This window comes from Streptomyces sp. CNT360, assembly GCF_000424785.1.
This window is the reverse complement of sequence record NZ_AUKO01000027.1, coordinates 1-57671: the sequence shown is the minus strand read 5'-3', so window position 1 is coordinate 57671 and position 57671 is coordinate 1. Positions and strand designations below refer to the sequence as shown.

41 protein-coding genes, 1 tRNA gene, 1 rRNA gene and 1 pseudogene (1 of these 44 running past the window's edge) are annotated in these 57671 nt (G+C 71.4%); 14 read left to right on the top strand and 30 right to left on the bottom strand.

Annotation, left to right across the window (positions count from 1 at the left end; genetic code table 11):
- Window positions 1–230, top strand: partial view of a hypothetical protein gene (locus tag H297_RS0120580; protein WP_027738597.1) — the final stretch only. Its footprint begins 982 nt before the window's first position; only the last 230 of its 1212 coding nucleotides appear in the window; its start codon lies off the left edge, out of view; the stop codon is at window positions 228–230.
- A gap of 136 nt (window positions 231–366) precedes the next feature.
- Here H297_RS0120580 and hflX read toward each other — a convergent pair whose 3' ends face one another.
- The 6 genes from hflX to miaA form a co-directional block, all read right to left on the bottom strand.
- Complete coding sequence (hflX, locus tag H297_RS0120575; RefSeq protein WP_027738596.1) at window positions 367–1863, bottom strand: GTPase HflX; 1497 nt, start codon at window positions 1861–1863, stop codon at window positions 367–369.
- 267 nt (window positions 1864–2130) lie between these two features.
- Window positions 2131–3720, bottom strand: a complete 1590-nt coding sequence (locus H297_RS37520; protein ID WP_078514378.1) for a M1 family metallopeptidase — start codon at window positions 3718–3720, stop codon at window positions 2131–2133.
- Window positions 3721–3808: 88 nt separating this feature from the next.
- Window positions 3809–6646, bottom strand: coding sequence for a RelA/SpoT family protein (locus H297_RS44430; protein WP_486589592.1), 2838 nt, complete (start codon window positions 6644–6646; stop codon window positions 3809–3811).
- 150 nt (window positions 6647–6796) lie between these two features.
- Window positions 6797–7675: a diaminopimelate epimerase gene (dapF, locus tag H297_RS0120560; RefSeq protein WP_199787240.1), complete on the bottom strand. Its 879-nt coding sequence runs from the start codon at window positions 7673–7675 to the stop codon at window positions 6797–6799.
- A gap of 55 nt (window positions 7676–7730) precedes the next feature.
- On the bottom strand, window positions 7731–8249 hold the full coding sequence (locus tag H297_RS37510) for a hypothetical protein (RefSeq protein WP_486589596.1): 519 nt from the start codon (window positions 8247–8249) through the stop codon (window positions 7731–7733).
- A gap of 489 nt (window positions 8250–8738) precedes the next feature.
- Window positions 8739–9725 (bottom strand): tRNA (adenosine(37)-N6)-dimethylallyltransferase MiaA, encoded by a 987-nt coding sequence (gene miaA / locus H297_RS0120550; protein WP_027738594.1) that lies wholly within the window; start codon window positions 9723–9725, stop codon window positions 8739–8741.
- 183 nt (window positions 9726–9908) lie between these two features.
- Between miaA and H297_RS37505 the strand changes: the two genes are divergently transcribed.
- Both H297_RS37505 and H297_RS0120540 read left to right on the top strand, forming a co-directional pair.
- On the top strand, window positions 9909–10367 hold the full coding sequence (locus tag H297_RS37505) for a hypothetical protein (protein WP_037794897.1): 459 nt from the start codon (window positions 9909–9911) through the stop codon (window positions 10365–10367).
- A 45-nt stretch (window positions 10368–10412) separates the two neighbouring features.
- Complete coding sequence (locus tag H297_RS0120540; RefSeq protein WP_027738593.1) at window positions 10413–10691, top strand: antitoxin; 279 nt, start codon at window positions 10413–10415, stop codon at window positions 10689–10691.
- Between the two features lie 238 nt (window positions 10692–10929).
- Here the strand turns inward: H297_RS0120540 and H297_RS0120535 are convergent, their stop codons facing one another.
- From H297_RS0120535 to H297_RS37500, 3 genes are all read right to left on the bottom strand, one after another.
- Window positions 10930–11637, bottom strand: coding sequence for a class III extradiol dioxygenase subunit B-like domain-containing protein (locus H297_RS0120535; protein ID WP_027738592.1), 708 nt, complete (start codon window positions 11635–11637; stop codon window positions 10930–10932).
- Between the two features lie 121 nt (window positions 11638–11758).
- Window positions 11759–13315: a tRNA (N6-isopentenyl adenosine(37)-C2)-methylthiotransferase MiaB gene (miaB, locus tag H297_RS0120530; RefSeq protein WP_027738591.1), complete on the bottom strand. Its 1557-nt coding sequence runs from the start codon at window positions 13313–13315 to the stop codon at window positions 11759–11761.
- A gap of 94 nt (window positions 13316–13409) precedes the next feature.
- Complete coding sequence (locus H297_RS37500; RefSeq protein ID WP_037794895.1) at window positions 13410–13871, bottom strand: ATP-binding protein; 462 nt, start codon at window positions 13869–13871, stop codon at window positions 13410–13412.
- Window positions 13872–14171: 300 nt separating this feature from the next.
- On the opposite strand from H297_RS37500, the gene H297_RS0120520 reads away from it, so the two are divergent.
- Window positions 14172–15206 (top strand): TAXI family TRAP transporter solute-binding subunit, encoded by a 1035-nt coding sequence (locus H297_RS0120520; RefSeq protein WP_078514376.1) that lies wholly within the window; start codon window positions 14172–14174, stop codon window positions 15204–15206.
- Here H297_RS0120520 and H297_RS0120515 read toward each other — a convergent pair.
- Both H297_RS0120515 and H297_RS0120510 read right to left on the bottom strand, forming a co-directional pair.
- Window positions 15185–16630, bottom strand: coding sequence for a sensor histidine kinase (locus tag H297_RS0120515; RefSeq protein ID WP_027738589.1), 1446 nt, complete (start codon window positions 16628–16630; stop codon window positions 15185–15187). The two genes, H297_RS0120520 and H297_RS0120515, sit on opposite strands and share 22 nt — an antisense overlap.
- Window positions 16631–16666: 36 nt before the next feature.
- Window positions 16667–17401, bottom strand: coding sequence for a response regulator transcription factor (locus tag H297_RS0120510; protein WP_027738588.1), 735 nt, complete (start codon window positions 17399–17401; stop codon window positions 16667–16669).
- A gap of 313 nt (window positions 17402–17714) precedes the next feature.
- Here H297_RS0120510 and H297_RS0120505 point away from each other — a divergent pair, with 313 nt between their 5' ends.
- From H297_RS0120505 to H297_RS0120485, 5 genes are all read left to right on the top strand, one after another.
- A complete protein-coding gene (locus H297_RS0120505) occupies window positions 17715–18500 on the top strand; it encodes an amino acid ABC transporter ATP-binding protein (protein WP_027738587.1) in 786 nt (261 codons plus the stop codon).
- A 230-nt stretch (window positions 18501–18730) separates the two neighbouring features.
- Complete coding sequence (locus tag H297_RS0120500; protein WP_027738586.1) at window positions 18731–19642, top strand: glutamate ABC transporter substrate-binding protein; 912 nt, start codon at window positions 18731–18733, stop codon at window positions 19640–19642.
- Window positions 19643–19825: 183 nt separating this feature from the next.
- Window positions 19826–20473, top strand: a complete 648-nt coding sequence (locus H297_RS0120495) for an amino acid ABC transporter permease (RefSeq protein WP_027738585.1) — start codon at window positions 19826–19828, stop codon at window positions 20471–20473.
- Window positions 20470–21417 (top strand): amino acid ABC transporter permease, encoded by a 948-nt coding sequence (locus H297_RS37495; protein WP_078514374.1) that lies wholly within the window; start codon window positions 20470–20472, stop codon window positions 21415–21417. Before H297_RS0120495 ends, H297_RS37495 begins: the two co-directional genes overlap by 4 nt.
- A 186-nt stretch (window positions 21418–21603) precedes the next feature.
- Window positions 21604–23280: an FAD-dependent monooxygenase gene (locus H297_RS0120485; protein ID WP_027738584.1), complete on the top strand. Its 1677-nt coding sequence runs from the start codon at window positions 21604–21606 to the stop codon at window positions 23278–23280.
- Between the two features lie 244 nt (window positions 23281–23524).
- On the opposite strand, the gene recX is transcribed toward H297_RS0120485, so the two are convergent.
- The 3 genes from recX to H297_RS0120470 form a co-directional block, all read right to left on the bottom strand.
- Window positions 23525–24217 (bottom strand): recombination regulator RecX, encoded by a 693-nt coding sequence (gene recX / locus H297_RS0120480; protein WP_027738583.1) that lies wholly within the window; start codon window positions 24215–24217, stop codon window positions 23525–23527.
- Window positions 24218–24220: 3 nt separating this feature from the next.
- On the bottom strand, window positions 24221–25387 hold the full coding sequence (gene recA / locus H297_RS0120475) for a recombinase RecA (protein WP_027738582.1): 1167 nt from the start codon (window positions 25385–25387) through the stop codon (window positions 24221–24223).
- 271 nt (window positions 25388–25658) lie between these two features.
- Window positions 25659–25853 (bottom strand): DUF3046 domain-containing protein, encoded by a 195-nt coding sequence (locus H297_RS0120470; protein ID WP_027738581.1) that lies wholly within the window; start codon window positions 25851–25853, stop codon window positions 25659–25661.
- A gap of 78 nt (window positions 25854–25931) precedes the next feature.
- Here H297_RS0120470 and H297_RS0120465 point away from each other — a divergent pair, with 78 nt between their 5' ends.
- Window positions 25932–26837, top strand: a complete 906-nt coding sequence (locus H297_RS0120465; RefSeq protein ID WP_027738580.1) for a hypothetical protein — start codon at window positions 25932–25934, stop codon at window positions 26835–26837.
- Window positions 26838–27536: 699 nt separating this feature from the next.
- On the opposite strand, the gene H297_RS44425 is transcribed toward H297_RS0120465, so the two are convergent.
- From H297_RS44425 to H297_RS37485, 4 genes are all read right to left on the bottom strand, one after another.
- Window positions 27537–27659: a hypothetical protein gene (locus tag H297_RS44425; protein ID WP_486589591.1), complete on the bottom strand. Its 123-nt coding sequence runs from the start codon at window positions 27657–27659 to the stop codon at window positions 27537–27539.
- 162 nt (window positions 27660–27821) lie between these two features.
- Window positions 27822–28127, bottom strand: a complete 306-nt coding sequence (locus H297_RS0120445; protein WP_027738578.1) for an AzlD domain-containing protein — start codon at window positions 28125–28127, stop codon at window positions 27822–27824.
- Window positions 28124–28864: an AzlC family ABC transporter permease gene (locus H297_RS37490; protein WP_051352041.1), complete on the bottom strand. Its 741-nt coding sequence runs from the start codon at window positions 28862–28864 to the stop codon at window positions 28124–28126. Before H297_RS37490 ends, H297_RS0120445 begins: the two co-directional genes overlap by 4 nt.
- Before the next feature lie 342 nt (window positions 28865–29206).
- A complete protein-coding gene (locus tag H297_RS37485; protein WP_037794893.1) occupies window positions 29207–30058 on the bottom strand; it encodes an AraC family transcriptional regulator in 852 nt (283 codons plus the stop codon).
- 136 nt (window positions 30059–30194) lie between these two features.
- On the opposite strand from H297_RS37485, the gene H297_RS0120430 reads away from it, so the two are divergent.
- Window positions 30195–35084 carry an Lhr family ATP-dependent helicase gene (locus H297_RS0120430; RefSeq protein WP_027738577.1) on the top strand — a complete coding sequence of 1630 codons (4890 nt, stop codon included), beginning with the start codon at window positions 30195–30197 and terminating at the stop codon, window positions 35082–35084.
- Between the two features lie 38 nt (window positions 35085–35122).
- On the opposite strand, the gene H297_RS0120425 is transcribed toward H297_RS0120430, so the two are convergent.
- On the bottom strand, window positions 35123–35746 hold the full coding sequence (locus tag H297_RS0120425) for a helix-turn-helix domain-containing protein (RefSeq protein ID WP_199787239.1): 624 nt from the start codon (window positions 35744–35746) through the stop codon (window positions 35123–35125).
- 116 nt (window positions 35747–35862) lie between these two features.
- Here H297_RS0120425 and H297_RS0120420 point away from each other — a divergent pair, with 116 nt between their 5' ends.
- Window positions 35863–36687 (top strand): DNA-formamidopyrimidine glycosylase family protein, encoded by an 825-nt coding sequence (locus tag H297_RS0120420; protein WP_027738575.1) that lies wholly within the window; start codon window positions 35863–35865, stop codon window positions 36685–36687.
- A gap of 37 nt (window positions 36688–36724) precedes the next feature.
- Window positions 36725–37498, top strand: a complete 774-nt coding sequence (locus tag H297_RS0120415; RefSeq protein WP_027738574.1) for an SDR family oxidoreductase — start codon at window positions 36725–36727, stop codon at window positions 37496–37498.
- A 601-nt stretch (window positions 37499–38099) separates the two neighbouring features.
- On the opposite strand, the gene H297_RS0120410 is transcribed toward H297_RS0120415, so the two are convergent.
- The 8 genes and pseudogenes from H297_RS0120410 to H297_RS0120375 form a co-directional block, all read right to left on the bottom strand.
- Window positions 38100–38480, bottom strand: coding sequence for a helix-turn-helix domain-containing protein (locus H297_RS0120410; protein ID WP_027738573.1), 381 nt, complete (start codon window positions 38478–38480; stop codon window positions 38100–38102).
- Window positions 38481–38610: 130 nt separating this feature from the next.
- A complete protein-coding gene (locus tag H297_RS0120405) occupies window positions 38611–39228 on the bottom strand; it encodes a CinA family protein (protein WP_051352032.1) in 618 nt (205 codons plus the stop codon).
- A 212-nt stretch (window positions 39229–39440) separates the two neighbouring features.
- A pseudogene (gene pgsA, locus H297_RS37480) lies at window positions 39441–40307 on the bottom strand (CDP-diacylglycerol--glycerol-3-phosphate 3-phosphatidyltransferase); the annotation flags it as partial.
- Window positions 40304–41962 carry a 30S ribosomal protein S12 methylthiotransferase RimO gene (gene rimO / locus H297_RS37475; protein ID WP_078514371.1) on the bottom strand — a complete coding sequence of 553 codons (1659 nt, stop codon included), beginning with the start codon at window positions 41960–41962 and terminating at the stop codon, window positions 40304–40306. The pseudogene pgsA and the gene rimO, both read right to left, overlap by 4 nt.
- A 678-nt stretch (window positions 41963–42640) precedes the next feature.
- Complete coding sequence (locus tag H297_RS0120390) at window positions 42641–43441, bottom strand: helix-turn-helix domain-containing protein (protein ID WP_027738571.1); 801 nt, start codon at window positions 43439–43441, stop codon at window positions 42641–42643.
- A gap of 285 nt (window positions 43442–43726) precedes the next feature.
- The gene (locus tag H297_RS0120385) at window positions 43727–46534 is read right to left on the bottom strand and encodes a DNA translocase FtsK (RefSeq protein ID WP_027738570.1); all 2808 of its coding nucleotides are present in this window, start codon (window positions 46532–46534) and stop codon (window positions 43727–43729) included.
- A gap of 116 nt (window positions 46535–46650) precedes the next feature.
- Entirely contained in the window at window positions 46651–47346 is a 696-nt protein-coding gene (locus H297_RS0120380; protein ID WP_027738569.1) for a response regulator, read from the bottom strand.
- A 248-nt stretch (window positions 47347–47594) separates the two neighbouring features.
- A complete protein-coding gene (locus H297_RS0120375) occupies window positions 47595–53228 on the bottom strand; it encodes a HAMP domain-containing protein (protein ID WP_027738568.1) in 5634 nt (1877 codons plus the stop codon).
- 482 nt (window positions 53229–53710) lie between these two features.
- On the opposite strand from H297_RS0120375, the gene H297_RS0120370 reads away from it, so the two are divergent.
- Window positions 53711–56332, top strand: coding sequence for a SpoIIE family protein phosphatase (locus H297_RS0120370; protein ID WP_027738567.1), 2622 nt, complete (start codon window positions 53711–53713; stop codon window positions 56330–56332).
- A 101-nt stretch (window positions 56333–56433) separates the two neighbouring features.
- Here H297_RS0120370 and H297_RS0120365 read toward each other — a convergent pair.
- From H297_RS0120365 to rrf, 3 genes are all read right to left on the bottom strand, one after another.
- A tRNA-Thr gene (locus H297_RS0120365) sits at window positions 56434–56509 on the bottom strand.
- An 87-nt stretch (window positions 56510–56596) separates the two neighbouring features.
- Window positions 56597–57283, bottom strand: a complete 687-nt coding sequence (locus H297_RS0120360; protein WP_027738566.1) for a DegT/DnrJ/EryC1/StrS family aminotransferase — start codon at window positions 57281–57283, stop codon at window positions 56597–56599.
- 97 nt (window positions 57284–57380) lie between these two features.
- A 5S ribosomal RNA gene (rrf, locus tag H297_RS0120355) occupies window positions 57381–57497 on the bottom strand.
- Window positions 57498–57671 lie beyond the last annotated feature (174 nt).

Sequence of the window (57671 nt, the reverse complement as noted above, 5' to 3'; positions counted from 1 at the left end):
ACAAGCCGGGTGCGATGAGGATCGACCCGTCGCAGCCCGCGCTCTACCGCATCGGCTGCACCATGACGGGCGGATCCTCGGGCGGCGCCTGGCTCGTCAAGGGGGCCGGCGGCAAGCCGGAGCTGATCTCCGTCAACTCCATCGGCCCGCACCCGGCCACCTGGCTCGCCGGGCCCCGGCTGGGCAGGACTGCCAAGGGCGTCTTCGACGCCGCGGGCCAGAAGGGCTGACCCGCCGCTCGCACCCGGCACACGACAGGTCGGCCCCCTCCCGAGATCAGGAGGGGGCCGACCTGTTCGTCGCTGTAGGCATCGCTCCGAGCAGCGTTTCACCGCCGCAGGCGACGCTCCGCGCGTATCCCTTCCATCACCGCGCAGCGGCGGGCTGGAAGGCGCGCAGCTCCGCAGCCAGTTCCTCGTGCACCCGGGCCTTGAGCACGGTGCCGTGCTCGGTGTGCTCCTCGGAGAGCACCTCGCCCTGGTCGTGCACGCGGGAGACGAGCCTGCCCTCCGTGTACGGAAGCAGCACCTCCAGCTCCACCGACGGACGCGGCAGCTCCTCGTCGATCAGCTCCCGCAGCTCGTCGACGCCCTGCCCGGTGCGGGCGGAGACGACGAGCGCGTGCTTCTCGGTCCGCAGCAGCCGCTGGAGCACGAGCGGGTCTGCGGCGTCGGCCTTGTTGATCACGACGATCTCGGGCACGTCGACGGCACCGACGTCACGCACGACCTCACGCACCGCCGCAAGCTGTTCCTCCGGGTCGGGGTGGGAGCCGTCCACCACGTGCAGGATCAGGTCGGAGTCGCCGACCTCCTCCATGGTGGAGCGGAACGCCTCCACCAGGTGGTGCGGAAGGTGTCGTACGAAGCCGACGGTGTCGGCCAGCGTGTAGGCCCGGCCGCTGGGCGTCTCCGCCTTGCGGATGGTCGGGTCCAACGTGGCGAACAGCGCGTTCTCGACCAGCACCCCGGCTCCGGTCAGCCGGTTGAGGAGGGAGGACTTGCCGGCGTTGGTGTACCCGGCGATGGCGACCGAGGGGACCTTGTGCCGCCGGCGGTCCTGCCGCTGCACATCACGGCCGGTCTTCATGTCGGCGATCTCCCGGCGCATCTTCGCCATCTTCTCGCGGATGCGCCGCCGGTCCGTCTCGATCTTGGTCTCACCGGGGCCGCGGGTGGCCATGCCCCCGCCGGCCGAGCCGGAGCCACCGCCACCCATCTGCCGGGACAGCGACTGGCCCCAGCCCCGCAGCCTGGGAAGCATGTACTGCATCTGTGCGAGCGAGACCTGCGCCTTGCCCTCACGGGACTTGGCGTGCTGGGCGAAGATGTCGAGGATCAGGGCCGTGCGGTCGACGACCTTGACCTTGACGATGTCCTCCAGGTGGATGAGCTGGCCCGGGGACAGCTCACCGTCGCAGACCACCGTGTCGGCACCGGTCTCCAGGACGATGTCCCGCAGTTCCTCGGCCTTGCCGGAGCCGATGTACGTGGCCGCGTCGGGCTTGTCCCGGCGCTGGATGACGCCGTCGAGCACGAGCGCGCCCGCCGTCTCCGCGAGCGCCGCCAGCTCGGCGAGGGAATTGTCGGCGTCCTGCGCCGTCCCGGACGTCCAGACGCCGACCAGCACCACCCGCTCCAGGCGGAGCTGCCGGTACTCGACCTCTGTGACGTCCTCCAGCTCGGTGGAGAGACCGGCCACTCGCCGCAGTGCCGCCCGCTCGGAGCGGTCGAACTGATCACCGTCACGGGTTTCGTCGAGCGTGTGACTCAGAGCGACGTCCTCTTCCATCAGGGCGTCGGCTCGGCGGTTCGTCGTGGCGGAACGCTGGCCGTTCTGTGGAAGGGAGGAGGAGAGGGTCAAGTGGATCCTTAAGGTCGAAAGACATTTCCGTATCCGCAACAACGCCCCGGCGCCCGGGAAGATTCCCCGGGTGCCCACGGCCCCTGTCCTGGGACAGCGCCCAGGCGGCGCACGTCATGGCCCGAAGCCCATGACCGCGTGCTGTACCGCTGCGCCGCGCGGTCACCAGATGGTCGCACGACGCAGCGGTGTCGTCATCCGTATTCGACGTCAGTCATGAGATGCCCCGGCTCCGCAACGAGTGGACTGCCGGAGTTCTTGCGGTACTCATTGGTGGTGTGCGCGCTGCTCGTGGGCGGCCTTGTGCTGCTTGTCGGCGGTCTTCTTCTGCTCCTCGGGAGACTTCTGCTTCCAGTCCGGGTGGCCCGGCATGGGCGGGGTGGTCTTCCCGTAGAGCCACTTCTTCAGGAACGCGCTCTGGTCCTTCCCGGAGACCTCGCTCGCCAGCGCGATGAAGTCGGCGGTGTCGGCGTTGCCGTCGCGGTGGCGGGCCGGCCACTCCCTCTCCAGGCGCGCGAAGGCGTCCTTGCCGATGCGCTCCCGCAGCGCGTAGAGGACCACGGCCGAACCGTTGTAGACGATCGGGCTGAACAGGTCGATCTTTCCGTCGGTCTTGGCGGGCAGCAGCGCCGCGGGGGGCCCGTACCGCTTGCGCCAACTGTCGGACAGTTCGTACGAGGCCCGTGCCCGCTCCTCGACGGAGAAGCCACCACGCCCCGCCGCGTACGCCCACTCGTACCAGGTGGCGTGGCCCTCGTTCAGCCACAGGTCCGTCCAGCGGCGCGGGCTGACGCTGTCGCCGAACCACTGATGCGCCAGCTCGTGCATCATGAGGGACTCCTTGTACCAGGACGGGTACTGCGGATTGACGAGCAGGTCGCTCTCGAACAGCGAGAGCGTCTGGGTCTCCAGCTCGAATCCGGTCTGGGCCTCGGCGGCCAGGACGCCGTAGTTCTCGAACGGGTACTGACCGGCGCGCCGTTCCAGCCAGGCGATCTGGTCGGGAGTCTTCTTCAGCCACGGTTCCAGCGCCTTGCGCTGTTTGACGGGCACGACATGGCGCAGCGGCAGTCCGTGCGGGCCGGTGGCGCGGACGACGGCGGATCTGCCGATGGACACCTGGGCCAGTTCGGTGGCCATGGGGTGGCCCATGCGGTATGTCCACACGGTGTCGGCACCGCGCTTGCCCGCTCGGCTCTTCCCCACGGGCAGTCCGCCCGCCACCACGGTCAGGTCGCGCGGGGCGCGCACGTGGAAGGTGAACATCGCCTTGTCGGCGGGATGGTCGTTGGAGGGGAAGACGCGGTGTGCGGCGTCGGCCTGGTTGGCCATGGCCAGACCGTCCTTGGTGCGCACCCAGCCGCCGTTCTTCGTCGTCGGGTCGCTGGTGTGGTGCACCTCGATGTGCAGCCAGGAGCCGCGCGGCAGCGGCGTCCGAGGGGTGATCACCAGATCCTCGCCGACTCTGGCGTGCTGGGCAGGCAGGCCGTTGACCTCCACCGAGCGCACGTCGCCGCCGGCGAAGTCGAGATTGACGTGACGCATGTTCCCCGTGGTGACCTGCGCGTCGATGCGCGTGCGGGCGGTGAGGGGCTTCTTGTTGTCGCCGCTGTAGTCGAAGGCGATGTCGTAGGCGCGGACGTCGTAGCCGGGATTGCCCAGATGAGGGAAGAGAGGGTCGCCGATTCCGGCGGCCCCGGGTGCCGGAGGGAGGGCCGCGCCGACGAGCGCGAGGGCGGTCACGGTGACCGTACCGGCGACCGTGCAGCGGCGGCGCACCCTGCGGGAGGGTGCGCCGGAGAGGGCGTCGGAGCAGGCACCGGAACGGTCACGGGCGGTGAGGGCTGTACTGGCCATGGGTCATCGCTACCAGTGACCGGTGCCGGTGGTGATCTTCCTCGCCCGCGTCCACCCGAAAGGGGACGCGCACACGCCCGGGCGAACCTCAGTCGGAGAGGGGCCGCGAGGCGGAACGGCTCACGTCGTAGACGCCGGGCACGCGCCGCATCGCACGCATCAACGCGGGCAGTTCGGCAGCGTCGGGGAGCTGGAGCGTGTACGTGTGACGCACCCGCTGCTCGCGCGGCGGCTCCACGTCCGCCGCGACGACGGCCGCGCCGTGCACCGCGATGGCCTCCGTGAGGTCGGCGAGCAGCCGGGGCCGCCCGAGCGCCTCGGCCCGCAGGGTGACCCGGCACCCGGCCGCGCCCTGCTGCCAGCGCACCGGAAGCGTCAGGCGTCCCGCCGAAGCCATGCGGGCCACCGACTGGCAACCGTCCCGGTGCACCGTGACGGCGCCGCCGCGCACCGGAAACCCGGTGACCGCGTCGGTCGGTACCGGTGTGCAGCAACGGGCCAGCCGTACCGGGGTGTCCGGTCGGCCGGGTACGACTGGCACATTCTCCGGGTACCGCTCGCCACGCCGTCCCGTCCGCCCGGTGGCGCCCCTGCCACGCCGCGCTCCTCGTACGTCGCGCCCCGTGGAGCCCGGCACGTCGTGCCCGGACCCCCCGTCATCCGCTGGCTGCTGCTCCCATCGAGGATCCGTCACCCCGAAGGACGCCTCGGCGCGCATGGGAGCGACGGAGGAAGAAGCGGTCGCCGCCCGCTCGGAGGGGTCCTCCGGTACGGCGGCGGCCTCCGCATCTCCCGCGACATCGGAGGCAGCGTCTCTCCCGTCGGCTCCGGGCTGACCGGGAGCGCGTGTCGTGGCGCCGGGCGGCGCACCGAGCGCGGAGGCGGCAGCGGGCGACACGGTGGTGCCGCGGGAGCCGGAGCGGGAGGCTCCGTCGCCCCGACCGCCGGAGCCAGAGGCTCCGGTGTCGGTGAGGCCGGTGCGGGACGCTGCGGTGTCCAGGGTGCCGCTTTCCCGGACGTCAGAGGTCTCGGTGGCCGACGCGTCGGTGCCCGTACCCGCTCCGTAGGCGAGCGTGCCCGCGGTGGTGGGGATCGGCCCGGAGGCGCTCCTGCGGGCAGCCGCGGCGGAAGCCGTCCCGGCGTGAGTCGAAGCGGCGGGCGTCCCCGCTGCGGGGCCGGAACCGGTGCCGTCGGGACCGCTCGCGGGAGTCTCAGCGGCGGGAGCAGTGTCGGCGGACGCGCCGCGCGCGGGCGATGTGGGGGATCTGTCGGGCGCGGTGTCCGCCCGTCGGCCGTCGGGCGCGGCAAGCCACTCCCGGATGGCGAGCCGGGCGGACGGCGTCCGTACGTGGTCGAGCCATTCCGGCGCGGGCCCGGAGGGGTTTCCCTGGCTCGGTTCCAGGAAGAGCTGGAGCGCGTCACCGTCCCGCAGCACTGTGGTGAGGGCGGCCAGCCGTCCGTTGACGCGCGCCCCGATGCACCGGTGCCCGGCCTGCCCCAGCCGCGCGTACGCCGCGTCCACGCAGGTCGCTCCGGCGGGCAACGGCAGCGCGCCGCTCCCGAAGCGCTCCGTCCCGGGGACGGCGCAGTAGACGGTGATCTCCAGGTCCTGCGCCAGCTCGTCGCGCAGCTCCTGCCAGAAGGTGTTGGAGTCGGGTGCGTGGCTCTGCCATTCCAGGAGCCGGGAGAGCCAGCCGGGCCGCGTCGGATCGGCGCGCTCCGTCGTGCCGTCCCCGCGACCCACCGCGGACGCACCCTCGGCGGCCCCGGCCGTCTCGGCTCCTTCGGTCATTTCAGCGGCGTCGTGGGTGGCCTCGTGGGCGGCTTCCGCCGTGGCCGCCGCGTGCGGGTCGCCCAGGGCGATGACGCCGGTCTCGGCCACGCGGTGCATCCGGCGGGTACGCACCAGAACCTCGGCCACACGGCCGTCCTCGTCGGCGATGGCGGTGTGCAGCGACTGATAGAGGTTGAACTTGGGAACGGCGATGAAGTCCTTGAACGCGGAGACCAGTGGAGCGAAGCAGGTGTGCAACTCGCCCAGTACCGCGTAGCAGTCCGCGTCCTCCTCCACGAGCACCAGCAGGCGTGCGAAGTCGCAGTCGCCCAGCTCGCCGCGTTTGAGCCGCATCCGATGGACCGAAACGGTGTGCCGGGGGCGGATGAGCACCTGTGCGGCGATTCCGGCGTCCCGCAGGGTGCGGCGCACCTGGGCGGCCAGGCCTGTCAGCGGATCGGGCAAAGCGTTGTGTTCGCGGATCAACTCGCGCGTGCTCGCGTACTCTTCCGGGCGGAGCACGGCGAAGACCAGATCCTCCAGCTCGCTCTTGAGCGCCTGGATGCCCAGCCGCTCCGCGAGCGGGATGAGTACGTCTCGTGTGACGTGTGCGATGCGCACCTGTTTCTCGCGCCTCATGACGCCGAGAGTGCGCATGTTGTGCAGCCGGTCGGCGAGTTTGATCGCCATGACCCGCACGTCGTTCCCGGTGGCCAACAGCATCTTGCGGAACGTTTCGGGCTCCGCGGCCGACCCGTAGTCGACCTTTTCCAGCTTGGTGACGCCGTCCACCAGGTAGCACACCTGGTCACCGAATTCCTCACGCACCTGGTCGAGCGTGACCGCGGTGTCCTCCACCGTGTCGTGCAGCAGCGAGGCCGTGAGCGTGGTGGTCTCCGCGCCGAGCTGGGCCAGCAGCAGAGTGACCGCGAGAGGGTGGGTGATGTAGGGCTCGCCGCTCTTGCGCGTCTGTCCGCGGTGCGAGGACTCGGCCAGCACGTAAGCCCGCCTCAGCGGGCGCAGGTCGGCCCGCGGATGGTGTGCCCGGTGGACCTTGGCGACGTGCTCGATGGCGTCCGGCAGCGCGTGCCGTGAGGCGGCACCCAGCAGTGCCGCTCTGCTGAGCTTCCGCAGACCGCGCACCGCGCCCATGGCCACCTCCCGCTCGTACCGCGCCCCCGGGCCGGGGCTGCGATGCTACCGACCCCATCACGCGCCGATGACCGACTTCCGTCCGGGGTGAGGCGGATCACCCCATCGTGCGATGCCGGGCGCAGAGCCGGGCCCGGGTGCTCGGCGGCTCTACCGGAGCAGTGAGGGGTCGATCCGGCCCTCGGCGACGATCACGGCGGGGCCGGTCATCTCGATCTCCCCGTCGGCGCGCTCGGTGATCTCCAGCCGGCCCCCGGGCACGTCCACCGTGTACGTCACGGGGGTGCCGTCCACGCGCGGGTCGTGCCCGTCCCGCCGGGCGGCGGCCACCATGACCGCGCAGGCTCCGGTGCCGCAGGAGCGCGTCTCCCCGGCACCGCGTTCGTGCACCCGCAGCGCGACATGGCGCGGCCCCTGTCCGACGACGAACTCGACGTTGACGCCGTCCGGGTACGCGGTGGCGGGACGCACTTCCGGGGCCTCCAGCAGCGGGCCCGCGTCCGCCAGGTCGGCCACGAAGGCGACCGCGTGCGGGTTGCCCATGCCGACCTTGCGGGCCGGCCAGGTGTGCCCGGCTGCGCTGACGGTGATCCGGTCCGTCTCCTCGTCCCCGTCGGGCAGCCACGCCGCACCCATGCCGACCGTGACGGCGCCGTCCTTGGCGACGTGGGCCCGGCGCACACCCGCGCGGGTCGCAAGGGTGAGGTCGCCCGGCTCTGCCAGCCCGGCCCGCTCCAGGTAGTGGGCGAAGACCCGGGCGCCGTTGCCGCACATCTCGGCGACCGAACCGTCGCTGTTGCGGTAGTCCATGAACCACTCCGCGTCGGCGGCCATGGACACCGCCTCCGGGTGCGCCGCCGTGCGCACGGCGCGGAGCACGCCGTCGGCGCCGATGCCTGCCCTGCGGTCGCACAGGCGGGCGACCGCCGACGGCGACAGTTCGAGCACGCCGTCCGGGTCCGGGGTGATCACGAAGTCGTTCTCGGTGCCGTGGCCCTTGAGGAACGGCACGCCTGGTGCGCTGGTCACAGTTTTGATCGTACGGGAGCGTGGCGCGGTCCGCGGATCGGGGCAGGACCCCAGGTCAGTGGCGGAGCCGCTCGACCCGCCAGACAGCCAGCACGACCACGGTGCACACGACCACCGCGTAGACCAGCACGACGCGCCAGTCGGGGCGTCTGTTCGAGCCCCGGCCCGGGAGGCCCGGCCATGTGTGGCCCACCTTGCGGGCCGCCATCACTCCCCACCCCGCTGCGCAGCCGCACAGCAGCAGGCCGAGCATGGAGACCACGGCACCGGCGCTGCCCCCGGGCTCGAAGGCGAGCGGGAAGGCGAACATCAGTGAGCCGAGGGCGCCGAGCACCACGATGGGGGCGAGCTGCCAGAACCGCAGCTTGCGCTGGGGCCGCAACTCGTGCGACTCGACCGGCGGGCCGGCGGCCAGAGCTTCCTCCGGCGCCGCCTCCCCACCCGGCTCCGCGGCGGCGCCCACGGACCCGGCGTCGTCCCCTGTCGGCACGGCGTCGTCACCTGTGGGTGCATCGGCGCCGTCCGGCCCGGTACCGGCCTCCGCTGCCGGGTCGGTGGCCGGGGACTCGTCGATGTCCTGCGCCGCGTCGGTGTCCGGCCCCTCGTTCGGGCGCTGGACGGGACCGGCGCCGGACAGCGCGCCGCCGCCCGCGACCGCATCGCGGCCCGGGCCGCGGCCGGAATCCGGCACGGGAGCGTCGTGGGCCGCCGGGCCGGTGCTCGCCGCCGCAGTGACGCCCCGAGCCACGTCCGGGACCGGCTTGGCATCCGATCCCGGCAGCATGTCGATCCCTGGCATGTCATCGGCCCCTTGCACCGCGTCGGCCCCTGGCCCTGCAGCGGGCCGCGGCACCCTGTCGGGGTCCACGCCCGCGTCCGCGCCGGGATGCGGCGCCCTGACGGCGGGCGGCTCCACACCCGCCCGGGACGAGTTGTCGCGAGGGCCGGCCTCCATTGCCACACGCCCTCCCGACTCGCCCTGCACAGCTCCCAACGATGGACGATGATGACACGCCGACGGTAACGGGACGGTCGCGCAGGGCTTCCCGATGCCATCACGTGATCAGGATGTAACCGCCTTCATGAGCAACGCCAGCGCCGCACCGGGTAGTTCCCCGCGGTCGGCGACCGCTCCGCTGAGCCAGTGCACCCGGGGGTCGCGCCGGAACCAGCTGTCCTGACGGCGCGCGAACCGCTTCGTCGCGCGAATCGTCACCTCGCGTGCCTCGTCGAGCGCGTACTCACCGGAGAGCGCCGCGAGGACCTGCTGGTACCCCAGGGCCCGTGAGGCCGTGCGGCCCTCACGCAGCCCCTGCTTCTCCAGCTCGGCGACCTCCTCGACCAGTCCCGCATCCCACATGGCGTCCACCCGGCGGGCGATCCGCTCGTCCAGCTCCGGCCTGGCGACGTCGACGCCGATCTGCACGGTCTCGTAGAACGCCTCGTGGCCCGGCAGATTGGCGGTGAAGGGCCGGCCCGTGATCTCGATGACCTCCAGCGCACGGACGATCCTGCGGCCGTTGCCGGGCAGGATGACGCGAGCCGCCTCCGGGTCGGCCGCCGCCAGTCGCGCGTGCAGCGCCCCGGAGCCGTGTGCGGCCAGCTCCTCCTCCAGTCGGGCCCGCACGCCGGGGTCGGTGCCGGGGAACTCCATCCGGTCGAGCGCCCCGCGCACATACAGTCCCGAACCACCGACCAGCACGGGCACCCGCCCCTGGGCGCGCAACCTGTCGATCTCCGTACGGGCCAGCCGCTGGTACTCCGCGACACTCGCGGCCTCGGTGACCTCCCACACGTCGAGCAGGTGGTGGGGGACGCCTCGGCGCTCTTCGACGGTCAGCTTCGCGGTGCCGATGTCCATGCCGCGGTAGAGCTGCATCGAGTCGGCGTTGACGACCTCGCCGCCCAGCTCACGGGCGAGGGTGACCCCCAGGTCGGACTTGCCCGCGGCGGTGGGTCCGACGACGGCGACGACGGGCGGACCGTCCGACGGGGACTGCGGCGGCGCGGGCTCCGGTGAGGAGGGCTGAGTGGCGGCTCGGGCGTTCACCCGTCAAGTCTCGCAAACACGGTTTCGGCTTCTCGAACGAGCGACGTGACGCACCGTCCACGGGGTCGTTGCCCGTTGCGAGGTTCCGACAGCCGGTCTCCGTACCGGCGCCCCCGGGGCGGCGCAATGAGACGCTCCGCAAGGCGCGGGATTTCGCCCACACGAGTATGGTCTGGAGTAGATATGGGCGTCTTTGCGAAGCTTCTCCGTCGTTCGTCCAGCAAGTCAACACAGGGCACCCCCGAGGCCACCCCCGCGGAGGAAACGCAGGCGTCCGCCTCCCCCGGGCAGGCGTCGCAGGCCGACGCGGAGGAAGGTGACGGCGCCGACACCGCGGGGCCGCGCGCGGGTGAGCAGACCGCGGAAAGTACGACCTCCCGCGAAAGCCCGCCCGAGGCGCACAGGGACTCCTCGGCCGCTCCGGCCGACCCGGCGTCCGCGCCCGGCTCGGAGCTTCGGCAGGAGGGCTCGGGGAACTCGGCGCAGGGCGAGAACGTCGAGAGTGACACGGCCGACGCCGAGGCGGGCGCCGGACGTGCGACAGGCGTCGACGGGACCGACGAGGGCACCGTCGACATCCCCAAGCAGCAGTCCGCCGAGGAGGCCGCCGACAGCGAGTCCGGGGACAACGCCCGCAAGTAGGCCGTGCGGCACCAGCTCGTACGGCACGGCAGGAAGGTGACCGCGATGGGCTTCATGGACAAGGTCAAGAGCATGCTCGGCCAGCACGGTGACAAGGTCCAGCAAGGGCTGGACAAGGCCGCGAAGGCTGCGGACTCCAAGACCCAGGGCAAGTACAGCAGCCAGATCGACAGCGGCACCCGTAAGGCCAAGGACACCGCCCAACGGCTGGCCGACGAGGGGCGCGGCCAGGACGGCTCCGGCTCCGCCGGAGGCGGTGGCGGCGGTACGGGGCCCGCGGGCGGCGGAAGCGGTTCCGGGAGCTCCGGCAGCTCCGGGAGCTAGCGTTGCCGGAGTCGGGGGGCGCCCCTAACCGGCCCCGCGATGGGCGCCAGGGCCGACGCGCGGCCCGGAACCCGCCCGGGCCCGGCAGCGGCCCGGCAGCGGCCCGGCAGCGGCCCGGCAGCGGCCCGGCAGCGGGGACGTGCTGAGCGCACGCCCCCGCTGCCTTTTCGCGTCTTTCCCCGGCCGCCGACTGTCGGTTACCGGTCATCGGCAGACGGTCCGACGGGCGGCATGGGCCCTACGACCAGCTCGCGACCATGTACCCGACCCCGTAGGGGGCCTCGTCGTAGAAGAGGCGGCCGGCCAGGCCGGCTCCGGGGGCCGCGCCGGCGAGTGTCTGCCAGGAGGAGCGCCCCGCCGCCTGCAGGTCGTAGGCCAGCTCCTCGTCCAGCGCGAGCAGCGCCTCGGTGTCGGCGGCGCCGAGGGCACGAGCGGCTTCGGCGTCGAACGCGGCAGCCCGGTCGTCGAAGTAGCCCGGCGCCTTGAGAGTGCGGCAGTTGGTGCCGTCGCCCAGCACCAGCAGCGCGACACGGTCCGCGCTCTGCGCCAGCTCACGGCCCGCCTCCTCGCAGCGGGACCGCGTCAGTGGCTCGCCGATGCCGAGGCCCTCGACCGGGCAACTGGTCCAGTCGGTGCGCTCCAGCAGCCAGGCGCCCACCGTCAGGGAAGGCGGCAGCTCGCGCCGGGCGGGCTCGCCCTTGCCGAGGCTCACTTCCAGGGGGACGCCGAAGCCCGCGAAGGAGCCGCGCGCTCCCTGCGGGTGCGGGCCGCGGCCCGACTGTTCCGCGGGGCCGATCACATGAAGCTGGTCGGGGCGGGCGGCGGCCAGGACGCCGATGGCGTCGTAGCAGGCGGCGCGGGCGGCATCCATCTCGGCGGCGGCACCGCCCGCGACCTCGGGTACGAGCAGCGGGGGGCAGGGGCATACGGCTGCGGCGACAAGCATGGCGGGCAGCCTAAGTGCCCCGCGCACCACTTCCCACCCTCCCCGCGCCGTGACTCACCCGCGCGTGCGAGAACTTGTGAACAGGTGACGGCGGGACGCGTCACCGTGCTCCGCGGCGGAGTCAGGCCAGGCCGCATCCGCCGGTGGCCGTGGGCAGCGGCTCGGGGACGCCGACCGTGGGCAGTCCGAGCATCACGCCGGCGCCCTGCTGTGCCTGCTGTGCCTGCTGTGCCGCCTCGCTGGTGTTGCGGCGCTCCCATGCGTCGCCCGCGCGGGTGCGGCGCACGCTGGTGGCGGGGCCTTCGGCGAGCAGGTGGTGCGGGGCGGCGTAGGTGATCTCGACAGTCACCATGTCGCCGGGTCGCACGGGTTCCTCGGGGCGGGCGAAGTGCACCAGCCGGTTGTCGGGAGCGCGGCCGGACAGGCGCTGGGTGGCGTCGTCCTTGCGGCCCTCACCCTCGGCGACCATCAACTCCAGGGTGCGACCGACCTGCTTCTTGTTCTCCGCCCAGGAGATCTCCTCCTGCAGGGCCACCAGGCGCTCGTAGCGCTCCTGGACGACCTGCTTGGGGATCTGCCCGTCCATCTCGGCAGCGGGCGTACCGGGCCGCTTGCTGTACTGGAAGGTGAACGCCTGGGCGAACCGGGCCTCGCGGACGACGTGCAGCGTCTCGGCGAAGTCCTCCTCCGTCTCGCCGGGGAAGCCGACGATGATGTCGGTGGAGATCGCGGCGTCGGGGATGGCGGCGCGGACCTTCTCGATGATGCCGAGGAAGCGCTCCTGCCGGTAGGAGCGGCGCATGGCCTTCAGGACGCGCGAGGAGCCGGACTGGAGCGGCATGTGGAGCTGCGGCATCACGTTGGGTGTCTCGGCCATGGCAGCGATGACGTCGTCGGTGAAGTCGCGCGGGTGCGGGGAGGTGAAGCGGACGCGTTCGAGGCCGTCGACGCGGCCGCAGGCGCGCAGCAGCTTGCTGAAGGCCTCGCGGTCGCCGATGTCCGAGCCGTAGGCGTTGACGTTCTGGCCGAGCAGCGTGATCTCGGTGACGCCCTCTTCGACCAGGGTCTCCATCTCGGCGAGGATGTCGCCGGGCCGGCGGTCCTTCTCCTTGCCCCGCAGCTGCGGCACGATGCAGAAGGTGCAGGTGTTGTTGCAGCCGACGGAGATGGAGACCCAGGCCGCATAGGCGCTCTCGCGGCGGGTCGGCAGGGTGGAGGGGAACGCTTCGAGGGACTCGGCGATCTCGACCTGCGCCTCGCTCTGCGACCGTGCGCGCTCCAACAGCACGGGCAGCTTGCCCACGTTGTGGGTACCGAAGACGACGTCGACCCACGGGGCCTTCTTGACGATGGTGTCGCGGTCCTTCTGGGCCAGGCAGCCGCCCACGGCGATCTGCATACCCGGGCGGGCGGCCTTCTTGGGGGCGAGCTGGCCGAGGTTGCCGTAGAGCCGGTTGTCGGCGTTCTCGCGGACGGCGCAGGTGTTGAAGACGACGATGTCGGCGGCGTCCGCGTCCTGGGGCGCGCGTACGTATCCGGCGCCCTCCAGGAGGCCCGCCATCCGCTCGGAGTCGTGGACGTTCATCTGGCACCCGAAGGTGCGTACCTCGTACGTCCCCTTGACGTCCTGGACGGCCACCTGGACGTCCGCTTCCTGACTCCGGTCGCTACTGCTCATGCGACCAGGGTAGGCGTTTGCACGGACGGTTCAGGCCGCGCGGGAGGCGCTTCCCGGCCGCCGCCGGGGGTGGTGTGACGCAGATCACCGCATGTCATTCCGCAGGCAGTTCGCCGGGGAGGCGCAGTGTCGCCCAGACCGCGTTGCCGGCCGTCAGGGAGGAGGGCCGTACGCCCCAGTCGGTGGCGAGTGCTGCCACGATGCACAGGCCGCGGCCACTCTCGTCGGCGGCGCCGTTCTGCTTCAGGTGGGGCCCCTCGCCGCTCTCGGCGGGGTCGTGGACCTCCAGGCGGAGCAGCGCGGCGGTGGGGGTGCCGCGAGGGGCCAGGGCGGCACGGCAGAGGAGTTCGGCGCCGGGCAGCCGGCGGGTGTGCACGACCGCGTTGGTGGTCAGTTCGGAGAGCAGCAGGACCGCGTCGTCGGCCGTCTCGGGGGGTATCGGCGGCTCGTGCCGCTCGGCCAGCCATCCGCTGAACGCGGCGCGAGCACGTGCGATGTTCTGTTCCCGCGCGGGGATGCTCAACTGCCAGCCCGGCTCCGCGGTTCTTCCGTGCAACGCGGCCGGATCCGCGGTGCCGCCGTGGCAGCCGGAAGGGGGAGTTGTGGGGTCCCTGCGAGCGGGGGCGGCGTACACGTGGAGGCGCCTTCCGTCGGGCTGGTCCCGGCCGGTGGCTGGACCGGGACACGTCTTCTGCCCGTCACTATGGCCCCTGCTGTTCCACTCAGCAAGCGACAGTGTGAAATTTGCAGCCCGCGAAGAAGCCACACCCCTCCGCGCGGGTCCATCCCCTCCGGCTGCGCGCGTGCCCCAGGGGCACTCCCCTTGGCGCCCACCGGACTGGCAGTATCCCCTGCCATGGCCAGCCTGCGTCCCCGAACGCTCTCACGCTCCCTGCCCGGGCCGGACGGGCTCCCGGCGGGGCGACGGCGCGTCCTGGTCACCTCGGCCGTTCTCGTGGTGGTCTGCGGGCTGCTGGCGTGGTGGCTGGTGCCTTCGCGTGCCCCCTCCCCCAGCGGTCGCATCACCTTCGCCACGGGGGTGCCCACCGGCGTCTACGAGCGCTACGGCACCCTCTTCAAGCAGCGACTGGCCCGCGACCTGCCCCGCGTGGAGCTGACCTTGCAGCACAGTCAGGGATCGGTGCAGAACGTGGCGCGTGTGGCCTCCGGCAGGTCGGACTTCACCATCACCGCCTCCGACGCCCTCGCCACCTACCAGCACGAAGGCGGAAAGGACGCCTCCCGGGTCCGGGCCTGCGCCCGCCTCTACGACGACTACATGCATCTGGTCGTCCCCCGGGACTCCCCGGTCAAGAGCGCGCGGGATCTCAAGGGGATGCGGGTCGGCGTCGGGGAGAAGCGCTCCGGGGTCTCCCTGGTGACCGGCCGGCTCCTGAAGGCCGCGGGCCTGGACGTGGACCGCGACATCCACCCGGTGCGGGAGGGCATCGACCGGATGCCCCGCCTGCTGACGCAGGGGAAGCTGGACGCGTTCTTCTGGTCGGGCGGCCTGCCCACGGGCGCCGTCCAGCGCCTGGCGAAGCGTACGGACATCCGTCTGGTGCAGCTCGGCGATCTGCTGCCCCAGTTGCACGAACAGGGGCGCCAGGCGCGCTACTACCGCGCCGCTGTGATGGCCCCGGACACGTACCCCGCGGTGCAGGGCGGCCGGTCCGTCAAGACCGTCGCCATCGCCAACCTGCTGGTGACCACGGACCGTACCGACGCCGCGCTCACCGAGGGCGTCACCCGGTCCGTCATCAAGAGCAGGGACCAGATCGGACGGGAGGTGCACGCGGCTCAGAAGGTCGATCTTCGCACCGCCATCTACACCGACCCCGTGCCGCTGCACGAGGGAGCACGGCGCTACTACCGCTCCGCCAAGCCCTGACCGGCCTCCCGCGGGGCGTCACGGGGGACGGTGATCAGCACCCGCAGGCCCTGCGGGGCGTTGTGCGCGAAGGACAGCCCGGCGCCGCTGCCCGCCAGCAGGGCGCGGGTGATGGACAGGCCGAGGCCGGACCCCGAGACGTTCTGGTGCCGGCCGCTGCGCCAGAACCGGTCGCCCACCCGTTCCAGCTCCTCGTCGGTCAGACCCGGCCCGCCGTCGGCCGTCTCGACGGTCACATGGTCGCCCCCCGCGCGCACGGTGACCGTGACGGCGCCACCGTCGGGGGTGAACTTCACGGCGTTGTCGACCACCGCGTCCAGTGCGCTGGACAGCGCCACCGGGTCCGCCCAGCCGGTGGCCGCCGCCTGCCCGGCGAGCTCCAGGGCGATCCCCTTCTGCTCGGCGCTGGGCCGCCAGGCGGCGACCCGCTCGGCCGCGATCTCGGCGACATCGGTGAGCACCACGTGTGAGGCGTCGGTGTGCTCGGCGGACGCCAGGTCCAGCAGGTCGTCCAGGACGCGGGCCAGCCGTTTGCCCTCGGCCCGCACGGAGGCCATCTCCGCGTTGTCCTCGGGCAGTTCCAGGGCGAGCAGTTCGATGCGCAGCAGGAACGCGGAGAGCGGGTTGCGCAGCTGGTGGGAGGCATCGGCGACGAACGCCCGCTGCTGCTCCAGCGCCCCCTCGACGTTGCCCGCCATCTCGTTGAAGGAGTGGGCGAGCCTGCGCAGCTCAGGAGGGCCGACGGAGGCGACGACACGGGAGGTGAACTTGCCGGTGGCGATCTCGTGGGTGGCGCGGTCCAGCGTCCGTACCGGCTTGAGCACCCAGCCGGTCAGCCGGAGCGCGGCACCGAGCGCGAGCAGCATCGCGGCGGCCTCCCCCGCGGCGACCGCTGTCCAGCCGCGCAGGATGCGCGAACGCATCGGTCCGGTGGGCGAGTCGGTGAGCACCACGGCCGCCACGTCGCCGTCCCGGATGACCGGGGACGCCACGGCGATCCGCCCCTGGCGCTGCCAGGGCCACACCTGCGGCGGGTCGTGGCTGCGGCGTCCGGCCAGCGCCTCGGCGAACGCCCGCCCTCCGTCCGGGTGTCCGGCCGCGTCGCCGCCGCCGTCCCCGGGGACGTGCCAGTCCCGGGGAGAGGCAGCCATGGTGCGGCCGTCGCGGTAGAAGACGCCGGCCCGGATGCCGTAGAGGCCGTGGTAGCGGTCCAGCTCGTGCTGGAGGGTGGCGCGGCGCTCGTCGGGCCGGCTGGTGGAGGTGACGAACTGGGCGAGGGCCGCGAACCGCGCCGTGTCGTCGATGCGGTCGACCACCACCTGCTGCTGTTCGGCCTGCGCCTGGCTGACGGCAAGCGGGAAGCCCAGCGCGAGGAGGATCCCGGCCAGCAGGACGATCAGCAGTGGAAGCAGGCGACTGCGCACAGTGAGTGGTATCCGTTCCGGTCCGGCCGTGCCGGCTCAGACGCGCTGGGCGGCCATGCGGTAGCCCACGCCCCGCACCGTCTCTATGAGGGCCGGCCGCTGCAGTTTCGAGCGCAGCGAGGCGATGTGCACCTCCAGGGTGCGGCCGGTCCCCTCCCAACTGGTGCGCCACACCTCGCTGATGATCTGCTCGCGGCGGAAGACCACGCCGGGCCGCTGGGCGAGCAGCGCGAGCAGATCGAACTCCTTGCGGGTGAGCGGCACCTCCACGCCGTCGACATCGACCTGGCGGGTGGGCAGCTCGATGGTGAGAGCACCGAGCCGGATCGTGGCGGAGGCGCCCTCCTGATCGGCTCCGGAATGCACGCCTTCCTCGTCGGCTGCCCCCGTCTCGTCGGCGGCGGCGCGGCGGCTGACGGCATGGATGCGGGCCAGCAGCTCCCCCATGTCGTACGGCTTGACCACGTAGTCGTCGGCGCCCAGGTTGAGGCCGTGGATGCGGGAGCGCACATCGGCGCGTGCGGTCACCATGATGACGGGGGTGCTGCTGGTCCGGCGGATCCGGCCGCACACTTCGAAGCCGTCCTGGTCGGGCAGGCCCAGGTCGAGCAGGACGACGGCGAAACCGGGGCTTCCGCGGTCGCCCACCAGCAGTTTCTGCAGCGCCTCCGCGCCGCTGCGCACGTGGGTCACCTCGAAGCCGTGCCGCGCCAGGACCGCGGAGAGTGCGGCTGCGACGCGGTCGTCGTCCTCGACGAGCAGCAGTCTCACCGGCGCCCTCCTGTGGTCGTCCCGTCCGTCGGTCGTCGTCCCGTCACCGGGCCGGACCGCCGGCCGGCCCGGGTCACGTTCAGCCGCCTCGCGACCGAACGCTCCGACAGTGCATCCACGCCCATCGGCGCAGGTGAGTCAAGGGGGTGCCGGGAGGGCAAAAGCATCCGTTACGCAGCCGGTACCGTCCCCTTTACCCAGTGTGCCCGGATGCAGCCAGATCGTTATGCTCAATTTCAGCTCAGATGTAATGACGGTCACGCAGACCGCTCACTAGGGTCCTCGCAACCGACGAGGACGGAGCTGTACGCCGATGAGCGAAGTATCGGTGACCAAGGACGCAAGCGGTCCCGAACCCGCGACCGACGAGCTGGTCGTGCTGAAGAACGTCAACAAGCACTTCGGTGCGCTGCACGTTCTCCAGGACATCGACCTGACCATCGCACGCGGCGAGGTCGTCGTCGTCATCGGTCCCTCGGGTTCCGGCAAGTCCACCCTGTGCCGCACCATCAACCGCCTGGAGACGGTCGACTCCGGCAGCATCACGATCGACGGCAAGCCACTGCCCCAGGAGGGCAGGGAACTGGCCAGGCTCCGCGCCGACGTGGGCATGGTCTTCCAGTCGTTCAACCTCTTCGCGCACAAGACGGTGCTGGAGAACGTCACCCTCGGCCAGCTCAAGGTCCGCAAGGCGGACAAGCAGGAGGCCGAGAGCGTGGCACGCACGCTGCTCGACCGGGTCGGCGTCGGCAACCAGGCGGACAAGTACCCCGCCCAGCTCTCCGGCGGCCAGCAGCAGCGCGTCGCGATCGCCCGGGCGCTGGCCATGGACCCGAAGGTCATGCTCTTCGACGAGCCCACCTCGGCCCTCGACCCGGAGATGATCAACGAGGTCCTGGAGGTCATGCAGCAGTTGGCCCGGGACGGCATGACGATGGTCGTCGTCACCCACGAGATGGGGTTCGCACGCTCCGCCGCGAACCGGGTGGTCTTCATGGCGGACGGCCGGATCGTGGAAGAGGCCGCCCCGGAGCAGTTCTTCAGCAATCCGCGCAGCGACCGCGCCAAGGACTTCCTCTCGAAGATCCTGCACCACTGAGCCACCGGCCGCGAGCCCTCCGGCGCACGCTCCGACGGGGCAGCAAACGGGGCAACGGGCCCACCGGGCAACGGAGCCACGAGCTGCCGCACCGCCCACGGACCCGGATCGCATGCCACGGGCCTCGGGGCACGGGCACGGGCCGGGGGGGGCGCCGGCACCGGGCCATCGGACCCCGCGCAGCACGCCGCGCACCGGGCCATCGACTGTTCAAGCAAGGGATGTTCACTATGAGGTTCCACAAGACCGCCGCGGCGGCAGCCGCTGTCCTGGCTCTCGCCGCCACCGCCGCCTGCGGCGGCAAGGAGGGGTCCGCGGGCGACAAGCCCAAGGACCAGACCGACGAGAAGGCGCTGCCGACGTACAAGGTCGCCAAGGACGTCAAGGTCGACTCGCCCGCCGTCAAGAGGGCCCAGAAGCGCGGCAAGCTCGTCATCGGCGCCAAGGCGGACCAGCCCTACCTGGGCTTCCAGGACCAGTCCACCAAGAAGTACTCCGGCTTCGACATCGAGATCGCCAGGATGATCGCCGCCGACCTGGGCTTCTCCGCCAAGCAGATCCAGTGGAAGACCGTCGACTCCGGTGCGCGCGAGACCGCCGTCTCCAAGGGTGACGTCGACCTGATGATCGGTACGTACACGATCAACGACGAGCGCAAGAAGCAGATCGACTTCGCCGGCCCGTACTTCCACGCCGGCGCCTCGCTGCTCGTCCGCAAGGACGAGAAGGACGTCACCGGGCCGGAAGCCGTCAAGGGCAAGAAGGTCTGCTCGATCGTCGGTTCGACACCGCTGCAGGTCATCAAGCAGCCGAAGTACGGCGCCAAGGTCACCGAGCTGAGCAAGTACTCCGAGTGCGTCTCGCAGGTCATCGACGGTCAGGTCGACGCGGTGACCACGGACGACGCGATCCTGCTCGGCTACGCGGCCCAGAACCCCGGCAAGCTCAAGGTCGTCGGCAAGCCCTTCTCCGACGAGCCCTACGGCGTCGGCCTGAAGAAGGGCGACAAGGCTCTGCAGACGGCCGTCGCCGACGCCATCAAGGCCCACCAGGACAACGGCGACTACAAGAAGGTGTACGAGGCCACCCTCGGCAAGTCCGGCTCCAAGTTCAAGAAGCCGCCGGAGATCACCGAGAAGTGATCCGCCGCGCCCCGCTCCCCGACTTCGGTGCCGCACCGGGCGCCGGGGTCGCGCGGGGGCGGGGCGCGCCCGTGTGACGGGGTGACGGTGCGCTGCAGCCGCCCCCGTGTGTGACGGGGTGGCCGGCCGCTCCCGCCGCCCCACCTGGCCGCCGCAACCTACGCGACTCCTCGCGGAGAACTCATGAACGTACTTCTCGACAACCTGGCGCTGTTCCGCGAGGGATTCCTCGGCACCTTGTCGCTCACCGCCGTCAGCGGCGTGCTCGCCGTGGTGCTCGGCCTCGTGATCGCGGGGTTCCGGGTCTCGCCCGTGCCGCCCCTGCGCATATTCGGCACCCTGTGGGTCACCGTGCTGCGGAACACCCCGCTGACGCTGCTCTTCCTGGTGGCGTTCTTCGTGGTGCCCAAGGTGCTCTTCCCCGGCATCAACTCCTTCGTGCTCGCCGTCTGTGCCTGCGGCTTCTACACGTCGTCCTTCGTGGCCGAGGCCGTACGCTCCGGCATCAACACCGTGCCGATGGGGCAGGCCGAGGCCGCACGCGCGATCGGCATGTCCTTCGCCCAGACCATGCGGATCGTGGTGCTCCCCCAGGCCACGCGTACCGTTGTTCCGCCGCTGAGCAGCATCTTCATCGCGCTGACGAAGAACACGGCGATCGCCGGCGCCTTCGACAACGTGGATCTGTTCAACATCCAGAAGACGCTCAGCAACGACGGCTACGACATCGCCGTCATCTTCATCTGGATCACCATCGGCTACCTGATCATCACGTACGCCATCAACGGCCTGTTCCGGCTGCTGGAGAACCGTCTGGAGGTCGCCCGATGAGCTCCAGCGTCCTGTTCGACGCCCCCGGTCCCAAGGCCCGGGTCCGCAACGTCGTCTACTCCGTCGTCGGCACCCTCGTGCTGCTGGGCCTGATCGCCTGGGCCGTCTACCGGCTCCACGAGCGCGGCCAGTTCGCCGGCGAACTGTGGGACATCTTCAACTACTCGGGCATCCGCGAGAACATTCTGGACGCGCTGCTGTCCACACTGAAGGTGTTCGCCCTCGCGGGCGTCTTCTCGCTCGTCTTCGCCGTCGTCCTGTGCGTGGCACGGCTGTCGGACCACAAGCCGGTGCGCTGGGTGGCGCTGGTCTTCATCGACCTCTTCCGGTCGATCCCGCTGCTCATCACGATCTTCGCCCTGTGGGTCGGCATCCTCGGACACATGACCTCGCTCTGGGCGCTGGTGGTGGGCCTGACGATCTACAACGGCTGTGTTCAGGCGGAGGTGCTGCGCGCCGGGGTCAACGCCGTGCCCAAGGGACAGGCGGAGGCCGCCTACGCGCTGGGGCTGCGCAAGACCCAGGTGACCGCCTCGATCCTCTTCCCGCAAGCCGTGCGGTCGATGCTGCCGACGATCATCAGCCAACTGGTGGTGACGCTGAAGGACACCTCTCTCGGCTTCATGGTCCTGTACCCGGAGCTGCTGTACTCGGCCCGCCTGATCGGCAACAACACACCGGTGGGCGGCGTCTACCCGATGGTGCAGACGGTCGTCGTCTTCGGCGCCATCTACATCGCCCTGTGCCTCGCCCTGTCCTGGCTGGCTAAGTTCATCGAGCGCCGTGGCAGCAGGTCCAAGGTGGGCATCGTCCCTGCCGCGGGAGCCAAGGAGCTCCAGGAGGTCGCGCCCTCCGGCAGCACGGGCCCGGCCCCGGTGCCCCGACAGGTCGCTGCCGATGGCGTCCAGGACGCCGGCGACGTCCCGGACGTCCGCAAGGACTGATCCGTCGCACTGTCCGGGACGGGGCTCGACGCGCAGGTGAGACCTGGGCGCGCCCCGTCCCGGACAGTGCTCACTTGACGCCCGCTCAGGCAATGGGTTGCATACCTGCGTGATCGCGCACCAGGCTCCACCGCCAGAAGAACCCGCCCCGAACCGGCACCACCAGGGGTGTGAGGTCGCCGCGCTGTGGATCCGGTGATCGTCGTCGGGGCTGGACCCGTCGGACTCGCTCTCTCCCTCGCTCTGGCCCGGCACGCTGTTCCCTCCCTCGTTCTCGACGCGTCGGACGGCGCCCCGCAACCCCGCGCGGCCCGCACATGTGTGCTGCGGCCGGACACCGCGGGGCAGCTTCCCCCGCTGCCCGGAGTGCGCTGGCGCTCCTGGCGTACCCGGCGGCGCGCCCAGACCCTGGAAGAGGTCGACCTGCCGCCCGACCAGGCCCCGCTGCATCTGACACAGCACGCCCTGGAGAGCGCCCTGCGTGCCGCCCTCGCCGACGAGAAGCTCGCCCGGGTGGTCACCGACAGCCACGTCGATGTGCTGGAGCAGGACCCGCGCGGCGTCACCGTCCATACCCGGGGCCCCTCCGGGACCTGGTGGCGCGGCAGTTACGCCGTGGGCTGCGACGGTGCCCGCTCCACGGTCCGCAAACTGCTCGGGGTGCGCTTCCCCGGCCGCACCGCGGTGGAACGGCACGCCGTGGCCACGCTGCGGGTGCGGCTCCCCTGGGAAGAGAGTGGCCACGCCCCCGACGGCACGAGCGAGCCGGGGCACGCGGGTGGCGCGCTGCTGCACCGGGATCCCGGCGGCACACCCGGAGAGGTGACCGCCAGGCCACTGGCCGACGGCCTGTGGCGGCTCGACTGGCTGTTGGCACCGCGCGGTGACCTGGTCACCCCCGAAGAGATGCTCGAACGCGTCACGGAGACCCTCACGGTGTGGTCCGAGGAATCTCTTCCGCCCGGTCCGTCGTCCACAGCCGTTGTGCGGGCCCGTGCCGGTGAACCCGCCGACGGTGTCGGCCCGTACGAACTGGTGGACACCGGCGTGCACACTGCCCATCAGCGTCTGGCCCGGCACTGGCGCACGGGCCGTGCCTTCCTCGCCGGAGACTCCGCACACCTGACCGGCGCCCTGGGGGTGCAGTCCGTCGACGAGGGGCTGCGCGACGCCGCCAACCTCGCGTGGAAACTCGCCCTCGCCTGGCACCACGGCCACGACGCGGCAGCGGACACCCTGCTGGACAGCTACGAAACCGAGCGCCGCAGCGCCGTCACCGCACGTCTGCGCGCCGTCGACCAGGCGCTCGCCGTCGTACGGCGCGGCAGCACCCTCCGCGCACTGCTGCCCGGCGGCGGCGCACGCGCCCACCTCTCCCTGCTGACCGACGGCCACCTGGGACGCGGCTCGCTCGGCGCTCCCGTCGCCTACTCCCGCACAGCCCTGGCCCCGCCACGCGGAACCGCCGCCGCACAGGTGCCTGTCGGCACGGCTCCGGGCGCCCCCGTCGAGGACGTGCCGGTCACCGCCGTGGACGGCTCTCGGGGGACACTGCGCAGTTGGCTGGGCGGCGTCGGCGGAGACCTGCTCGTGGTCCTGGTGGCGCCGGGCACCGGAGTGTGGGACAGCCGGCACTGGCTGTCGGCCGGCATGATGCCGGACCTGGCGGCCACGGTGGACGGGCTGCCCTTGCGGGCGACACTGCTGGTCACCGAGGACTATCCGGGCGCAGCCGCGCACACCGTGCTGGCCATACGCCCCGACGGTCACCTGGCCGCCGCGCTTCCCGCGGGGCGGAGCGACATGCTGGGCACCTGGGCGGAGGCTGTCCGCGGACACCTTGCCCCGCAGTCCGGTACGTGAGCAGTCCGGCACGTGAGTGCTGCGGGTTCTCACGACCCTCTTGGCCCGCGCCTCCATGCTGCCGGTCATGGACGAGCAGGAGAACCGCCACTCCGCGGGCGGGAACGACCAGCAGCACACGAGGGACGGCAGCCCATCAGCACCTGCGGGCAGCTCCGCGGAGACATCGGGGATTGGCGTCTGCGGGGCCCCAAGGCAGCGACCGCCGAGGCGTCCGCGCCTGCATCCGCGGAGGCGGTCGGACCTACATGCCCGGAAACCGTTCCTCCAGTGCTTCCGGGTCCTCCCCCTCTTCCTCCAGTGCCTGCCGGACCACGCGGAGGGCGAGCCCCTCGGAGTAGCCCTTGCGCGCCAGCATCCCGGCGAGGCGGCGCAGGCGCCTGTCCCGTTCCAAGCCCCTGGTGGCGCGCAGCTTGCGTGCGACCAGGGCGCGCGCCGTCTCCTCCTCCTGTTCCGCATCGAGGCCGTCCATGGCCTCGTCGATCACCGTGCTGTCCACTCCCTTGGTCCGCAGCTCGCGGGCGAGAGCTCTGCGCGCCAGGCCCCGGCTGTGATGCCGGGACTCCACCCAGGCGGCAGCGAACGCCGCATCGTCGATGAGGCCGACGTCCTCGAAGCGGGCCAGCACCTCCTGAGCCGCGTCCGCGGGCACGCCCCGTTTGCGGAGCGCCTCGTCGAGCTGTCGGCGCGTCCGCGGGGTGCCGGTGAGCAACCGCAGACAGATGGCTCTGGCCCGTTCCACCGGATCCTGCGGCTCCCGGGGCCGCGCGGCCCCGGGAGGGGATGATGCGTACGAGGGCTCTGCTCCCGCTCCCGACAAGGCGGAGCCATCGCCGTCCTGGCAGGCCGCACTCCCGCTGTCGCCGTCTCCCCCGCCGGGAGCCGGGGAGGGCCCCGGCGGGAAGGCGTACTCCGGCCAGTCGCTACGCCGCGTCATGGCCTAGCTCTTGGCCGCGGCGGCCTTGGTGGCTTTGGTGCTCTTCGGCGTCTTGGTGACCGGAGCCGGTACGGTCTTGGCCGCCGCATCCGCTCCGTCCGCCGCGCCGGCGGCGCCGGTGACGGGGGCGCTCCCGGCGGCATCCGCGCCAGGCTCCTCGGACGGCTCCTGCGGCCGCACGCCGATACCGAGCTTCTCCTTGATCTTCTTCTCGATCTCGTTGGCGAGGTCGGGGTTGTCCCGCAGGAAGTTACGGGAGTTCTCCTTGCCCTGGCCGAGCTGGTCGCCCTCGTACGTGTACCAGGCGCCGGACTTGCGGACGAAGCCGTGCTCGACGCCCATGTCGATCAGACCGCCTTCGCGGCTGATGCCCATGCCGTAGAGGATGTCGAACTCGGCCTGTTTGAACGGCGGCGCAACCTTGTTCTTGACGACCTTGACGCGGGTGCGGTTGCCGACGGCCTCGGTACCGTCCTTCAGGGTCTCGATGCGGCGGATGTCGAGCCGCACCGAGGCGTAGAACTTCAGCGCCCGGCCACCGGTCGTGGTCTCCGGGGAGCCGAACATCACGCCGACCTTCTCGCGGAGCTGGTTGATGAAGATCGCGGTGGTCTTGGACTGGTTGAGCGCACCGGCGATCTTCCGCAGGGCCTGGCTCATCAGCCGGGCCTGGAGACCGACGTGGGAGTCGCCCATCTCGCCCTCGATCTCCGCCCGGGGCACCAGTGCGGCGACCGAGTCGACGATGATCAGGTCGAGTGCACCGGAGCGGATCAGCATGTCGGTGATCTCGAGGGCCTGTTCGCCGTTGTCCGGCTGGGAGAGGATCAGCGCGTCGGTGTCCACCCCGAGGCGCTTGGCGTACTCGGGGTCCAGCGCGTGCTCGGCGTCCACGAAGGCGACTGTGCCGCCCGCCTTCTGGGCGTTGGCGACGGCGTGCAGGGTCAGGGTCGTCTTACCGGACGATTCGGGGCCGTAGACCTCGACCACGCGGCCCCTCGGCAGGCCGCCGACCCCGAGGGCCACGTCCAGGGCGGTCGACCCGGTGGGGATGATCTCGACCGGCTCGTTCGGCCGCTCGCCCATGCGCATCACGGCGCCCTTGCCGAATTGCCGTTCAATCTGAGCGAGAGCAGCGTCGAGCGCCTTCTCGCGGTCGGTTCCTGCCATGGGTGCCACCCGGTTGTTTGCTTGAGTCGATCGCTTCACGTCTCACGACGCTAGCGCCTGCCACTGACAATCGGTCCGGACCCGCGCTCACCCAGCAGGCCATGACCTGAGCGGGCGTTCGCCGGAGACTCCATAAGAATCGATGTTCGATTTTTGAGTCAAGCCGCACCGCTCACCTGTGGAAAACTTGAGAAACCGCAGGTCACAGCGGCAAAAGCAGGTCAATCGCCCCCGGGCGGGCCGTCCCGCAGCCACCCTTCCGGGCTGCGGATCACCGCTTTTCGGCGGGAACGTCCATCACCTTGCAGACCACCCGCCACACATCTTTCGCGTCCCAGCCCGCGGCGAGCGCCTCGTGGATCGTCCGGCCGCCGAGATCGGACATCACGAAGTCACGGGCGAAGGAGTCGGCGTACGTCTCGCCGAAGTGGTCCGCCATCCGCTGCCAGAAATCCGTCAACCGCATGCCTCAAGTATCCCGCCTGGAGGGTCGGCTCCGCGCCACAGCAGTGACCGGGGCGCCCGGCGGGCCTACGGTCGGGGAATGGCTCCCTGTGGTTCGGTTCTCTCCCGTGCGGAGAGCTTCATCTGGCTGACAGCCCGCGTACTGGAACAGCGCCGTTTCGAGTACGACTTCCTGGACGGCGACCCGAGTACCGTCGAGACGGCGCTCGACGCGTACCGCAATGCCGACGGCGGCTACGGCCACGCGCTGGAGCCCGACCTGCGCGGCCCTGTCAGCCAGCCACTGCACACCGCCACAGCTGTGCGGGTGCTGGACTCGATCGGGCGCTGCGCGGGGCAGCGGGTGGAGCGCATCGGCCGGTACCTGACCTCCGTCTCCACCCCGGAGGGCGCCCTGCCCGCCGTCCATCCCTCGCTGCGCGGGTACCCCGCCGCCCCCTGGATCCCTGTGGTGGACACGCCACCGAGCGACCTGCTGGCGACCGGCCCCGTCGTGGGCACGCTGCACCGCAACAGTGTCTGGCACGCCTGGCTCTTCCGGGCGACGGACTACTGCTGGCACACCGTCGAGACTCTGGACAAGACCCACCCGTACGAGGTGCGAGCCGCGCTGGCGTTCCTCGACGGCGTACCCGACCGACCGCGGGCCGAGGCGGCCGCGAGCCGCCTGGGGACGTTGCTGCGCGAGCAGCGACTGGTCGTCACGGACCCGGAACGCGAGAAAGACTTCCCTCTTCCCGAGGGGTACGCGCTGGGGGAGCACCACTATGCGACCGATTTCGCCACCGCGCCGGACTCGCTGGCACGCCGCTGGTTCTCCGACGCCGAAATCGACCGGGGGCTGGACCATCTGGTGAGCCGCCAGCAGGAGGACGGCGGGTGGGACATCAACTGGCGCAGGTGGGCGCCCGGCACGGCTTTGGAGGGCCGCCCTCTGGTGACGCTGGAGGCACTGCACACGCTGCGCGCATACGGGCGGCTGTGAACGTCCGTACCGCACCCTGCGTCAGGTCTCCGTGCCGGACCGCGGCGCGGGTTCCTCGCGGAGCAGCAGCGCCGCGTTGATCAGTGCGACGTCGCGCGGGGCTGTCGCGTCCAGCGTGGTGACCCGGCGGGCCACGGCCAGCCAGTTGTCGACGGTGGTGGGGTGGACGCCGGACTGACGTGCTGTGGAGCGGTGTTACCGGCACTGTTCGAGGTCTACCCGCACAGTGGTGAGCAGTTCCGGACGGTCCCGCAGCGGGTCCGGCAGCGCGACTGTGGGAGCGCTGCTCGCAGGAGGCGCGAGAGCTGGTGTTCGAGCAGGACGTCGGCGAGGCGGTGCAGCCCCGGTGGCCGTCCGCAGGCGCGGACCACCCGGAGCACCTCGCGTACCGTGCGGGCCGCCGGGCGGCGACCTCGCCCGGCTTTCCGTGCCGGTAGGGCGGCCACCCGCAGGTGCGGGCCCACCGCTCGCCGCAGCCGCCCCAGCAGTTCCTCGGGCGGGGCGAAGGCGCCCGGGACCACCGCCCAACCGGTGCTGTCGGCGGCAGGGCTGCTTCCGGACGCTTCCCGGCGTTCGCCAACGTGGCCGTCTTCGACACGGGCACAGGTCTGGTGCTCGTGGACACGGGGGCACCCGTGGGACGAGGACACTGCACACGGCCGTGCGCGACCTCTCCCCGCCCGGTGCACGCAGTGGGGCTCACCCCATGGACACGTGGACCACGTCCTGGAGGTGGCCCCGTTCACCGAGGAGGCGCACCGCACTGGCGGGGATACCGGAGCCGCCGGTGCTGCGAAGCGGCGTCGACAGTGCCTCATCCACGACGGGCGGTTACCAGCACGCCTGCCTCCTGACGGCGGCACCGGCGAAGGTGGCAGGCTTGGAGGTGGCCGCGCTGCTGCGCCCCGAGCGCGGCGCGGCGGTCCTGCGGGACGCTGCGCGTGTCTCTCCTGCACCGGAGAGCGGGTGACCGGGCACCGGCCGTCATCCCAGTGCGCGTACGCCCGCCGTGACCAGAACAGCCGCAGCGATGACCAGCAGGAACGGGGCCCGCAGCACGAAGGCGACCGCCGCTGCCGCGATTCCGGCCGCACGGGCGTCGAGCACCAGGGTCGTCCCGTGTGCGAACGTCTGCTGGGCGGTCAGCGCGGCGAGCAGGGCCGCAGGCAGCAGGGCGGCCAGACGCTTGAGGGCGGGCCGCTCCAGCACCCCCGTGGGCACCGAGAGGCCGAGCAGCTTCATCACGTAGCAGCCCACGGCCGTGACACCGATGGCGATCCACACACTCACAGCGACTCCTTGTCCACAGATGCTCGACCCTTTCGGTCAGCCTCGCCCTCGCTCCTGCTCTCACGCTGTGCGGACGGAGCGGCCGTTGCCCCACGCGGCACCCTGCTGCGCACGGCCAGAACAAGGGGGGCCGCCAGTGCGGCCGCCAGCACCGGTACGCCGGCGGGCAGCACCGGCAGGAGTCCCAGTCCGAGTGCCGCCGCGAGGACCGCCGTGGCGCGCTCGGCTCCGGTGCGGAGCATGGGGGCCAGCAGCGCCAGGAAGGCTGCCGGCCCGGCCGCGTCGAGTCCCCAGGCCGCCGTGTCGCCCAGGGCTTCGGCCCCCACCGCGCCAAGGAGCGTGGTGAGGTTCCAGAGGAGGAAGAGCGTCACGCCGGTCGCGGTGAAGCCCAGTCGCGCGGCACGTCGCTCCGGCCGGCCGAGGGCGACGGCCGACGTCTCGTCGATCACCCAGTGCGCGGCGAGGAGGCGTACCCCCGGTCGCAGTGCGAGCAGGGGCGCCAGACGCAGTCCGTAGAAGGCGTTTCTGACTCCCAGGAAGAGGGCTCCGGCCGCCGCGGTCAGCGGACCGCCGCCGGCGGCCAGCGCGCCCACCAGGGCGAGCTGGGACGCACCGGTGAAGACGAAGAAGCTCAGCGCACACGCCTGGGCGACGCTGATGCCGGAACCCGCAGCCGTGACGCCGAAGGCGAAGCCGGAGAGTCCGACGGCGATTCCCACGCCGAGGGCATCCCTCAGGACGGCACGATCGCTGTCGCGGGGCGCGCCCCGGGTTCCGGCAGAGGCAGCCTGCCTGTCGCCGGAAACGGTCTCCTCGTCGCCATCGGCAGTCTGCTCCTGGCCGGATGCGGAATCCTCGTCCCGAAACACGGACGGGGCCGCTTGGACACCGGGCGGCGACTTCTGCTCGGCGTCGGACGATGCTGCCCGCCCGGCCCTGGTCGACGCAGTCTGTCCTGCATCGTCCGACCCGGCCTGCCCGGCACCGGGAACGGCACGGTCGCCGCCGGATCGATCACGGGCCGACAGGGGCGAACGGTCGAATATGTCGCTGTCTCGTTGCTGTGGCACGGAGCCACGCTAGGAGCCGGTCGGAGTCCCGGTCTTGTACGTTCTTGCACGTCCCCGCTGGTACGCGCCTGGGGGCACTCCGACGATGCGGCCGAAGTGACGGGTCAGGTGGGCCTGGTCGGTGAACCCGACGACGGTGGCGGCCTCGGCTGGAGGAGTCCCTCCGTCCAGCAGGGCCCGGGCCCGGTGGACCCGTGCGTCCGTCAGCCAGGTGTGCGGAGGCATCCCGTACGCCCCACGGAAAGCGCGGAGCAGCGCGAAGGGTCTGGTACCCAGCTCGTCGGCGAGACTCTCCAGCGAGGGCGGGTCCGCCATCCGCTCCTCCAGGACGGCGCGGGCCCGTGCGGCGTCCCGGGCTCCGGCCGTCCGCACGGGCCGGTCGGGCAGCGGGCCGCCGTGCCGTCTCAGCAGGCCGGCTACGGCCGCGTGCAGGTGACTGTCGGCGGCGAGCGCGTTGCCCTCTCCCAGCGCGCGGTGCACGGCCCGCACGTGGTGCGCCAGGCCGGGATCGTGGGCAGCCGGTACGGCGAAGCCGGGCGTGCCCCGGACAGTGGTGGTCTCCGCGGCTATCCGGGTCACCACCTCCGGGTCGGGATAGAGCACCTCGTAGCGCCAGCCCGCGGGGGTGCCGGCGTGCCCGGTGTGCGCGGTGTCCGGGTTGATCAGGGCGAGCCCCCCGACACCGACGCGGTGCACTCCGCCACCGTGGTGGAAGGCCTCGACACCCTCGGTGATCGCGGCGATGACGTAGGTGTCGTGGGTGTGGCGGGCGAACGTCTTACGGATGTAGCGGGCCCGCAGCAGGTCGAGACCGGGCAGTTTCGGTGACTGCCAGTAATGCGCACTCTCTCGCTCCGCCATGCCCCCATTCTGCCGGGGCCCGGCCGTGTGGAGAGGCGGGCGCGTCCCGTCCCCGGGCCCCGGGTGGCCGCCGTCAGTACCGCACGCGGACGGTCACCCGGACGCCGTTGTCAGTGCCGTGCTGCACGATGGGGGCATGGGTCGGACAGCGGCATTGGACGCCTTCTCACCGGCGACCCGTGCATGGTTCGCGGGCGCCTTCAGCGAGCCCACCTCCGCGCAGGAGGGGGCCTGGAGTGCGCTGGCCGAGGAGTCCGACGCGCTCGTGGTGGCGCCCACCGGGTCGGGAAAGACACTGGCCGCCTTCCTCGCCTCTCTGGACGCCCTGGCCTCCACCCCGCCCCCGGCCGACCCGCTCAAGCGGTGCCGGGTGCTGTACGTCTCGCCGCTGAAGGCGCTCGCGGTGGACGTGGAGCGCAACCTGCGCAGTCCGCTGACCGGCATCCGGCAGGAGTCCGTGCGGCTCGGTCTGCCGGAGCCGGAGATCACGGTCGGTATCCGCTCGGGTGACACACCGGCCGCCGAGCGCAGGTCGATCGCCCGCCGCCCGCCGGACATCCTGATCACCACGCCCGAGTCGCTGTTCCTGATGCTGACCTCCGCGGCCCGGGAGGCGCTGTCGGGGGTCGAGACGGTCATCGTCGACGAGGTGCACGCGGTGGCGGGCACCAAGCGCGGCGCCCACCTGGCACTGTCCCTGGAGCGGCTGGACCACCTGCTGGAGAAGCCCGCGCGCCGCATCGGCCTGTCGGCGACGGTCCGTCCGGTGGACGAGGTGGCACGGTTCCTCTCGCCGCGCAGGAACGCCACCGTGGTGCAGCCCCCCACGGGCAAGAGGTTCGAGCTGTCGGTCGTGGTCCCGGTGGAGGACATGGGCGAGCTGGGCAGCTCCCCGGCCCAGGACGCCGCAGGATCGGAGGCAGGTGGGCCGGCAGGGGGCGGGAAGCCCTCCATCTGGCCGTCGGTGGAGGAGCGGATCACCGACCTGATCCAGGAGCACCGCTCCACGATCGTCTTCGCGAACTCGCGCCGTCTGGCCGAGCGGCTGTGCAACCGGCTCAACGAGATCTCCTACGAGCGCGCCACGGGCGAGCCGATGCCGGAGGACCACTCGCCCGCCGAGCTGATGGGCAACGCGGGCGCGGTCGCCGGCGCGCCCCCGCTCCTGGCGCGCGCCCACCACGGCTCGGTCTCCAAGGAGCAGCGGGCACAGGTGGAGGAGGATCTCAAGGCGGGCAGGCTGCCCGCCGTGGTGGCCACCTCCAGCCTGGAGCTGGGCATCGACATGGGAGCCGTCGATCTGGTCATCCAGGTGGAGTCGCCGCCCTCGGTGGCCTCCGGGCTCCAGCGGGTGGGCCGTGCAGGGCACCAGGTGGGCGCGGTCTCGGCGGGCGTGGTCTTTCCGAAGTACCGGGGGGACCTGGTGCAGTCGGCCGTGGTCACCGAGCGGATGCGCGAGGGCGCCATCGAGGCTCTGCGCGTTCCGGCGAACCCGCTGGACGTGCTGGCCCAGCAGATCGTCGCCATGGTCGCGGTGGACGCCTGGGACGTCGACGAGCTGCTGGCCCTGGCGCGGCAGGCCGCCCCGTTCGCGGCGCTGCCGGAGTCGGCGTACACCTCCGTGCTGGACATGCTGGCCGGGCGGTATCCCTCGGACGCGTTCGCCGAGCTGCGGCCGCGCCTGGTGTGGGACCGGGTGACCAACACCCTCACCGGCCGCCCGGGAGCCCAGCGGCTGGCGGTCACCTCCGGAGGGACGATCCCGGACCGCGGGCTGTTCGGGGTCTTCCTGGCGGGCGCCGACCCGAAGAAGGGCGGCGGCCGGGTCGGTGAGCTGGACGAGGAGATGGTCTACGAGTCCCGGGTGGGCGACGTGTTCACCCTGGGCACGACGTCCTGGCGGATCGAGGACATCACCCGTGACCGGGTGCTGGTCACGCCCGCACCCGGCGTGCCGGGGCGACTGCCGTTCTGGCGGGGCGACCAGCTCGGCCGCCCGCTGGAACTGGGCCGTGCGCTGGGCGCGTTCGTGCGGGAGATCGGGTCGCTGTCCCGCGACGAGGCGCGGCAGCGGCTGGCGGCGGCCGGGATGGACGAGCTGGCGGTCGGCAACCTGCTGGCCTACCTGGACGAGCAGCGGGAGGCGGCCGGGCACGTTCCGGACGACCGGACGATCGTGGTGGAGCGGTTCCGTGACGAGCTGGGCGACTGGCGCATCGTGGTGCACTCCCCTTTCGGTGCCCAGGTGCACGCCCCCTGGGCGCTGGCCATCGGTGCGCGGCTGACCGAGCGGTACGGCATGGACGCGCAGGTCATGCACGCCGACGACGGTCTGGTGCTGCGGCTGCCGGATGCCGAGTTGATGGATCTGGATCTCTTCGACGCCGAGCCGAGCTCCCCGCGCACCCCTGACCAGGAGCTGCCGGGCGGCCGAGGCGGTCCCGCGAGCAACGCCGCGGTCCTACCGGGTGGTCCCGACCAGCCGCCGATCGGCGTCGGTGATGTGCTGTTCGACAAGGGCGAGGTGGAGCAGACCGTCACCGATCAGGTGGGCGGCTCCGCGCTGTTCGCGGCGCGCTTCCGGGAGTGCGCCGCGCGGGCGCTGCTGCTGCCGCGCCGCAGCCCGGGGCGGCGCACACCGCTGTGGCAGCAGCGGCAGCGGTCTTCCCAGCTTCTGCAGGTGGCAAACGAGTTCGGCTCCTTCCCGATCATTCTGGAAGCGGTGCGCGAGTGCCTTCAGGACGTCTTCGACGTACCGGGACTGACGGAACTGATGGGCGACATCGAGTCCCGCCGGGTGCGGGTGGTGGAGGTGACCACGCCCGAGCCGTCGCCGTTCGCCCGCTCGCTGCTGTTCGGCTATGTGGCGCAGTACTTGTACGAGGGCGACTCGCCGCTGGCCGAGCGCCGTGCCGCGGCGCTCTCCCTCGACTCGCGGCTGCTGTCGGAGTTGCTGGGCCAGGCCGAGCTGCGCGAGCTGCTGGACGCCGACGTACTGCACGAGCTGGAGGCCGAGCTCCAGTGGCGCACGGAGGACCGCCGCCTCAAGGACGTCGAGGGCGTGGCCGATCTGCTGCGCCTGCTGGGACCGTTGACCTCCGCGGAGCTCGCGGAGCGTGGTGCAGAGCCGGGCTGGGCGTCGGAGCTGGAGGCGTCCCGGCGGGCCATCCGGGTACGGATCGCGGGACAGGAGTACTGGGCGGGCATCGAGGACGCGGGCCGGTTGCGGGACGCGTTGGGTGTGGCGTTGCCCGTCGGCATCCCGGAGGCGTTCACCGAGCCGGTCGCCGACCCGCTGGGCGACCTGCTGGCGCGGTACGCCCGCACGCACGGGCCGTTCGTCTCCTCGGACGCCGCTGCCCGCTTCGGCCTGGGCACGGCCGTCGCGGACGGCGCTCTGCACCGCCTGGCGGCGAGCGGCCGGCTGGTGCAGGGCGAGTTCCACCCTTCGGGCGTGGGTCAGGAGTGGTGCGACGCAGGGGTGCTGCGGCGGCTGCGGCGGCGTTCGCTGGCTGCCCTGCGCCAGGAGCTGGAGCCGGTCGCCCCGCAGGCGCTGGCCGCGTTCCTGCCCCAGTGGCAGCATGTGGGCACCAGCAGCCTGCGCGGCGTCGAGGGGCTTCTGCGCACCGTGGAGCAGTTGCAGGGGGCGCCGGTCCCGGCTTCGGCGCTGGAGAAACTGGTGCTGCCCGGCCGGGTGACGGACTATGCGCCACCGCTGCTGGACGAGCTGACCGCCTCCGGCGAGGTGGTGTGGGCGGGCGCGGGGGCGCTGCCCGGCAAGGACGGCTGGATCTCGCTCCATCTGGCCGACACGGCACCTCTGTTGCTGCCGCCCCCGCATCCGCTGGAGCTGACGCCGGTGCATCAGGCGGTGCTCGCCGCGTTGGAGGGCGGCTACGGGCTGTTCTTCCGGCAGGTCGCCGAGCGTGCCCGCGCCGCCCATCCGGAGGCGACGGACCCGCAGCTCACAGAAGCGCTGTGGGACCTGGTGTGGTCGGGTCGGGTCACCGGTGACACGCTCGCCCCACTGCGCGCGCTGCTGGGTTCAGGGCGGACAGCGGGATCGACGGCGCACCGCGCCAAGCGACCGACGCCGCGCGGCCGTTACGGCTCGTTCACGGCGGCCGCCGTGGCCGCGGGGGGCGGTGTGGGCCGACGAGGGCCGGGCCGGGCCGCCGCGTCGGCGCCGCCGACCGTGGCGGGCCGCTGGTCGCTGCTGCCCGAGCCGGAGAGCGAACCCACCCACCGCGCCCACGCGCTGGCCCGTACCCTTCTCGACCGACACGGTGTGGTCACCCGCGGTGCGGTGACCGCCGAGGGGGTGGAAGGCGGGTTCTCCGCGGCGTACCGCGTGCTGTCGGCCTTCGAGGAGAGCGGTCAGGCGCGGCGCGGCTATGTCGTCGAAGGTCTGGGCGCCGCACAGTTCGCGATGGACGGCGCGGTGGACCGGCTGCGCGCCGTCAGCACGGCCCGCGAGCGCGAGAGCGGCGCCGTCTCGCCCGGCAGCCATCTTCCCGAGCCGTACGGAGGCGCCGCCGAGGGACGCGGACCTGGCGGCCGCAAGGGCCCGCGTGCACTCGTGCTGGCTGCCGCGGACCCGGCGAACGCCTACGGTGCGGCGCTGCCCTGGCCTTCTCCGCCACCCGGCGCGACGCACAAGGCGGGCCGCAAAGCGGGCGCTCTCGTGGTGCTGGTCGACGGGGTGCTGACGCTGTACGTCGAGCGGGGCGGCAAGACCCTGCTGGCCTGGGAACACGACCCATCGGAGCAGACGGCAGGCACGCCGGGCGCGACGGCCGGGGAAGCGGAGCAACCCGCAGCCACGGCAGGCGGCGACGAGGCGGGCGCCGTACGGCTGACCGCCGCAGTCGATGCGCTCGCCACGGCCGCCCGCCGCGGAGCGCTGGGGACGGTCACCGTCGAGCGGGTGAACGGCACCCCCGCGCTCTCCTCCGCACTGGCCCCCGCGCTGGAGGCGGCGGGCTTCCACGCGACCCCGCGGGGGCTGCGCCTCCGGGCAGGATGAGCCGGGGTCCCGCCTCGCGTGCCGTCCCCTCGGCGGGGTCAGTCCTCGTCGGCCTCGGCACGGCCCGCGTCGTCGGCCTCGGCGGCGAGCACGATGCGGCGCAGCATCGAGGCGAGCAGTTTGCGTTCGTACCAGTCGAGCGTGCCGAGCAGGCGGCGTTCCTCTGCCCCGGAGGCTTCGATGGCGGCGAGCCAGGTGGCGTGCCCCTCCTCGGTCAGCTCGACCTCCTCGCCCTGGCCGCCCCGGGGGGAGTCGCCCGCGGGCTGCGGAGAGGGCCCGCGGGTGAGGAACCCGCGCTTGCCGAGCGCGTCCAGACGCTCCGTCAGGGCGTTGGGGGCTTCACCCAGGTCGATGGCGAGCTGGGTGACGCTCGTGCGCCACCCGGACCGCACGAGGGTGTGCAGGGTCTCGTGTTCCTCTTTGCGCAGCCCGTGCTCGGCCAGCGACCGTTCGGCCACGCGCTGCAGGTGACCGGCGAGGTACTGCATCCGGGTCACGGAGCCCTCGATGTGGGGATCGAGGTCGGGCAGGACCGCCTGCCAACGATCCACATGGTCGTCGACCCAGTCGCGTGCACCCTCCAGAGCGTCCCGCTGTTCGGCCTCGGCCTCGCCGTCCACGTCGAGCGCGTCGTGCTGTCGTTCGTAACCCCACTGCCCCATGGCCGAGGATGGTATCTGGTGATCCACTTACCCCATCCACCCCTCCGGCCAGGTGCCCGGAACGTGCCCTGGCGTCGCACCTGTGACCTGTCGGTGCCGACTGGGACGATGGAAACATGCCCGAGGGAGACACGGTCTGGCGCACGGCGCACACGCTGCATCAGGCATTGGCAGGCAGCACACTGCTGCGTACGGACTTCCGGGTGCCCCGCATCGCGACGGCCGACCTGTCCGGGCGCGTGCTCCTGGAGGTCGCACCGCGCGGCAAGCACCTGCTGATGCGCATCGAAGGGGGCCTCACGGTCCACTCCCACCTGGGCATGGAGGGCGCGTGGCGGGTGCGCCGCAACCCGCCGGGCGCGTTCGGCCCGGCGCACCAGATCAGGGCACTGCTGATGACCGGGACCCATACCGCGGCGGGCTTGCGGCTGCCCGTACTGGAGCTGTTGCGCACCAAAGAGGAGTCCGCAGTGGTAGGGCATCTCGGTCCGGACCTGCTGGGTCCCGACTGGGATGCGGCCGAGGCCGGCCGACGGCTCCTGCGCGATCCGCAGCGCCCTTTGGTGGAGGCCCTGTTGGACCAGCGCAACCTCGCCGGGATCGGCAACGTCTACGCATCGGAGCTGTGCTTCCTGGCCCGGCTCTCCCCTTGGACGCCGGTGGCAGAGCTGGCTGCGCCACTGTCGGCGCGGCTGCTGACCACGGCCGAACGGCTGCTGGAGGCGAACAAGGACCGTGCCCGGCGTCGCACGACCGGCAGCACGCGACCGGAGCGTGCGCTGGCGGTCTACGGGCGCGAGGGACACCCCTGCTACCGGTGCGGCACTCCGGTGCGCACCGGCAGGCACGGTCCGCCGGACCGTCCCCGTACCGTCTGGTACTGCCCGCACTGCCAACCGCCCTCCCGACGCAACGACCAAAGCCGAGACACGGGAGGTTGATTGACGCGCCGTCAGGTCGCTCGTACGGTCGTTCTCCATGAGCCTCCCGGCGTACGACCTGACCGGCCGCACCGCCCTGGTCACCGGGGCGGCCAGTGGCATCGGCCGTGCGACTGCCGAGCTCCTCGCCCAGGCGGGCGCCGCTGTGCACTGCGCCGACCTGGACGAGGAGGGTCTCGCAGGCACCACCGGGCAGATCTCAAAGGCGGGCGGCAAGGCGTGGGGACACGTACTCGACGTGACCGACGGCGCAGCTCTCGGTGAGGCCGTGGCGGCGGCCGTCCGCACGGGCGGTCGGCTGGACGTCGCCGCCGCGATCGCCGGGGTCATGCACCGCAGCACCGTGCTGGAGACGCGGGACGCCGACCTCGACCGGGTGCTGGCTGTCAACTTCAAAGGGGTGCTGCACACCTGCCGGGCGGCCGCCCGCAGCATGATCGACACCGGGACCCGGGGATCGATCGTGACCATGGCCTCCGGCGCGGTGGCCACGGGCTCCGCCGAACTGCTGTGCTACGGGGCCGCCAAGGCGGCTGTCGTCCAGCTCACCAAGACCCTCGCCACCGAGATCGGTCCGCACGGCATCCGTGTCAACGCGGTGGCACCCGGTTGGGTGCGTACTGCGATGACGGAGGGCGACGACGACGCCGAGCGCGATGTCGAACGGGCCCTTGCCCGGATATCGCCGCTGGAGCGGGTCGGCGACGCCACGGAGATCGCGCACAGCGTCCTGCACCTGGCCTCGGACGCCTCGTCGTTCACCACAGGCCAGATCCTCCGCCCCAACGGCGGCGTCGCGATGCCCTGGTGATCCCCCGCGCGGCACCCCTCCCCTCCCACTCCCCCTCGCACCGCGGCCCCCTCTCCCCCGTGGCGCCGCCCCGCGCCACATGGACCGGCAGAACGCCCAGCCCCCATCCCCCGGCCGTCACGGTCGCCTCCACCGCGCCGCCCTCCCCGGCGGCGAGACGCCATATCGCACACAGCCAACCGATCGCGCCGACCCCGCACAGCAACCAGCGGGACAGCAGCAAGTGGCTCACGGCAGTCATGCCGCCCACCTCCCGGGCCGGAACTCCGTAGCCGGCGTGTCAGGACCCAGCCATCGTCCCGCACTCAGCGCGACGGCGCGACCACAGGGAGCTCCTCGGCCTCCTCCACCCCGACCGTCCGACCCACCGTCCAGGGAGAACGAGTACGCGCGGCCGGCTACGGAGAACAGCGCCGCTCGGGGCTCCGCTCTCCGTGCGGAAAAACGCACAGAGCCCCGCTGGGGTCTTCCAGCAGGGCTCTGCGACCGACGTCTCCGCCGTACGTCCGAGACGTACGCCCCGGTGCGCCTCGCGCTCCGTACAGCACCCGGCCGGCGTGAGGTGACCGCCACGGGGTCCGCGGCGGTCAGGGCACGGCTCTCAGGCCGCGACCACGTCCACGGCCTCCGTGGGCGCCTTGATGGTGACGCGCTCGCCGGGCACGTCGGTGACCGACGTGACGGACAGCGGGTTGAGCACCGGCCGCATCGGCGCGGGCACGGCGTCGCTCGCGGCGGACTCGGCCAGCTCCGCAAGTGCCAGCTCGTCGCTGACCTCCCGCATCAGCTCGGACATCCGCACATCGAGTGCGTCACAGATGGACGAGAGCAGTTCGGACGAGGCTTCCTTCTGGCCGCGCTCGACCTCGGAGAGGTAACCGAGCGAGACCCGGGCGGACGAAGAGACTTCGCGCAGGGTCCGACCCTGGCGTTGGCGCTGCCGACGCAGCACGTCACCCAACAGGCGACGGAGCAGAATCATCGGTGCTCCTCCCTCTCAACGCGCGGCGTCTTCCACAGCCTGTATCGGGACGGCCAGTTGGCCCCGACTACTTCAGGCTCCACCGTACCGCCTTGACAGGCAGCCGTGCGGGGAGCGATGTCGTGTTCACTCAGGGCTGCAAACATCCCTTCCCCCCGGTCTGTTCCCTATCCTGCCCTCCGCTGTTTCCGATCAGTTCCCTGTAGAGCAGCTCAAGGGCTCCTTGGACACTCTCCGTACGAATACCAGCACGTACACGTTCCACGGCTTCCTCACCGCCGTCACCTGCTCGGTCGCCGCTCCTGCTGCCTTCGAACCGCAGCTTGTCGGCCACCGTCCGGGCCGTCTCGAAATCCGCCTCCGCCTGCCTGGCCCCGGGCCCTGCGACGGCGACGTAGACCGTGCCGACCGGCTGCCCGTCCTGGGGCTCGGGCCCGGCCACACCCGTCGTCGCGACGCCCCAGTCCGCGCCGAGCGCCGTACGTACGCCCTGGGCCATCTGGCGTGCGACCTCCGGGTCGACGGCGCCCCGCTCCTCAAGGAGTGCCCCGTCCACACCGAGTACATCCCTCTTCAGCCGGGTCGCGTACGCCGTGACCGAACCCAGGAAGGCGCGTGAGGCCCCGGGGACGGCGGTGAGCTCGGCGGCGATCAGTCCGCCGGTCAGAGACTCGGCGACAGCCAAGGTCTCACCCCGCTCCGTGAGCAGGGCCAGGGCACCACCGGCACGGGACTTCACTTCCGTCACGCCCCTTCGTCTCCCTCCTGCTCCCGTCCCGCTCCGGGCCTCTCGTACCCGGCGGCTCGGTCCGGTTCGCCGGCTGCGGGGCTGCGGCTGATCGAGTCACCGTCGCCCGATGTGTCATTCCCCGTCTTCCGGGTGCCCGGTTCCTCGGCAGCCGATCCGCTCGCCCGGGATCCCGATGTGACCGATTTCTCGGCAGCCGATGCGCCGGTCGGGGTGTCACCGGTCCCCTGCACGCCGCCTTCCGCCCGCCCGGTCCTCTCCCCGGCTCGTGTCGCACCCGCCTCCTGGGGCCCGCCGGCCTCCTCGGTCTCACCGATGGCTTCGGCCTCGCCGTTCCTGGTGACCTCCGTGGCCCCGTCGGCCGCCCCGGCTTCGCCGGTGTCCTCCGGACCGCCGGGCATTCCGGTCGCGTCGCCGGCCGTGCCGCGAGCCGCCTCGGCCGCCTCCGCCGCGGCCGCCAGCCCCGCGCGGCGCAGAACGACCGCTTGGCGCACATAGTCGAGTCCCGTGACGACGGTCAGTACGACGGCCACGGCCATCACCCACCACCGTACGGTCGCCAGCGGCCCGGTCAGCGCGAGGACGTACATGCCCACGGCGACGCCCTGGGCGAGCGTCTTCAGCTTGCCGCCGCGGCTGGCAGGAATGACCCCGTGTCTGATCACCCAGAACCGCATCAGCGTGATCCCCAGCTCGCGGAAGAGAATCACTCCGGTGACCCACCACGGCAGGTCGGAGAGGGCCGAGAGGCAGATCAGCGCGGCACCCATGATCGCCTTGTCCGCGATCGGGTCGGCGATCTTGCCGAAGTCGGTCACGAGGTCGTGCCGCCGCGCCAGCTCACCGTCGAACAGATCGGTGATCATGGCCACGGTGAACGCCGCCCAGGCGAACGAGCGCCACGCCGGGTCGTGACCGCCGTCGGCAATCATGAGGAGCACGAACGCCGGCACCAGCAGCAGCCGGATCATGGTGAGGACGTTCGCGATGTTCCACAGGCTCACGGTGCGCCCGGTGCCCGCCGCCTGCGGCTGCTGGACGGTGCCGCGCCGCGCAGCCGAGGCCGGGGCTCCCGTCATCTGCCGGCCTCCTCGCTGACTGCACTGGCTGCGTGAGTCGCGGCATCGGCTTCCCGGCGAGTGGCCGGAACAGTACGGTCCTCTCCGAGCGCGACCGCCTCGCGTGGCGTCTCGCCGCCCGGTCCGGACAGCGGCTCCGCGACCAGGTCCACGCCCTCGGCTGCGATCACCCTGGCCTCGACCATGCGGCCCACCGCGGCGGCCTGTCCCACGCCGGGAGCGGTGCCGACGCCGTCCCCCGGCACCTCCAGACGCACCTGTCCGTCGGTCTCCGGGGCCTGATGTGCACCACGCCCCAACGGTCCCTCGTCCTCCTCCACGGACTCCACCAGTACCCGCACGGTCTCCCCCACACGCTCCTCGGCGCGCTGGGCCGTCAGCTCCTCGGCGAGCTGCGAGAGGTGCGCGAGACGCCGTGCGACCTCGTCCTCGGGGACCTTCTCCGCGTAGCCGGCGGCCTCGGTCCCCTCCTCGTCGGAGTACCCGAACACACCGATCGCATCCAGCCGCGCCTCGGTGAGGAACCGCTCGAGCTCGGCCAGGTCCCGCTCGCTCTCACCGGGGAAACCGACGATGAAGTTGGAGCGCACCCCGGCCTGCGGAGCCCGCTTTCTGATCTCCTCCAGCAGCCCGAGGAAGCGGTCGGTGTCCCCGAAGCGCCGCATGGACCGCAGCACACCCGGGGCCGAGTGCTGGAAGGACAGGTCGAAGTAGGGGGCCACCTTCTCGGTGCCGGTGAGGACGTCGATCAGTCCGGGCCGCATCTCTGCCGGCTGGAGATAGCTGACGCGCACCCGCTCGATGCCGTCGACGGAGGCGAGCTCGGGCAGCAGCGTCTCCAGGAGCCGGATGTCGCCCAGGTCCTTGCCGTAGGAGGTGTTGTTCTCCGAGACGAGCATGACCTCGCGGACGCCCTGCTCGGCCAGCCAGCGGGTTTCGGACAGCACATCCGCAGGGCGGCGGGAGATGAACGAACCGCGAAAGGAGGGGATGGCACAGAACGAGCAGCGGCGGTCGCAGCCGGAGGCGAGCTTCACGGAGGCGACAGGGCTGCTCCCGAGCCGACGCCGCAGCGGGGCACGCGGGCCCGAGGCGGGCGCCACACCCTCCGGCAGGTCCGCGGGGGCCGACGCCCCCGCCTGCTCCGCGTCCGGGGCCCCGCCGGAGTCCGGAGAGCCGTGCCCGGGGAGGGCCACGCTCGCGCCCTGCCGTTCCGCGGGGCTGACGGGCAGCAGCTTGCGCCGGTCACGCGGAACGTGCGGAGCGTGTACGCCGCCGCTCAGGATGGTCTGCAGCCGGTCGGAGATGTCGGTGTAGTCGTCGAAACCGAGCACGCCGTCGGCCTCGGGAAGGGCGTCGGCGAGTTCCTTGCCGTACCGCTCGGCCATGCAGCCGACGGCCACCACGGCCTGGGTTCTGCCCTCGCCCTCGCGGGCGGCGCTCTTGAGGTCGTTGGCCTCCAGCAGGGCGTCGACGGAGTCCTTCTTGGCGGCCTCGACGAAACCGCACGTGTTGACGACGGCGACATCCGCCTCGGCGGCTTCCTCGACGAGGTCCCAGCCATCCGCCGCCAGGCGGCCTGCGAGCTCCTCCGAGTCCACCTCGTTACGTGCGCAGCCGAGAGTGACAAGGGCGACGGTACGGCGTTCGGGCATGGGCTCAGCCTACTTCGTCCCGTCCCCTGCCCCCGCCGCCAGGTGGGGACCGCACAGCTCACCGGCGACCTGTGCCCGGTACACGCACCGCACCCCGCGCCGGTGGCGCGGGGCTTCGGCCGACTGCGACTCTGCCGCAGTTTCGGTCAGGACCGGCCGGGAAGAGCCGCGGGTCGGCAGAGGCCAGCGGCCGGGCCGGCCGTGGACCGGCCAGGGGCCAACGGAAGTTGCCTTGGGTCTGCCGGGAACGTGGGACCGGCTGGCGACGGCACACCGTCCGCACCGGCGGGCCGGGCGGCCGACGGACCGGAGGAGTTCAGCAGACAGGCCGAGCAGGCGGCAGTCGGCGACCGGTGGGGCGTCGAGCCGGTGGGCCGCTCCCGTCGGACGCCGTTCGGACAGCCGGGCAGCCGACGGGCCAGGAGACGGCAACCGGTTTCCAGCAGGGAACGGCCGACGGATGAGCGGGGCACCGGCCAGTGCTCGTCGGCTGATCGAACGCCCCCGGGCGGGCCGGGGGAGAAGGAAGCGGCGTCGTACGGCCCTCGGGCGGCCGGGCGGCTGTCCGGACCAGGCCGCGCTCCCACCGCGAGGTCCCGGCACCGTGGCACCGGCAGCGGAGAGCGGGCGCCGTGGGCCGAGAGGCACCGGTGACGGGGGTTGCGGACCGGGGCCGGGTCAGCCGGCTTCGGGGTCGCCGGGGGTGTAGCTGAGGCGCTGGACCTGGCCCACTTCGCCCGCATGCTTGACCTCCTTGCCGTTGACGAACAGTTTCACGCCACCGGAGTTGCCCAGCACCAGGTTGAGCCGTTTGTCATCGGTAAGCGTCTTGGACTGCCCTTCCTTGAGCACCCCCTCGTGGACCAGCTTCCCGTTGTGGTCCTTCGCGGAGACCCAGCTGTTGCCCTCTTCCGCGGTCATGCGGACGGTGACCTTGTCGGCCGGGGCGCCCGCGATGGCGCTCTCGGAGGGCTTGGGGTCACTGCTCTGGGAGGGGGTGGGTGTGCCGCTCTTGGACGGACTTTCGGAGGGGACGTCCTCGGCCACCTGCTTGCCGGACTCCTCATCACCGCCGCCGCTGACGAGGGTGAAGCCGACGAAGCCGATCACCGCGACGATGGCCGCGACCATGGCCGCCGTCCAGTTGGGCCTGCGGGGCTCGGGACGGATGCGCTCGGCGTCGAAGAGCGTGGCCGGCGCGGTCGGCTCGGGGCGTCCACCGTGCTCCGCGTCGAACTGTTCGACCAGCGCGTCGCCGTCGAGACCGACCGCGCGTGCGAGCGTGCGGATGTGGCCGCGGGCGTACACGTCACCGCCGCACCGGGAGTAGTCGTCCTGCTCGATCGCCTGCACGATGGGAACCCGCACCCGCGTGGAGGTACTGACCTCCTCCACACTCAGCCGTGCGTCGATGCGGGCCTGTCGGAGGGCTCGACCGACCGAAGGCCGGTCCTCTTCGGGTGAGTTGCCGATGGACACGGGTGCGCCTTTCGAGCGTGTCGCCACCTGCTGGAGGTTCAGTCTAGGGGCGGGGCAAAAGGGTGGGGCAAGCGGGCGGAGCGACTTTGTACGCCATATGCACAGGCCGCATACGGCGCGGCAGAGAGGGCGGGCGCCCGCGCGCGAGCGGGTAGCTGAGCGCCTGAGCGGCCTCTTCCCTCAACTTGACGTATGACCCGCGGAAACGGTTGCCTCGCTCGTCCTTTCGAGTGAGCTGACGGATCCGGGCCCTGTGGGGCGACGGTCCCGCCGCCCCGGGACCGGTCACTCCCCGCCGCCTCGGATCGTCGTGAGCACCCCGTCGAGCTCGTCCGGCTTGACCAGAACGTCCCGCGCCTTGGAGCCCTCACTGGGCCCGACCACGCCGCGGGACTCCATCAGATCCATCAGCCGGCCCGCCTTGGCGAAGCCCACCCGCAGCTTGCGCTGAAGCATGGAGGTGGAGCCGAACTGGGTGGAGACGACCAGCTCCGCCGCCTGGCAGAGCAGATCCATGTCGTCGCCGATCTCCTCGTCGATCTCCTTCTTCTTGCCCTGCCCGACGGTGACGTCGTCCCGGAAGACGGGGGCCATCTGCGCCTTGCAGTGCTCGACGACTCGGCGGATCTCCTGTTCGTCGACGTAGGCGCCCTGCATACGGGTCGGCTTGCCGGCGCCCATCGGCAGGAAGAGCCCGTCGCCCTTGCCGATCAGTTTCTCGGCACCCGCCTGGTCGAGGATGACGCGGCTGTCGGCGAGGGAGGAGGTGGAGAAGCCGAGCCGGGAGGGGACGTTCGCCTTGATCAGGCCGGTGACCACGTCCACGGAGGGGCGCTGGGTGGCCAGCACGAGGTGGATGCCCGCAGCTCGCGCCAGCTGTGTGATGCGCACGATCGCGTCCTCGACGTCGCGCGGGGCGACCATCATCAGGTCCGCCAGCTCGTCCACGATCACCAGCAGGTAGGGATACGGCGCCAGTTCCCGTTCGCTGCCCTCGGGGGCCGAGATCCGGCCGGCGCGTACCGCCTCGTTGAAGTCGTCGATGTGGCGGAACCCGAACGCCGCCAGGTCGTCGTAGCGCAGGTCCATCTCGCGGACCACCCACTGGAGCGCCTCGGCCGCCTTCTTCGGGTTGGTGATGATCGGTGTGATGAGATGCGGAATGCCCTCGTAGGCGGTCAGCTCCACCCGCTTGGGGTCGACCAGTACCAGCCGCACGTCCTCCGGGGTCGCCCGGACCATCACCGAAGTGATGAGGCAGTTGATGCAGGACGACTTACCGGACCCGGTGGCGCCCGCGACGAGGATGTGCGGCATCTTCGCCAGGTTGGCCGAGACGTAGCCGCCCTCGACATCCTTGCCGAGCCCCACCAGCAGCGGGTGGTCGTCCTCCACCGACTCCGCGGAGCGCAGCACGTCACCCAGGTTGACCATCTCGCGGTCGCTGTTGGGGATCTCGATACCGACGGCTGACTTGCCGGGAATCGGGTTGATGATCCGCACATCCGGGCTGGCGACCGCGTACGCGATGTTCTTGGCCAGGGCGGTGATCTTCTCGACCTTCACGCCGGGGCCCAGCTCGATCTCGTAGCGGGTGACCGTCGGACCGCGGGTGAACCCGGTGACGGCGGCATCCACCTTGAACTCCGTGAACACGGTGGTCAGCGATGCCACCACCTGGTCGTTGACCGCGCTGCGGGCACGCCCCGGGCCCCCTCGCTCCAGCAGGTCCAGGGACGGCAGCGCGTAGGTGATGTCACCGGAGAGCTGGAGCTGTTCGGCCCGCTGGGGCAGGTCCGCGGGCTCGGGTGGTGCGGGCGCCTTGGTCAGATCCGGTACCGCGCTGCGCCCGGAGTCCTCCTCGCCGCCCTGCCCGGCCCCGTCCTGGCCGGTGCCGGAGCCCCGTCCGGCCGGCTCGCCGGGGGCGGAGTCCGCACCGCGTGCGCTGGGCACCGCACCGTCGGCGGACTGCTGACGGCGCCCCTTCCCGCGCGACTTGGCCACCGAACTGGTCAGGTCGGCGACCACCGGAGAGGGCTGGATGCCGTTGACCACGGCACCGTCCAGCGAGGCGGCGGCAGCGGCGGCCACGTCGACGGCGTCCAGGGTGCGCTCGGCGCCGTCCTCCTCGAACGCCTCGGCACCCTCGGGCAGCGGCTGCTGCCGGGCGCCCGCTGCCCGCTTGCCCTTGCGCGCCGTACGACGGCTGTCGAGGGCCTCCTTCTCGGCGAGGGAGGGATCGATGTACTCCTTGCGCATGCTGTGCGCGCGGCGTGCGCCGGTTTCGTCGTGCTCGGCGTCGTAGTCGTAACCGGCGACGGGCTGGATGATGCCCAGCCGTATCCCGGCGGCGCGCAGCCGCTGCGGAATGGCGTTGACCGGCGTCGCCGTCACCACCAGCAGGCCGAAGACCGTGATGAGCACCAGCAGCGCCACCGCCAGCATCTCCCCGACGGTGAAGATCAGCGGCCGGGAGACGGCCCAGCCGATCAGGCCGCCCGCGTCCCGCAGCGCGTCGTCGCCCTTGTCCCGGCCGGGTGCCCCGCAGCCGAGGTGCACCAGCCCGAGCACGCCGATGACGAGGGCCGAAAGCCCGATGACGATACGCCCGTTGGCCTCCGGCTTCTCCGGGTGCCGGAAGAGTCGGACGGCGATGACGGCGAGCAGTATCGGTACGACCAGGTCGAGCCGGCCGAAGGCGCCGGTCACCAGCATCTCCACCAGATCGCCCATCGGGCCCTGCAGGTTGGACCAGGTGCCCGCCGCCACGATCAGCGCCAGCCCGAGCAGCAGCAAGGCGAGCCCGTCCTTGCGGTGCGCCGGATCGAGGGCCTTTCCACTGCGCCCTATCCCGCGGAAGACACCGGCCACGGCGTGCGCCAGCCCCAGCCAGCACGCCTTCAGCACCCGCAGGACGCCACTGGTGGGAGACGGCGCCCCCTTGCCCTTGGCCGGCTTGGCAGCGGCCTTCTTCGCCGGAGCCTTCTTGGCCGCTGCCTTCTTCGCCGGGGCGGGTTTCGAGGCCTTCGGCGCAGCCTTCTTCGCGGGCGCCTTCTTGGCTGCCTTCCCTGTTCCCGACGCACGTGAGGCCATAGGTGTGAGGTTACCTGTGCGGAGCACCCGAGGCACGGATGGCCGGGGACGGAGGCACGCCGATGGACAGAGGTACGCCGGAGCGGGCGGCCTGGACACCTGGAGGGGGCCCGGCGTCAGTTCTGCGAGGGCACCTGGGTGGAGTGGTCGCCGTCGGTGCCGGGCTCCAGAGCGTCAAGTGCCCGGCGCAGCCCCGCCAGTTTCCGCTCCAGATGGGCGGCGGTGGCGGCCGTCGCGGCGTCGGTCGAGTCGCCCAACTGCTTGGTGAGAGCCTCGGCCTGCTCCTCGACGGCGGCGAGTCTCGCCGAGAGTTCGACCAGCAGTCCGGGAGCCTCGCCGCCGTCCTCGGACGACTCGGGGCGCTGCTGGCCGCCGTTGCCCTCCAACTGGAGCCGCAGCAGCGACGCCTGCTCGCGCAACTGGACGTTCTTCATGTACAGGTCGACGAAGACCGAGACCTTCGCCCGCAGCACCCACGGGTCGAAGGGCTTGGAGATGTAGTCGACGGCACCTGCCGCGTAGCCGCGGAAGGTGTGGTGCGGGCCGTGGTTGATGGCCGTGAGGAAGATGATCGGGATGTCGCGGGTGCGCTCGCGGCGCTTGATATGCGCGGCTGTCTCGAAACCGTCCATGCCCGGCATCTGGACATCCAGCAGAATGACCGCGAAGTCGTCCGTCAACAGCGCTTTGAGCGCTTCCTCCCCAGACGATGCCCGCACCAGCGTCTGATCGAGCGCGGAGAGAATGGCCTCCAGCGCCAGCAGATTCTCCGGCCGGTCATCGACCAGGAGGATCTTGGCCTTCTGCACCATGGCCCGTCCTCCTCGCCCCGGCAGCCTTTCGGACGCCGCCCCTGGGAGCGGCTCTCTGTCGCCGCCGCCCGTCCTTGTGCCGGTCATGGTAGCCGCACCCTGCGGTCCGCCACACCCTGTCACCGTGATGTCACTGTGCACGTAGCAGAAACGCCCCAGAGGACCAAAAGGTTCCCGGCTTACCGCATCACCACACGCGCTCGACCACACTGAGTCAGCATGTGGCCCTCAGCGACACGTTGTCACACTCACCCGCCGATGATCCACCGCCTCATGACGGACAGCAGGTGGTCGGTGTCCACGGGCTTGGTCACATAGTCCGAGGCACCCGATTCGATGCTCTTCTCCCGGTCGCCCTTCATCGCCTTGGCCGTCAGCGCGATGATCGGCAACCCGGCGAACTGGGGCATCTTACGGATCGCCGCCGTCGTCGCGTAGCCGTCCATCTCCGGCATCATGATGTCCATCAGCACCACGGCCGCGTCGTCGTGCTGTTCGAGCACCTCGATGCCCTCCCGGCCGTTCTCCGCGTAGAGCACCTGCAGACCGTGCTGCTCCAGCACGCTGGTGAGGGCGAACACGTTGCGGATGTCGTCGTCGACGATCAGCACCTTGCGGCCCGCGAGATCGCTCGCGGCGCCCGCACCGGCAGGCGGCCTCTCCTCGCTCACCTGGAGGTCGGTGGCCTCCCGGCCCGGCTGGGCCGCCGCCTCCTCCGCACCGGCCTGACCGCCGTTTCCGGCCACCACGCCCTGCGCCTGGGTCTCGTCCGCCGCACGGCCGGCGGCAGCGCCGTTCTGGGACTGCGCGGGCTGCGCCTCCGGGGGCAGTTCGGGCTGTGCCTGCCCGCTGGCATCCCGCAGCCGCCGCCGGTCGGCCAGCCTGTGCGCGGCCTCCTCGGCGGTCAGCTCCACCCCGGGCACCTGCCCGGCGCCGGACGGCGCACCGCCTCCCGCCTCCCGCGGCGCACTCTCCCCCACGGCCCCCTGCGCCTCGGGCAGCGCCGCCGGAGTGGTCGCGCTGGGAGGCAGCTGGGCATACCCCTGCGGCGGCAGCTCGGTCGGATGCAGCGGCAGGTACAGCGTGAACGTCGAGCCGCGGCCCGGCTCGCTGGCCGCGAAGATCTCACCGCCCAGCAGCCGGGCGATCTCCCGGCTGATGGACAGCCCCAGGCCGGTGCCGCCGTACTTGCGCGAGGTGGTGCCGTCGGCCTGCTTGAACGCCTCGAAGATGACCCGCATCTTGCTCTGCGCGATGCCGATACCGGTGTCGGTCACCGAGAAGGCCACCAATTCCGCCTCCGGGTCGCGCAGCGAACCGTTCTCCAGCATCTGCTCGCGGATCGAGTCGGGCACATCGGAGCGCGCGGAGCGGATCACCAGCTCCACGGCGCCGCTGTCGGTGAACTTCACCGCGTTGGACAACAGGTTGCGCAGCACCTGCAGCAGCCGCTGTTCGTCGGTGTGCAGCGTGGCGGGCAGCTCCGGGGAGACACTCACCGAGAAGTCGAGCCCCTTCTCGACCGTCAGCGGGCGGAAGGTGGCCTCCACATAGTCCACCAACTGCACCAGCGCGATGCGTGTCGGGCTGACATCCATCTTGCCCGCCTCGACCTTCGACAGGTCCAGGATGTCGTTGATCAGCTGGAGCAGGTCCGAGCCGGCGCCGTGGATCGTCTCGGCGAACTCCACCTGCTTGGGCGTCAGGTTGCTCTCCGCGTTGTCCGCCAGCAGCTTGGCCAGGATCAGCAGCGAGTTGAGCGGCGTGCGCAGCTCGTGCGACATGTTGGCCAGGAACTCGGACTTGTAGCGCATCGAGACCGAGAGCTGCTCTGCGCGCTCCTCCAGGACCTGCCGCGCCTCCTCGATCTCCCGGTTTTTGATCTCGATGTCGCTGTTGGTCTGTGCGAGCTGTTCGGCCTTCTCCTCCAGCGCAGCGTTCGATTCCTGGAGCGCCTTCTGGCGGTTCTCCAGCTCGGCCGAACGGTCCCGCAGCTGGGACGTCAGCTCCTGCGACTGTTCCAGCAGCCGTTCGGTACGCATGTTGACGCTGATGGTGTTGACGCTGGTCGCGATCATTTCCGCGATCTGGTTCAGGAAGTCCCGCTGGATCTGCCCGAACGACTGGAAGGACGCCAGCTCGATCACGCCGAGCACCGTCCCCTCGAAGATGACCGGCAGCACCACCAGGTGGGCGGGGGGCGCCTCTCCCAGGCCGGAGGAGATCTTCAGGTACCCGGCCGGGATGTTGCCCATCTCGATGGTGCGCTTCTCCTTGGCGGCCGTCCCGATGAGCGACTCGCCCGGCAGGAAGGAGGAGGGCATGCTGTCCGTGCTGTACCCGTAACTGCCCAGCAGGCGCAGCTCGTAGGAGCCGTCGTCACCGGGTCCGGCGCCCACTCCCACGGCGCCCTCGGGGGTGCCCTGGGGCAGCGCGACGAAGAAGGCGCCGTGCTGCGCCGAGACCACCGGTGTCAGCTCGCTCATGATGAGCCCGGCGACGTCCCGCAGGTCACGCCGGCCCTGCATCAGGCCGGAGATCCGCGCCAGATTGCCCTTGAGCCAGTCCTGCTCCTGGTTGGTCTGCGTGGTGTCGCGCAGGTTGGCGATCATCGTGTTGATGTAACCCTGGAGCTCCAGGATCTCGCCCGCTGCCTCGACGTCGATGTGCACGTTGTGGTCACCGCGGGTCACCGCGGTGGCCACGTCGGCGATCGCGCGCACCTGACGGGTCAGGTTGGCCGCCATCTCGTTGACGGAGTCCGTCAGATCCTTCCAGGTGCCCGCCACGCCCGGCACCCGGGCCTGACCGCCCAGCTGTCCCTCGGTGCCCACCTCGCGGGCGACCTGGGTCACCTGCTCGGCGAAGGTGGAGAGCTGGTCGACCATCGTGTTGATGGTCGTCTTGAGCTGGAGGATCTCCCCGTTCGCCTCGATGTCGATCTTCTTGGTCAGATCGCCCTTGGCGATGGCGGTCGTCACCATCGCGATCTGCCGCACCTGACCGGTCAGGTTGGACGCCATGGAGTTGACCGACTCCGTCAGGTCCTTCCACGTACCGGCCACGCCCTGGACGCGTGCCTGGCCGCCCAGCACGCCGTCCGTACCCACCTCGCGGGCCACCCGCGTGACCTGCTCGGCGAACGACGAGAGGGTGGTGACCATCGTGTTGACCGTGTCCGCGAGCTGTGCGACCTCGCCGCTGGCCTCGACAGTGACCTTCTTCGTCAGGTCACCGCCCGCGACCGCAGTGGCCACCTGCGAGATGTTCCGCACCTGGTTGGTGAGGTTGTTGGCCATGATGTTGACGTTGTCGGTCAGGTCCTTCCAGATGCCCGACACGTCGCGCACCCGCGCCTGACCGCCCAACTGCCCCTCGGTTCCCACCTCGCGGGCCACCCGCGTGACCTGCTCGGCAAACGAGGAGAGCGTGTCCACCATCGTGTTGACGGTGGTCACCAGGGCCAGCACCTCGCCCTTGGCGTCGACCGTGATCTTCTTCGACAGGTCGCCCTGGGCGACCGCCGTGGTGACCTCGGCGATGTTGCGCACCTGAGAGGTCAGATTGTTCGCCATGAAGTTCACGGACTGCGTGAGGTCCTTCCAGGTGCCCGAGACACCCTTCACCTCCGCCTGACCGCCCAGGATCCCCTCGGTGCCCACCTCCCGGGCCACCCGGGTGACCTCCTCGGCGAACGAGGAGAGCTGGTCGACCATCGTGTTCAGCGTCGTCTTCAGCTCCAGGATCTCGCCCCGGGCATCCACCTCGATCTTCTGCGACAGATCGCCCCGCGCCACCGCCGTGGCCACCTGCGAGATGTTGCGCACCTGGCCCGTCAGGTTGCCCGCCATGCCGTTGACGGAGTCCGTCAGGTCCCGCCAGACACCCGCCACGCCGGGCACCTGCGCCTGACCGCCCAGCCGTCCCTCGGTACCCACCTCGCGGGCCACCCGGGTGACCTGGTCCGCGAAGGCGGAGAGCTGGTCGACCATCGTGTTGATCGTGTTCTTCAGCTCCAGGATCTCGCCCCGGGCATCCACCTCGATCTTCTGCGACAGGTCACCCCTCGCCACCGCCGTCGTCACCTGCGCGATCTGCCGCACCTGGGAGGTGAGGTTGTTCGCCATGAAGTTGACGGAGTTCGTCAGGTCCTTCCACGTGCCCGAGACGCCGTCCACCCGGGCCTGGCCGCCCAGCCGGCCCTCCGTACCCACGTCCCTGGCCATCCTGGTGACCTGCTCGGCGAATGAGGACAGCTGGTCGACCATCGTGTTGACGGTGTTCTTCAGCTCCTGCATCTCACCGGAGACGTCCACGGTGACCTTCTGCGACAGATCACCGTTGGCCACCGCCGTCGTCACCTGAGCGATGTTGCGCACCTGGCCCGTCAGGTTGCGGAAGGCGGTGTTGACGGAGTCCGTCAGGTCCTTCCATGTACCGGCCGCACCGGGCACGGCCGCCTGACCGCCCAGCGTGCCCTCGACGCCGACCTCCCGCGCCACCCGCGTCACCTCGGCGCCGAACGCGGACAGCTGGTCGACCATCGTGTTGACGGTGTTCTTCAGCTCCAGCATCTCGCCTGCGACGTCCACGGTGACCTTCTGCGACAGATCACCGTTGGCCACCGCCGTCGTCACCTGCGCGATGTCCCGCACCTGCGCCGTCAGGTTGCGGAAAGCGGTGTTGGCCGAGTCCGTCAGGTCCTTCCAGATCCCGGCGGCGCCCGGCACGGCCGCCTGACCGCCCAGCACCCCGTCGGTGCCCACCTCGCTGGCCGCCCGCGTCACCTCGTCCGCGAGGGTGCGCAGCGTGTCCGTCATCGCGTTGATGGTCTCCGCGAGCTGCGCGACCTCGCCGCGCGCGTTGACGGTGATCTTCTGCGACAGGTCGCCGTTCGCGACGGCCGTCGTCACCTGAGCGATCTCCCGCACCTGGGAGGTGAGGTTGCCCGCCATCAGGTTGACGGAGTCGGTCAGGTCCTTCCACACGCCGGCGACGCCCTGCACCCGCGCCTGGCCGCCCAGCTCGCCCTCGACCCCCACCTCACGGGCGACCCGGTTGACCTCGGACTGGAAGGACGAGAGCTGGTCCACCATCGTGTTGACGGTGTTCTTCAGCTCCAGCATCTCGCCTTCGACATGCACGGTCACCTTGCGTGACAGGTCGCCCTTGGCGACCGCCGTGGTCACCAGCGCGATGTCCCGCACCTGCGCCGTCAGCCGCGAGGCCATGGTGTTGACCGAGTCCGTCAGGTCCTTCCAGGAGCCCGACATCCCCCGCACCCGCGCCTGACCGCCCAGCTTGCCCTCGGTGCCCACCTCGCGGGCCACCCGCGTCACCTCGTCCGTGAAGGCCGAGAGCTGGTCCACCAGGCCGTTGACCGTACGGCCGACCTTCAGGAACTCCCCCCGCAGCGGATGCCCGCCGCCCTCGGAACCGCGCGAGCGCAGATCCATGCGCTGCTCCAGGTCACCGTCCGCGACCGCCGTCAGCACCCTGCCGACCTCGGACACCGGCCACACCAGGTCGTCCACCAGCGCGTTCGCCGCGTCGATCGCCGAGGCCCAGGAGCCCTCACAGGTGCCCGTCTGCAGTCGCTCTGTGAGTTTCCCCTCACGTCCCACCACGCGCCGCACTCGCGACAGCTCACCCGTCAGGTGCAGATTCTGGTCGGCGACCTCGTTGAAGACGGCGGCGATCTCCGCCATCGGGCCCTCGCCGGTGACGGTCAGCCGCTTGCGGAAGTTCCCGTCCCGCATCGCCGTCAGCGCAGACAGCAGCTTGTTGACGGCAGCGGCGTCGACCTCGATCGTCCCGCTCCTGCGGGAGCGTCCGCCCTTCGCGCGCGTGTTGCCGCTACGCGCGGTTGCGCCAGACTCCACTGCCCCTCCTGCGGGTCGACCGTCCTGCCCGGGCCCATGCACTCCGAGCCTTCCCAGTGTTTCACCCTGTCCGAACCCGGCGATAACAGTTCGGCAGCATGGCATACCGCACTTCGTCGCGGGCGCTCGGGGAAAACACCCGCATCCGGCGGCCACCCACCGCGGACACGTAAGTAACCTGGCACCCGGCTGTCCGTTCACCCCCTACGGCGGGTGCTCCGCCAGGTCCACTGGGTAGGGGACTGAGATGCAGGGGGCAGCGGTGTGAGTACGACGGGCAACGGAGGGGCGCTGCGGTGACGCAAGAGCAGAGCGCCGAGCGTGCGGGCTCCCCTGCGGGGGCCCCGCGGGGGGCCGGGGGCGCACCAGAGGCAGAGGGCGCACAGGACAGCCCGAGAGATGACGCGAGCAGCACCGTCGCGGCACTGGCCGCGCAACGCACACCGGTGCGCCAGGCCGACAGGACGTCGATGGGGAGACCAGTGATCACCGCGCGAGCCGCCGCCACCTTCGAGCCGGTCGGCCGCTCCGTCGCCACCGCACGCGGCTTCGTACGCGACACCCTCCAGGGCTGGGGCCTGGCCGACATCGTCGACGACGCCGTCGTCCTCACCAGCGAGCTGGTCACCAACGCCGTCGTGCACGCCGGTACGGCGGCCGAGGTGCTGTGCCTGCGCGACGAGGACGGCGTCCGCGTCGAGGTCGTCGACCGCTACCCCGAGCGGGAGCTTCCGGTCCAGGAGACCAACCCGCAGCCGGCCGGCCCCGACCGTGAGGGTGGCCGCGGGCTGCTGCTGTGCGCGGCGCTGGCCACCCGCTGGGGCGTCGACTACACCGCCTCCGACAAGCGCGTCTGGTTCCGCCTCGACCTGCCCGAGCGCCCTGTCGGCACCCGTACCGCCGGGCCGGCCCTTCCCGACGCCGCTCTCCCGGTGACCGACTCCCGCGTCCACGTCGCCGTCGTCCAGGTCGACCGCAGCGGTTCCATCAGCTCCTGGAACGAGGACGCCACCGAGCTGTTCGACTATCCCGCCGACCAGGTCGTCGGCAAGCCGCTCACCGACTTCGCCGCCTGGCCGCACACCCCTGGCACCGGCACCGGCATCGCCGAGGCCTTGCGCCTCTCCCGCTGGGAGGGCTCCTACGGCATGCGCGGCTCCGACGGTCGCACCATCCCCGTCTACGCGTCCCACCTGCGCGTACGCGACAGCGACGGCGAGCCCTCCACCGTCTGCCTCCTCGTGCGCGAGTCCGAACGCGCCGTCCTCCAGTCGCCGCCCCGCGTGCCGTCGCACGACAACACGGGCACCGCGGGCGACAGCCGGGACCAGAGCGCCGCCGACCCGTTCGAGGTCTTCATCGGCTCTCCCCCGCCGGACGACCTCGACGGGCTCCTCCAGCGCACCGTGGAACGCGCCCGCGACATGCTGGAGGGCGACGCCGCCTACCTGCTGCTGGCCACCGACGACGAGACCGAACTGGAGGTCCGCGCCTCCACCGGGCTGCCCTCGGCACGCCAGCGCTTCGCCCGCGTCCCCGTGGAGACCGGAAGCGGACGCTACGGGTCGGCCCGGATGCCCTCCGTCCACGAGGATCTCAGCATCGTTCCCGGAGCCGTGCCGCTGCTGGACGGCACCGGCATGCGCTCCGTGGTCACCGTGCCCCTCAAGGTCGAGGGCCGGCTCACCGGTTCACTCGGAGTAGCCACCGAGGCGGCCGGGCGCTACACCAACGAGGAAGCACTCCGTCTCCAGTTCGCTGCGGACCGCATCGCCCTGGCCGTCGAGCGCGCCCGCCTGACCGAACTGGAACGGCTGCGCCGCGGCTCGCTCTCCTTCCTCGTCGAAGCCTCCGACCTGCTGGCCGGCACGCTGGACCGCGACCAGACGCTCGCCCTCATGGCCCAGATGACAGTGCCCACGCTCGCCACCTGGTGCGCCGTCTACACCGTCGCCGACCAGGGCTCGGAGCCCAAACTGTCGTACGTCCTGCACGAGGACGAGGACCGCATCGACAACCTCAAGGCCCTTCTCGCCAAGGTCGAACCACCCGAACCGGTGCCCACCCCCGGTGCCCGCATGTGGACCGCCCCTTCCGAGGCGGCGCACTCCGCCGCGCTGCGCACTTCGCTGCGCAACGTCGTCCTCGACGGGGAGGAGCACCATCTCTCGCACGGCACCACCCTCGCCACCGCCGCGACCGTCGGCGGCGAGACCGTCGTCCTCCCCCTCGTCGCCCGCAACCGCGTCATCGGCATGCTGACGCTCGGCAAGCCCACCGACGAGCGCTTCCGCCAGGAGATCCTGGAACTGGCCGAGGACCTCTCCCGCAGGGCCGCTCTCGCCCTGGACAACGCGCGCCTCTACTCGGAGCGCACAGCGATCAGCCAGTCCCTGCAGCGCAGCCTTCTGCCGCCCGACCTGCCGGAGGTTGCGGGCGGCATCGAACGCGAGGTCATCTACCGGGCGGCCGGCGAGGGCAACGAGGTCGGCGGCGACTTCTACGACCTCTTCGAGATCGCCGACGGCACCTACGGCTTCGCGATCGGCGACGTCTGCGGCACAGGTCCCGAAGCCGCAGCGGTCACCGGACTGGCGCGGCACGCCCTGCGTCTCCTCGCTCGGGAAGGCCTCGGCGGTCCCACCGTGCTCCAGCGCCTCAACACGGCCATTCTCGAAGAGGGGGCGCGCAGCCGCTTCCTCACCCTCCTGTACGGAGAGATGCGCCCCCAGGAGGACGGCAGCGCCGAACTGAAGGTCGTCTGCGCGGGCCACCCTCTGCCGCTGCGCCTGCGTCAGGACGGCAGCGTCGAATCGGCCGCCGATCCGCAGCCGTTGCTGGGCGTCATCGAGGACCTCGAACTGTACGAGCAGACCGTCACCCTGGATCCGGGTGACGTCCTGCTGTGCGTGACCGACGGCGTCACCGAACGCCGCGAGGGGACCCGCATGCTGGGCGACGACGGGCTCGCCGAAGTCCTCGCCACCTGCACCGGCCTCAACGCGGGAGCGGTTGCCGCTCGCATCATGCGTGCCGTCGAACGGTTCGCCAGTGACGCCCCGTCGGACGACATGGCCATCCTCGCCATGCGTGTACCGGAGTAACCGGCCGACGGACCCGAGCCGGTCCGCCTGACCACCGAAAGCACCGAAGCAGCCGAAAGCAGTGAAGTCCCCGTCGTGCGACGGGGACTTCACTGCTTCTATGGAGCCCCAAAACGGAATCGAACCGTTGACCTTCTCCTTACCATGGAGACGCTCTGCCGACTGAGCTATTGGGGCGCGGTCAGCGGTGAAGATCGTACCGCATCCGCTGCCTCACGTTCGACACGCGGCCCACCCGCACCACACCCCAAAGAAAAAAGCCGGCTACGAAGCCCGCTCCCTCATCAGCCCACCCAGCGCGTTGCACGCCGAAACCACTTGCTGGAGCTCCCGCTTGGTCAGGGAAGCAGCGACGGACAGCGCCATACACTCCTCCGCCGCCGCCTCCGCAACCGGTAGCCGCACCGCTTCCCGGTGCCCCGGCAACCGGTGCACCGGCACCTTCACCGGTACGTGGCAGTCCACCCCGCGCGCCCGCAACGCCTTGACGAACGCGTCCCGGTCGGGCCGCCCGTTACCCGGCACCCGCACCACATAAGAGGTGTATGCGTGCACAACCTCCGGCGGTACGAAGGGAGTCACCACCCCGCTGAGCCTCCGTTCGAGATACGCGGCATTCCGACGCCGCCGCACCGCGTCCACGGAGTCCGAACGTGCAGGTGCCTCCCACTCCACGACCTGCGTGCCGTATTTTCGCGCCAGCTCCCGCAGGCCGCCCATGTCCGCTGCTCGGCCGAAGAGATGCACGGGCACCAGAGCGGAAGTCCGCTCCGTCAGTACGGCCTCGACCGCGTCCGGATCCAGGCAGAAGCTCTCGGCGTCGATGTCCGCACACACCGGCCGCGCTCCCCACGCACGTACCGCCTCAGCGACTTCCGCACCACCGAACGCGGGCAGCACGACCTCGTCCCCCGCGCGGACGCCGGCCAGTGCCAGCTGTGTCGTCTCCATGGGGCGGATGCTGTCCAGCCTGCGTGAACACCGGGTGACAGCAAACAAAAAAGCCGTGGGCCCCGGATCGAAATCCGAGGCCCACGGCCTAGATTGAGTTCGGCGGCGTCCTACTCTCCCACACGCTCCCGCATGCAGTACCATCGGCGCTGAAAGGCTTAGCTTCCGGGTTCGGAATGTAACCGGGCGTTTCCCTCACGCTATGACCACCGAAACTCTTGTCGGGTCACCTGGATCAACAGATCCGGATCCCGGAGTCTCAATGCGAACAAGCACACTTTTCACTTGAAGTGCGGTTGTTGTCTCAGAACCCACACAGTGGACGCGAGCCTCTATGGACAAGCCCTCGGCCTATTAGTACCGGTCACCTCCACCCATTACTGGGCTT

Excerpts from the sequence above, each read along its gene's own strand:
- H297_RS0120500 (WP_027738586.1), top strand. The coding sequence starts at position 18,731 with ATGAGGTTCCACAAGACCGCCGCGGCGGCAGCCGCTGTCCTGGCTCTC.
- H297_RS0120470 (WP_027738581.1), bottom strand. The coding sequence starts at position 25,853 with ATGCGGTTGACGGATTTCTGGCAGCGGATGGCGGACCACTTCGGCGAG.
- miaB (WP_027738591.1), bottom strand. The coding sequence starts at position 13,315 with ATGAGCAGTAGCGACCGGAGTCAGGAAGCGGACGTCCAGGTGGCCGTC.
- H297_RS44430 (WP_486589592.1), bottom strand. The coding sequence starts at position 6,646 with ATGGGCGCGGTGCGCGGTCTGCGGAAGCTCAGCAGAGCGGCACTGCTG.
- H297_RS0120385 (WP_027738570.1), bottom strand. The coding sequence starts at position 46,534 with ATGGCCTCACGTGCGTCGGGAACAGGGAAGGCAGCCAAGAAGGCGCCC.
- H297_RS0120415 (WP_027738574.1), top strand. The coding sequence starts at position 36,725 with ATGAGCCTCCCGGCGTACGACCTGACCGGCCGCACCGCCCTGGTCACC.
- H297_RS0120505 (WP_027738587.1), top strand. The coding sequence starts at position 17,715 with ATGAGCGAAGTATCGGTGACCAAGGACGCAAGCGGTCCCGAACCCGCG.
- recX (WP_027738583.1), bottom strand. The coding sequence starts at position 24,217 with ATGACGCGGCGTAGCGACTGGCCGGAGTACGCCTTCCCGCCGGGGCCC.
- H297_RS0120540 (WP_027738593.1), top strand. The coding sequence starts at position 10,413 with ATGGGCTTCATGGACAAGGTCAAGAGCATGCTCGGCCAGCACGGTGAC.
- H297_RS0120380 (WP_027738569.1), bottom strand. The coding sequence starts at position 47,346 with ATGGTGCAGAAGGCCAAGATCCTCCTGGTCGATGACCGGCCGGAGAAT.
- rimO (WP_078514371.1), bottom strand. The coding sequence starts at position 41,962 with ATGCCCGAACGCCGTACCGTCGCCCTTGTCACTCTCGGCTGCGCACGT.
- H297_RS0120520 (WP_078514376.1), top strand. The coding sequence starts at position 14,172 with ATGGCCAGCCTGCGTCCCCGAACGCTCTCACGCTCCCTGCCCGGGCCG.
- H297_RS0120410 (WP_027738573.1), bottom strand. The coding sequence starts at position 38,480 with ATGATTCTGCTCCGTCGCCTGTTGGGTGACGTGCTGCGTCGGCAGCGC.
- H297_RS0120360 (WP_027738566.1), bottom strand. The coding sequence starts at position 57,283 with ATGGAGACGACACAGCTGGCACTGGCCGGCGTCCGCGCGGGGGACGAG.
- H297_RS0120465 (WP_027738580.1), top strand. The coding sequence starts at position 25,932 with ATGGCTCCCTGTGGTTCGGTTCTCTCCCGTGCGGAGAGCTTCATCTGG.
- H297_RS37520 (WP_078514378.1), bottom strand. The coding sequence starts at position 3,720 with ATGGCCAGTACAGCCCTCACCGCCCGTGACCGTTCCGGTGCCTGCTCC.
- H297_RS37505 (WP_037794897.1), top strand. The coding sequence starts at position 9,909 with ATGGGCGTCTTTGCGAAGCTTCTCCGTCGTTCGTCCAGCAAGTCAACA.
- recA (WP_027738582.1), bottom strand. The coding sequence starts at position 25,387 with ATGGCAGGAACCGACCGCGAGAAGGCGCTCGACGCTGCTCTCGCTCAG.
- H297_RS0120420 (WP_027738575.1), top strand. The coding sequence starts at position 35,863 with ATGCCCGAGGGAGACACGGTCTGGCGCACGGCGCACACGCTGCATCAG.
- H297_RS37495 (WP_078514374.1), top strand. The coding sequence starts at position 20,470 with ATGAGCTCCAGCGTCCTGTTCGACGCCCCCGGTCCCAAGGCCCGGGTC.
- H297_RS0120430 (WP_027738577.1), top strand. The coding sequence starts at position 30,195 with ATGGGTCGGACAGCGGCATTGGACGCCTTCTCACCGGCGACCCGTGCA.
- H297_RS37485 (WP_037794893.1), bottom strand. The coding sequence starts at position 30,058 with ATGGCGGAGCGAGAGAGTGCGCATTACTGGCAGTCACCGAAACTGCCC.
- H297_RS0120535 (WP_027738592.1), bottom strand. The coding sequence starts at position 11,637 with ATGCTTGTCGCCGCAGCCGTATGCCCCTGCCCCCCGCTGCTCGTACCC.
- H297_RS0120425 (WP_199787239.1), bottom strand. The coding sequence starts at position 35,746 with ATGGGGCAGTGGGGTTACGAACGACAGCACGACGCGCTCGACGTGGAC.
- H297_RS0120495 (WP_027738585.1), top strand. The coding sequence starts at position 19,826 with ATGAACGTACTTCTCGACAACCTGGCGCTGTTCCGCGAGGGATTCCTC.